The organism is Treponema sp. UBA3813, from assembly GCA_002368605.1.
Classification (GTDB): domain Bacteria; phylum Spirochaetota; class Spirochaetia; order Treponematales; family Treponemataceae; genus Treponema_D.
Map to the genome: position 1 here is coordinate 59,609 of DFEB01000031.1, position 50,053 is coordinate 109,661.

The 50,053-nt window shown below is 42.6% G+C and carries 52 protein-coding genes (1 of these 52 only partly in view); 27 read left to right on the forward strand and 25 right to left on the reverse strand.

Annotated elements, in window-relative coordinates; all coding sequences use genetic code 11:
* Positions 1 to 1,216: the 5' portion of a leucine-rich repeat domain-containing protein gene (locus B2089_RS05010; RefSeq protein WP_296323342.1), read on the reverse strand. The gene continues 137 nt to the left of window position 1, outside the view; 1,216 of the gene's 1,353 nt are visible here — the first part of the coding sequence; it begins with the start codon at positions 1,214 to 1,216; the stop codon falls past the left edge of the window.
* 22 nt (positions 1,217 to 1,238) lie between these two features.
* On the reverse strand, positions 1,239 to 1,724 hold the full coding sequence (locus B2089_RS05015; protein ID WP_296323339.1) for a hypothetical protein: 486 nt from the start codon (positions 1,722 to 1,724) through the stop codon (positions 1,239 to 1,241).
* Positions 1,725 to 1,862: 138 nt separating this feature from the next.
* Between B2089_RS05015 and B2089_RS05020 the strand changes: the two genes are divergently transcribed.
* Complete coding sequence (locus B2089_RS05020; protein WP_296323335.1) at positions 1,863 to 2,189, forward strand: helix-turn-helix domain-containing protein; 327 nt, start codon at positions 1,863 to 1,865, stop codon at positions 2,187 to 2,189.
* Between the two features lie 170 nt (positions 2,190 to 2,359).
* Entirely contained in the window at positions 2,360 to 2,656 is a 297-nt protein-coding gene (locus B2089_RS05025; protein ID WP_296323332.1) for a type III toxin-antitoxin system ToxN/AbiQ family toxin, read from the forward strand.
* 102 nt (positions 2,657 to 2,758) lie between these two features.
* Here B2089_RS05025 and ppdK read toward each other — a convergent pair whose 3' ends face one another.
* Both ppdK and B2089_RS05035 read right to left on the reverse strand, forming a co-directional pair.
* Positions 2,759 to 5,452, reverse strand: coding sequence for a pyruvate, phosphate dikinase (gene ppdK / locus B2089_RS05030; protein ID WP_296686210.1), 2,694 nt, complete (start codon positions 5,450 to 5,452; stop codon positions 2,759 to 2,761).
* A 71-nt stretch (positions 5,453 to 5,523) separates the two neighbouring features.
* Positions 5,524 to 8,556: a ligand-binding sensor domain-containing protein gene (locus B2089_RS05035; RefSeq protein ID WP_296686213.1), complete on the reverse strand. Its 3,033-nt coding sequence runs from the start codon at positions 8,554 to 8,556 to the stop codon at positions 5,524 to 5,526.
* A gap of 129 nt (positions 8,557 to 8,685) precedes the next feature.
* On the opposite strand from B2089_RS05035, the gene B2089_RS05040 reads away from it, so the two are divergent.
* From B2089_RS05040 to B2089_RS05050, 3 genes are all read left to right on the forward strand, one after another.
* Positions 8,686 to 11,325 carry a homocysteine S-methyltransferase family protein gene (locus B2089_RS05040; protein ID WP_296321256.1) on the forward strand — a complete coding sequence of 880 codons (2,640 nt, stop codon included), beginning with the start codon at positions 8,686 to 8,688 and terminating at the stop codon, positions 11,323 to 11,325.
* 739 nt (positions 11,326 to 12,064) lie between these two features.
* Positions 12,065 to 13,240 carry a hypothetical protein gene (locus B2089_RS05045; protein ID WP_296321258.1) on the forward strand — a complete coding sequence of 392 codons (1,176 nt, stop codon included), beginning with the start codon at positions 12,065 to 12,067 and terminating at the stop codon, positions 13,238 to 13,240.
* Positions 13,241 to 13,252: 12 nt separating this feature from the next.
* Positions 13,253 to 13,750: a hypothetical protein gene (locus B2089_RS05050; protein ID WP_296321260.1), complete on the forward strand. Its 498-nt coding sequence runs from the start codon at positions 13,253 to 13,255 to the stop codon at positions 13,748 to 13,750.
* A 36-nt stretch (positions 13,751 to 13,786) separates the two neighbouring features.
* Here B2089_RS05050 and B2089_RS05055 read toward each other — a convergent pair whose 3' ends face one another.
* The 5 genes from B2089_RS05055 to B2089_RS05075 form a co-directional block, all read right to left on the reverse strand.
* A complete protein-coding gene (locus tag B2089_RS05055) occupies positions 13,787 to 14,914 on the reverse strand; it encodes a leucine-rich repeat domain-containing protein (protein ID WP_296321262.1) in 1,128 nt (375 codons plus the stop codon).
* 73 nt (positions 14,915 to 14,987) lie between these two features.
* A complete protein-coding gene (locus B2089_RS05060) occupies positions 14,988 to 15,710 on the reverse strand; it encodes an amidohydrolase family protein (RefSeq protein ID WP_296321264.1) in 723 nt (240 codons plus the stop codon).
* Positions 15,707 to 16,153 (reverse strand): hypothetical protein, encoded by a 447-nt coding sequence (locus tag B2089_RS05065; protein WP_296321268.1) that lies wholly within the window; start codon positions 16,151 to 16,153, stop codon positions 15,707 to 15,709. Before B2089_RS05065 ends, B2089_RS05060 begins: the two co-directional genes overlap by 4 nt.
* Before the next feature lie 149 nt (positions 16,154 to 16,302).
* Positions 16,303 to 16,488 carry a hypothetical protein gene (locus B2089_RS05070; protein ID WP_296321270.1) on the reverse strand — a complete coding sequence of 62 codons (186 nt, stop codon included), beginning with the start codon at positions 16,486 to 16,488 and terminating at the stop codon, positions 16,303 to 16,305.
* Between the two features lie 72 nt (positions 16,489 to 16,560).
* The gene (locus tag B2089_RS05075) at positions 16,561 to 16,743 is read right to left on the reverse strand and encodes a hypothetical protein (protein ID WP_296321272.1); all 183 of its coding nucleotides are present in this window, start codon (positions 16,741 to 16,743) and stop codon (positions 16,561 to 16,563) included.
* Between the two features lie 182 nt (positions 16,744 to 16,925).
* Here B2089_RS05075 and B2089_RS05080 point away from each other — a divergent pair, with 182 nt between their 5' ends.
* The 9 genes from B2089_RS05080 (at position 16,926) to B2089_RS05120 (ending at position 24,568) form a co-directional block, all read left to right on the forward strand.
* Positions 16,926 to 17,180 (forward strand): helix-turn-helix domain-containing protein, encoded by a 255-nt coding sequence (locus B2089_RS05080; RefSeq protein ID WP_296686222.1) that lies wholly within the window; start codon positions 16,926 to 16,928, stop codon positions 17,178 to 17,180.
* 275 nt (positions 17,181 to 17,455) lie between these two features.
* Complete coding sequence (locus B2089_RS05085) at positions 17,456 to 17,893, forward strand: hypothetical protein (RefSeq protein WP_296321280.1); 438 nt, start codon at positions 17,456 to 17,458, stop codon at positions 17,891 to 17,893.
* A gap of 186 nt (positions 17,894 to 18,079) precedes the next feature.
* Complete coding sequence (locus B2089_RS05090; RefSeq protein WP_296321283.1) at positions 18,080 to 18,841, forward strand: metallophosphoesterase; 762 nt, start codon at positions 18,080 to 18,082, stop codon at positions 18,839 to 18,841.
* A gap of 113 nt (positions 18,842 to 18,954) precedes the next feature.
* The gene (locus tag B2089_RS05095) at positions 18,955 to 19,854 is read left to right on the forward strand and encodes a hypothetical protein (protein ID WP_296686227.1); all 900 of its coding nucleotides are present in this window, start codon (positions 18,955 to 18,957) and stop codon (positions 19,852 to 19,854) included.
* A gap of 116 nt (positions 19,855 to 19,970) precedes the next feature.
* A complete protein-coding gene (gene miaB / locus B2089_RS05100; protein WP_296321288.1) occupies positions 19,971 to 21,356 on the forward strand; it encodes a tRNA (N6-isopentenyl adenosine(37)-C2)-methylthiotransferase MiaB in 1,386 nt (461 codons plus the stop codon).
* 41 nt (positions 21,357 to 21,397) lie between these two features.
* A complete protein-coding gene (locus B2089_RS05105; RefSeq protein WP_296321293.1) occupies positions 21,398 to 23,398 on the forward strand; it encodes a S1 family peptidase in 2,001 nt (666 codons plus the stop codon).
* 9 nt (positions 23,399 to 23,407) lie between these two features.
* Positions 23,408 to 23,782 (forward strand): hypothetical protein, encoded by a 375-nt coding sequence (locus B2089_RS05110; protein ID WP_296321296.1) that lies wholly within the window; start codon positions 23,408 to 23,410, stop codon positions 23,780 to 23,782.
* A complete protein-coding gene (locus tag B2089_RS05115; RefSeq protein ID WP_296321298.1) occupies positions 23,779 to 24,435 on the forward strand; it encodes a thiamine diphosphokinase in 657 nt (218 codons plus the stop codon). The genes B2089_RS05110 and B2089_RS05115 overlap by 4 nt, the downstream gene beginning before the upstream one ends.
* Before the next feature lie 10 nt (positions 24,436 to 24,445).
* The gene (locus B2089_RS05120) at positions 24,446 to 24,568 is read left to right on the forward strand and encodes a hypothetical protein (protein WP_296321301.1); all 123 of its coding nucleotides are present in this window, start codon (positions 24,446 to 24,448) and stop codon (positions 24,566 to 24,568) included.
* A gap of 84 nt (positions 24,569 to 24,652) precedes the next feature.
* Here the strand turns inward: B2089_RS05120 and B2089_RS05125 are convergent, their stop codons facing one another.
* From B2089_RS05125 to dctP, 5 genes are all read right to left on the reverse strand, one after another.
* Positions 24,653 to 26,266 carry a mannitol dehydrogenase family protein gene (locus B2089_RS05125; protein WP_296321304.1) on the reverse strand — a complete coding sequence of 538 codons (1,614 nt, stop codon included), beginning with the start codon at positions 26,264 to 26,266 and terminating at the stop codon, positions 24,653 to 24,655.
* A gap of 16 nt (positions 26,267 to 26,282) precedes the next feature.
* Positions 26,283 to 27,356: a mannonate dehydratase gene (uxuA, locus tag B2089_RS05130; protein ID WP_296321308.1), complete on the reverse strand. Its 1,074-nt coding sequence runs from the start codon at positions 27,354 to 27,356 to the stop codon at positions 26,283 to 26,285.
* 12 nt (positions 27,357 to 27,368) lie between these two features.
* Positions 27,369 to 28,664 carry a TRAP transporter large permease gene (locus tag B2089_RS05135; protein ID WP_296321312.1) on the reverse strand — a complete coding sequence of 432 codons (1,296 nt, stop codon included), beginning with the start codon at positions 28,662 to 28,664 and terminating at the stop codon, positions 27,369 to 27,371.
* A gap of 9 nt (positions 28,665 to 28,673) precedes the next feature.
* On the reverse strand, positions 28,674 to 29,186 hold the full coding sequence (locus B2089_RS05140) for a TRAP transporter small permease (protein ID WP_296321315.1): 513 nt from the start codon (positions 29,184 to 29,186) through the stop codon (positions 28,674 to 28,676).
* A gap of 103 nt (positions 29,187 to 29,289) precedes the next feature.
* Positions 29,290 to 30,288 carry a TRAP transporter substrate-binding protein DctP gene (dctP, locus tag B2089_RS05145; protein WP_296321317.1) on the reverse strand — a complete coding sequence of 333 codons (999 nt, stop codon included), beginning with the start codon at positions 30,286 to 30,288 and terminating at the stop codon, positions 29,290 to 29,292.
* A gap of 142 nt (positions 30,289 to 30,430) precedes the next feature.
* On the opposite strand from dctP, the gene B2089_RS05150 reads away from it, so the two are divergent.
* Positions 30,431 to 31,150, forward strand: coding sequence for a GntR family transcriptional regulator (locus B2089_RS05150; protein WP_296321320.1), 720 nt, complete (start codon positions 30,431 to 30,433; stop codon positions 31,148 to 31,150).
* Positions 31,151 to 31,201: 51 nt separating this feature from the next.
* Here the strand turns inward: B2089_RS05150 and B2089_RS05155 are convergent, their stop codons facing one another.
* From B2089_RS05155 to B2089_RS05180, 6 genes are all read right to left on the reverse strand, one after another.
* Positions 31,202 to 32,758, reverse strand: coding sequence for a phenylalanine--tRNA ligase subunit alpha (locus tag B2089_RS05155; protein ID WP_296321323.1), 1,557 nt, complete (start codon positions 32,756 to 32,758; stop codon positions 31,202 to 31,204).
* 86 nt (positions 32,759 to 32,844) lie between these two features.
* Positions 32,845 to 33,240, reverse strand: coding sequence for a hypothetical protein (locus B2089_RS05160; RefSeq protein ID WP_296321326.1), 396 nt, complete (start codon positions 33,238 to 33,240; stop codon positions 32,845 to 32,847).
* A 99-nt stretch (positions 33,241 to 33,339) separates the two neighbouring features.
* On the reverse strand, positions 33,340 to 33,813 hold the full coding sequence (locus B2089_RS05165; RefSeq protein ID WP_296686239.1) for a hypothetical protein: 474 nt from the start codon (positions 33,811 to 33,813) through the stop codon (positions 33,340 to 33,342).
* Between the two features lie 185 nt (positions 33,814 to 33,998).
* The gene (locus B2089_RS05170; protein ID WP_296321331.1) at positions 33,999 to 34,664 is read right to left on the reverse strand and encodes a rhomboid family intramembrane serine protease; all 666 of its coding nucleotides are present in this window, start codon (positions 34,662 to 34,664) and stop codon (positions 33,999 to 34,001) included.
* Positions 34,664 to 35,782 carry a diguanylate cyclase DgcA gene (gene dgcA / locus B2089_RS05175; RefSeq protein WP_296321335.1) on the reverse strand — a complete coding sequence of 373 codons (1,119 nt, stop codon included), beginning with the start codon at positions 35,780 to 35,782 and terminating at the stop codon, positions 34,664 to 34,666. The genes B2089_RS05170 and dgcA overlap by 1 nt, the downstream gene beginning before the upstream one ends.
* Complete coding sequence (locus B2089_RS05180; protein WP_296321338.1) at positions 35,775 to 37,319, reverse strand: DUF5312 family protein; 1,545 nt, start codon at positions 37,317 to 37,319, stop codon at positions 35,775 to 35,777. Before B2089_RS05180 ends, dgcA begins: the two co-directional genes overlap by 8 nt.
* 151 nt (positions 37,320 to 37,470) lie before the next feature.
* Between B2089_RS05180 and B2089_RS05185 the strand changes: the two genes are divergently transcribed.
* Positions 37,471 to 38,202 carry a class I SAM-dependent methyltransferase gene (locus B2089_RS05185; RefSeq protein WP_296321341.1) on the forward strand — a complete coding sequence of 244 codons (732 nt, stop codon included), beginning with the start codon at positions 37,471 to 37,473 and terminating at the stop codon, positions 38,200 to 38,202.
* 21 nt (positions 38,203 to 38,223) lie between these two features.
* On the opposite strand, the gene B2089_RS05190 is transcribed toward B2089_RS05185, so the two are convergent.
* Genes B2089_RS05190 through B2089_RS05205 form a run of 4 tightly spaced genes read right to left on the reverse strand, consistent with a single transcriptional unit; the run spans position 38,224 to position 41,165 of the window.
* Positions 38,224 to 39,156 (reverse strand): PSP1 domain-containing protein, encoded by a 933-nt coding sequence (locus tag B2089_RS05190; protein ID WP_296321344.1) that lies wholly within the window; start codon positions 39,154 to 39,156, stop codon positions 38,224 to 38,226.
* A gap of 12 nt (positions 39,157 to 39,168) precedes the next feature.
* Positions 39,169 to 39,720 carry a DUF327 family protein gene (locus tag B2089_RS05195; RefSeq protein ID WP_296321347.1) on the reverse strand — a complete coding sequence of 184 codons (552 nt, stop codon included), beginning with the start codon at positions 39,718 to 39,720 and terminating at the stop codon, positions 39,169 to 39,171.
* Positions 39,720 to 40,139 carry a bactofilin family protein gene (locus tag B2089_RS05200; protein WP_296321350.1) on the reverse strand — a complete coding sequence of 140 codons (420 nt, stop codon included), beginning with the start codon at positions 40,137 to 40,139 and terminating at the stop codon, positions 39,720 to 39,722. The genes B2089_RS05195 and B2089_RS05200 overlap by 1 nt, the downstream gene beginning before the upstream one ends.
* Before the next feature lie 3 nt (positions 40,140 to 40,142).
* Positions 40,143 to 41,165, reverse strand: a complete 1,023-nt coding sequence (locus B2089_RS05205; RefSeq protein ID WP_296321353.1) for a M23 family metallopeptidase — start codon at positions 41,163 to 41,165, stop codon at positions 40,143 to 40,145.
* A gap of 242 nt (positions 41,166 to 41,407) precedes the next feature.
* On the opposite strand from B2089_RS05205, the gene B2089_RS05210 reads away from it, so the two are divergent.
* The 9 genes from B2089_RS05210 (at position 41,408) to B2089_RS05250 (ending at position 49,137) form a co-directional block, all read left to right on the forward strand.
* Complete coding sequence (locus B2089_RS05210) at positions 41,408 to 42,193, forward strand: TatD family hydrolase (RefSeq protein WP_296321356.1); 786 nt, start codon at positions 41,408 to 41,410, stop codon at positions 42,191 to 42,193.
* A gap of 1 nt (position 42,194) precedes the next feature.
* The gene (dusB, locus tag B2089_RS05215) at positions 42,195 to 43,211 is read left to right on the forward strand and encodes a tRNA dihydrouridine synthase DusB (RefSeq protein ID WP_296321359.1); all 1,017 of its coding nucleotides are present in this window, start codon (positions 42,195 to 42,197) and stop codon (positions 43,209 to 43,211) included.
* Between the two features lie 39 nt (positions 43,212 to 43,250).
* Positions 43,251 to 47,270 (forward strand): phosphoribosylformylglycinamidine synthase, encoded by a 4,020-nt coding sequence (locus B2089_RS05220; RefSeq protein WP_296686247.1) that lies wholly within the window; start codon positions 43,251 to 43,253, stop codon positions 47,268 to 47,270.
* 228 nt (positions 47,271 to 47,498) lie between these two features.
* Positions 47,499 to 47,786 (forward strand): DUF7724 family protein, encoded by a 288-nt coding sequence (locus B2089_RS05225; RefSeq protein ID WP_296324961.1) that lies wholly within the window; start codon positions 47,499 to 47,501, stop codon positions 47,784 to 47,786.
* The gene (locus B2089_RS05230; RefSeq protein ID WP_296324958.1) at positions 47,779 to 48,000 is read left to right on the forward strand and encodes a DUF7723 family protein; all 222 of its coding nucleotides are present in this window, start codon (positions 47,779 to 47,781) and stop codon (positions 47,998 to 48,000) included. The genes B2089_RS05225 and B2089_RS05230 overlap by 8 nt, the downstream gene beginning before the upstream one ends.
* Positions 48,001 to 48,282 carry a DUF4160 domain-containing protein gene (locus B2089_RS05235; protein ID WP_296324955.1) on the forward strand — a complete coding sequence of 94 codons (282 nt, stop codon included), beginning with the start codon at positions 48,001 to 48,003 and terminating at the stop codon, positions 48,280 to 48,282. It abuts the gene before it with no gap.
* Between the two features lie 79 nt (positions 48,283 to 48,361).
* Positions 48,362 to 48,634 carry a DUF7724 family protein gene (locus tag B2089_RS05240; protein WP_296324952.1) on the forward strand — a complete coding sequence of 91 codons (273 nt, stop codon included), beginning with the start codon at positions 48,362 to 48,364 and terminating at the stop codon, positions 48,632 to 48,634.
* Complete coding sequence (locus B2089_RS05245; RefSeq protein ID WP_296324950.1) at positions 48,627 to 48,866, forward strand: DUF7723 family protein; 240 nt, start codon at positions 48,627 to 48,629, stop codon at positions 48,864 to 48,866. The genes B2089_RS05240 and B2089_RS05245 overlap by 8 nt, the downstream gene beginning before the upstream one ends.
* Positions 48,859 to 49,137: a DUF4160 domain-containing protein gene (locus tag B2089_RS05250; protein ID WP_296324947.1), complete on the forward strand. Its 279-nt coding sequence runs from the start codon at positions 48,859 to 48,861 to the stop codon at positions 49,135 to 49,137. Before B2089_RS05245 ends, B2089_RS05250 begins: the two co-directional genes overlap by 8 nt.
* On the opposite strand, the gene B2089_RS05255 is transcribed toward B2089_RS05250, so the two are convergent.
* Entirely contained in the window at positions 49,138 to 49,476 is a 339-nt protein-coding gene (locus tag B2089_RS05255; RefSeq protein WP_296324944.1) for a helix-turn-helix domain-containing protein, read from the reverse strand.
* A gap of 129 nt (positions 49,477 to 49,605) precedes the next feature.
* Here B2089_RS05255 and B2089_RS05260 point away from each other — a divergent pair, with 129 nt between their 5' ends.
* Together B2089_RS05260 and B2089_RS05265 are read left to right on the forward strand one after the other, a co-directional pair.
* On the forward strand, positions 49,606 to 49,776 hold the full coding sequence (locus B2089_RS05260; protein WP_296686252.1) for a hypothetical protein: 171 nt from the start codon (positions 49,606 to 49,608) through the stop codon (positions 49,774 to 49,776).
* A gap of 9 nt (positions 49,777 to 49,785) precedes the next feature.
* A partial coding sequence (locus B2089_RS05265; RefSeq protein ID WP_296686254.1) for a hypothetical protein occupies positions 49,786 to 50,053 on the forward strand: 268 nt, incomplete at its 3' end.

Below are 50,053 nucleotides of genomic sequence, written 5' to 3' on the forward strand. Positions count from 1 at the left end.
AAGCATCTTCACAGATTTCCGTCACAGAATTTGGGATCACAACTTTTTCAAGTGACTTACAGCCTTCAAAAGCACCGCGTCCTATTTCCGTCACAGAATTTGGGATTTCAATTTCTTTAAGTGACTTACAGCCTTCAAAAGCACGGTTACCGATTTCCAGCACAGAATCTGGAATCGCAACTTCCTTAAGTGACTCGCATCCACTAAAAACATACATTCCAATTTCCGTCACAGAATTTGGAATCACTACTTCTTTAAGTGATTCGCAATCGGCAAAAGCATGGTCACCGATTTCCGTAACAGAATTTGGAATCGCAACTTTTTCAAGTGACTTGCATCTGTAAAAAGCCCAGGCATCGATTTTTGTTACAGAATTTGGAATTATTATCTCTCTGCTTTCACAGGCATAAACATAAAATAATATGGTTTTATCCTTGTTGTATAAAATACCGTCAGAACAAGTTAAACTCGGATTTTTTTTTGAAATACTTATAGTCTTTAATGACTCGCATCCGGAAAATGCACTGCCACTAATTTCCGTCACAGAATTTGGGATTACAACTTTTTCAAGTGACTTGCATCCACTAAAAGCACTGTATCCTATTTCCGTCACAGAATTTGGAATCACAACTTTTTCAAGTGACTTGCATCCACTAAAAGCACTGTATCCTATTTCCGTCACAGAATTTGGAATCACTACTTCTTTAAGAGACACACATCTGAAAAAAGCACCGTGTCCTATTTCCGTCACAGAATTTGGGATCACAACTTTTTCAAGTGACTTACAGCCTTCAAAAGCACTGTATCCTATTTCCGTCACAGAATTTGGAATCACTACTTCTTTAAGTGATTCGCAATAGGCAAAAGCATGGTCACCGATTTCCATCGTGGTCTTAGGAAGACTTATACCAACGACCGCATCTGTAACAACTGCATCTATATATAGAGTTATGGGTTTAAAACTACTACTTTTAATTCTAGAAAGATCCAGAAAGATTTTGACATCTTTGTCGTCTGGTTCCATGTCTGAATCAAAATCTTTCCAGTCCCCCGTTACAACAAGCAGCGTATCTTCTGTCAGGTTTTTAATTACCTCGCCTGCCTTTTCAGCAGAAACCGTAATCTTTTTACCGTTGAATGCAATTGTTTCATTACAACTTATAAACAAAAAGATAAATGTAAAAAACAATAGGCAAAGCTGTTTCGTGTGTTTCATAAAAAATTCTCCTTTAAATATATTAGAACGCCAAATCTTTTCCACAATTAGAGCAACTTGAAGCAAACTCAGAAGAAACCATTTTGTAACAATACGGACAATAATATCTGCCGGGTTCCTCAATTTTTTCTGAAAAAATACGGGACGGAACCTTCGCAAACTGATAGCCTTCGTTTAATGTAATATTTTTTGTTACTTCTGCTCTTTTTTCCTCATTATCAGCAACTTCAGCAGGTTTAAAACTTACAGTACTAGACTTCGGTGAATTCTTATCGCTAACCAGTAAAATGGCAATCATTGCAACAAGGGGTATAACAAAGCCAAAAAAGAACCAAGGTGCAAACCTTCTACCTTTTTCTTCTGCTTTTCGTGCAACTACAAATCCCATGATAAGATTACATATCAATCTAGAAGTAATACTTATCGCGATATTATCAACACGGTTGGCAATCGCATTAAATAAGCTAGTAGAAACAATGAAAATAACAAACATTGACATGTTATTCATAAAAAAAATTCTCCTTGGTATATATCTATAAGCAAATTAAATTATGCCTTTAAGGAAATATTAAATCTCAATCTGTTATTTGTCAAATTATTATTTTCCGTTTAGAAATAAAATATATATCAATGAGGAAATTTTAAAATGACGGAAAATGAAATAAGAAACAATCTTGCAAGAAACATAAAAACCTTCAGAACAATACAGCACATTTCACAAGCCGATCTTGCAGAACGGGCAGAAATTTCAATTCCCTTTTTATCGCAGATTGAATGCGCAAATAAATTTCCTTCACCCGCCATACTTGCGAAAATTTCAGATGCGCTTGATACTTCTGTTTCGGATTTGTTTGCGGCAAGGGAAAAGGTTAATTCCGAAAATCATAAATTTATGATAAATGCCATAAAAGCGATTCTGGAAGGACAGGTCAAATCTTTTGAAAATTTCTGTGAGAATTATTTTGAAAAATGAAAAAAAGGTCAGCAAGTGATAAGTAACATGATACTTGACAGAAAATCATAAGGCATATTATATTAAAGTTATGGGAAAGCTCCGTCCCTCAACTGGAGAATGTAAATGGCGGCTGTAACAGGTCGCCTTTTTTGTTGGAGCTTCAATGTCTTACAAATTTGTAATTATACATGAAAGATTCTAAAAAGCTTTATGGAACACTTCGTTTCAATAATATGATCCCTGTCCCTGAATCCGAGATTATAAATTACGACTTAAATGCTGAAGGTGATTTAAAATATAAACTCATAGTTTTTAATGAACTTTATTTTGTTCGTCAAAACAAAGATAAAATAGAGCATACTGCCAAAAACCTATACGAAGCAAAAAATAATCAAGATAATCAGCCTGATGCTCAAAAGCCACTGTTGAAGATGACATTGGATTTTGCTCAATTGGAAGACTTGTGCTTAAATTTTAAAAAATAATTTTTTTTGTAATTAATAAACAGATAAACAGCCTAACCACCTAACTAAAAAACCGGTCACTAGGCGTTTCACCCACTGACCGGTCGTTTTTTTTGCAATCCGTTACTTATTCTTCTTTTCGTACTCAATCACGGCCTGTGCGCCTGCAAGGCGGGCAAGTGGCACTCGGTAAGGAGAGCAGCTTACATAGTTCAAGCCAATCTGATAGCAGATGTGGATTGATGCCGGGTCTCCGCCGTGCTCGCCACAGATTCCCAAGTGCAGGTTCGGATTAACCGTGCGGCCTTTTTCTTCGGTGATTTCCATAAGGGCTCCTGGGCCTTCGTAGTCCAAAGTCGCGAAGGGGTCGTCCTCAAGGATTCGTTGCTGCAGGTAGGACTCGATGAATTTTCCGTAGTCGTCGCGGCTGAAACCGAATGTGGTCTGAGTGAGGTCGTTCGTTCCGAATGAGAAGAAGTCCGCGTATTTTGCGATTTTTCCTGCGCTCAATGCGGCTCGCGGGAATTCAATCATAGAACCAATCTGGAATTTGAGGTTTACGCCCTTTTCCTTGTTGACTTTATCGATGACAGCTTCGGCCTGCTTTCGGATTTGCTCGACTTCGTTGTAAGAAACGACATTCGGAATCATAATCAGAACTTCGTGTTTCTTGCTTTCTTTTTCAAGCTGTGCCGTAGCGCGGGCGATTGCCTCGACCTGCATTTCGTAGATTTCAGGATATGTGATTGCAAGCCGGCATCCCCGGTGACCAAGCATCGGGTTGTGCTCAGCAAGCTGCATGACTTTTCGTGAAAGTTTTTCTTTATCAACACCAAGTTTTTCTGCAAGAGCGGTAAGCTGTGAGTCGCTTTCTGCCTGAATGAACTCGTTCAGTGGCGGATCAAGCAAGCGGATTGTGACTGGCCGGCCTTCCATAGTCTTGATGATTTCGTAGAAGTCTTTCTGCTGGAGGGGAAGAATTTTCGCCAGATTTTCCTTTCGGCTTTCGGTGTCTTCAGAAATAATCATCTTCTGGAAGGCGGTGAGTTTCGGCTCATCGAAGAACATGTGTTCCGTGCGGCAAAGACCGATTCCGTTTGCTCCGAAGCGGAAGGCATCCATTGCGTTCTGAGGAGTGTCGCCGTTTGCGTAGATGTCGAATCCCTTTACGCGGTTTCCTGATTCAGTGACTCGCTCTGATTTTTCGCGGATTTCGTCTGCCCAGCCCAAGAATGTTTCCAAATCGCCTGAAATAGTAGCTGGTTTGACCGCAACTTGTCCTTCGTAAACGAGACCTGTAGCTCCGTCAATCGTGAGGAAGTCGCCTTTTTTGTAAGTTTTTCCCTTGATGATGACAGTCTCAGCGTCTTTGAAAGCAACATCTGAGCAGCCGCAAACGCAAGGAGTTCCCATACCTCTGGCAACGACTGCCGCGTGGCTGGTTCTTCCGCCAGTTGAAGTGAGGATACCCTGAGAGACCGCCATTCCCGCGATGTCATCTGGAGAAGTTTCTTTTCGGACGAGAAGGACTTTTTTGCCATTCTTTGCCCACTCTTCGGCTTCTTCTGCGGTGAAAACAATCTGACCACAGCCAGCTCCCGGTGAAGCGTTCAGACCAGCGGCAATTTCTGTAGCCTTTTTGACGGCTTCTTTGTCGAGCTGAGGAAGCAAAAGCTGGTTCAACTGCTCAGGCTCTACGCGCATGATAGCCGTTTCTTTGTCGATGAGACCTTCTTTGACCATATCGACCGCCATTTTGACAGCCGCCGCGCCCGTTCTCTTTCCGTTTCGGCACTGGAGCATGTAGAGTTTGCCTTCCTCAACGGTGAATTCCATATCCTGCATGTCATGATAGTGTTTTTCGAGGCGGTCACGAATCTGGCAGAGTTCGTCATAAATCGCTTTGTTTGTCTGCTCCAGCTGAGCGAGTTTTTGCGGAGTGCGGATACCTGCAACGACATCTTCGCCCTGAGCGTTCATCAAATATTCGCCCATGAAGATATTTTCGCCTGTTGACGGGTCGCGAGAGAAACAAACGCCAGTTCCAGAAGATTCGCCCTTGTTTCCGAAGACCATTGCCATGACAGTGACGGCCGTTCCTTTGAGAGCACCTTCTTTGATGTTGTTGAGTTTTCGGTATTTGATTGCACGAGGATTCATCCATGAGCCGAAGACCGCTCCGATTGCTCCCCACATCTGCTCTTTTGCGTCCTGAGGGAAGTCGCTTCCCTTTTCTTCCTTATACATCGCCTTGTATTTTGTGACGATTTCTTTGAGTTCTTCGGTAGTAAGCTCCGTGTCCTGTTTTATTCCACGGTGAGATTTTACTTCATCGATGATTTCTTCGAATTTTGCGTGCTCAACGCCCATGGCAACATCGCCGTACATCTGAATAAAGCGGCGGTAAGCGTCCCATGCAAATCGCTCATTGCCAGTCTTTTTTGCAAGACCGAGGACAGCCTTGTCGTTCAAGCCGAGATTGAGGATTGTGTCCATCATGCCGGGCATTGAGATTGCCGCACCCGAACGGACTGAAACCAAAAGGGGGTCGCTTTCGTCGCCAAGTTTTTTGCCCATTACGGACTCAAGTTTTGCAAGATATTCGTCAACCTGAGAAGCCAATCCGTCAGGATATTTTTTTCCTAATTCGTAATATTCCTGACACACATCGGTGGTAATCGTAAATCCAGCAGGCACTGGAAGACTCAATGGAGCCTTTGCCATCTGCGCAAGGTTTGCGCCCTTTCCACCCAATTCTGCGCGCATTGATTCATCGCCATCTGCGTCGCCGTTTCCAAAAAAATATACATATTTCATAGTATTTTAAGTATAACACAGAAAATCCAAAATTATAGCAATTTAATGTTTTTTATATAAAATTTTCTGCATTATAAGAAATATGTCTTCATTTCGCCTTTGCCTTTTACCTGAATCTCAACGCCCTCACTGTAAGAGAACAAATCCTTTGTCTGGGCAAAAGTGCTTTCAGTAACATGAATTTTCATCGGCTCGCCCGTGCTTTCCATTCGGCTGGCAACATTAACAGTGTCACCCCAAATATCGTAGATGAACTTAGTCTTTCCAATGACGCCAGCAACAAGATTTCCAGTATTGATTCCAAGACGAATCTGAACATTCACTTTGTACTCTTTGTTAAAGGCATTTACATCTTCAATGAGACCTTGGGCAAAGCGAACCATTTTTGCAGCACCACCATTTTCTGCTTCTTCAGTAAGACCGCAAGCCGCCATGTATGCGTCACCAATCGTCTTGATTTTTTCGATTCCTTCATTTTTTGCACGATCATCGAATCTTGAAATCATCATGTTGAGCATGGTAACGACTTCTTCCGCCGTCATTTTATCGCTCATTTTTGTAAATCCAACAATATCAGTAAAGAGAACCGCCACATTGGGGTATTTTTTAGCGATTGTCTCTCCAGGATGATTCGTAAGCTCGACTGCAACATCAGCGGGGAGAATATTCAAAAGGAGACTCTCAGATTTTTCCTTTTCCAGTTTAAGTTCATGCGTTCGTTCCTCGACTTTTTGCTCCAGAACAATCTGATAACGGCGCATAGTATAGATTTTTCGCCAGACAGCCGCCAGAGCCAAAGCAGCAAGCAAAATCCAGAACCAGGGTTGCTGCCAGATATATGGTTGTTTTTCAATGGTAATGGGAATTGAAGGCTCGCTCTGAACACCATCACTGTTCTGCGACATGACCGTAAAATAGTAAGTTCCAGGTTTCAGGTTCGTGTATGAAACCGCGCGGCTGTCTGCCCAATCAGTGTATTCGTTTTCAAATCCAGTTAGTTTGTAACGGAAGCGCATACTGTCCGAAGAAATAAAACTTAAGCCAGTGAATTTTATGCTCAATCGTTTTGCTGAAGGCGAAAGCAGGATTTTTTCGCCGTGATAATCGAATTTTGCGTTGTCAATTACATAATCCTGAATCTCGATTTTTGGCGCGAATTTGTTTGTGGCGGCTTTTGCTGGATCGTAGAGGGCAAATCCGTCTGTAAGCGTGAACCAAACACACCCCCTTGAATCAATTGCCGAAAGGGATGTTGAGGTGACACCGCTGGTGATAAGACCGTCCGAGTCGCCGTAATATCGGACTGATACCCGCTTTTTTTTGCCTTCGATAACTTCGTTTATTTCTTCAAAAGGCACCGAACAAATGCCTTTGTTTGATGTCAGCCAAATATTATCCTGGCGGTCACAGATTATCTGGAAAACACCGTCCGTGCCTAAACCTGTCCGCGAGTTGAAATTCACGAATGAATCAGAATCTTCTATATACTTTGAAAGCCCCGTACCTGTTCCAATCCAAATTTCATTTTTGATTTCAAGGATTTTGAAGATGACATTGCCGGCCAGTCCATTTTCTGTGTTGTAATGCTTGAGGATTTTTTCGTTTTCAAGGACAAAAACTCCACCTCCGTTTGTTCCGACCCAGACCCGCTTTTTTGAGTCCTCCAGAACCCACATGATATAATGATTTGAAAATCCGTCTGCGCGAGTAAGAGTGGAAATATGTCCGTCTTCATGATGAACGATGCTCAAGCCCTGTGGAGTGGCAATATAATAATCTCCATTGGAAATTTTAATCGCAAGCCGGCATTTCATTATCGGTAAACCGTCTTCTTCTGACCAAATTTTGACCTTACCGTCCGAGCTAATACAAATCTGTGATTTTTCTGAATAGGAAGAAATAAGAAGCTCTCCGTCACTTGTCATTCCCACATGGCGGATTCGAATATTCTTGCAGAGTTCAGTGATTTCATTCTCTATAAATCCATTATTTTTATAACAATACACTCCGTTATCCGCACCGAGCCAGGTAACTCCACGAATCGGGTCTTCGCAAATCGCATTCACCGAGAAAGACATTTGAACCGTGCGGAATTTGCCCTTGCTCATTTTTTGCAGACCGCCACGGTTAAAGCCAATCCAGACATTTCCTTCACTGTCCTTAAAAAGCTTGGTAATTCCGTTATCAACGAGACCGTTTCTGCTGTCATAATAGACAAATTTATCGCCATGCATGATGGTAATTCCGGTGTCAGTTCCGAACCAGTAATTTCCCTCGGCATCTTTTGTCATGGCATTGACGACCGTTCCGTGCAAGCCTTCATGGCTCACATCATAAACTCTTTCCTGACCATCCTTGAGCTTAACTGCATAATGGGGGCTAACTCCGAACCAATATGAGCCGTCCTCTTCTTGAGTGACGCCGAAAATCGCCGGATCTTTTATCTGCTTGAATCCGTCAAAACGAACGACTTTCTCCGCATTGTGGTCATAAATAAAATTTTCGCCCTGCAGACCTGTTATAATCCAAACATTTTCATCATTATCACAAAACAAGCGCGCAACGAGGATTTTTTCCTGACCTAATTCAGCAAGTCCGTCTGGAACAATAATTTTATTTTCGGGAGTGATATAGCAAAGACCAGAAGATGTTCCGATCCAGATATTTTCTTCTCCGTCTTCACACATGACATTGATTTTATTGTTGGGAAGACCATTGTCCACCGTAAACTTTACTATATCGCCATTCGCCCGGAGACAGGTAACGCCCTCATCATTATGACCGACCCAAAGGTTTCCATGAACATCCTGAATTATGGAGCGAGCCGAAGCAAAATCATATTTTTCATCAATCGTTCGGTTGTAAGTGGTGAATTCTACGCCGTCAAATCGCACAAGACCGTCATAAGAGCCGAGCCAGATGTAGCCTTTTTTGTCCTGCATCATGGTTGTGATTGTCATGCCGGGAAGTCCGTCAGCAGTAGTCCAGTTTTTGCGGACAAAATCGCTCAAAAATGTCTGATTAATCGCTTCCTGCTTGCTTTGAGAAAAAATACTTCCTGAAAAAAACGAAAAAATGCATATAAATAGAAAAAATCTCTTCATTATTTGAATATTCTACTCTGTTTTTATAGGATAAGCAAATTTTCAGGATTCATTTGAAGTCTAATTAAATAGAAGACAGAAGATACCCATAATTGAACTAGGCTGATTTTTCCAGTAAAATAAGTTTCTATGAACAAGAACGCTCCGAAACCAAATTTCCGTGAATTTTTAAAATCTCAACTTGAGGCAGGTCTGCCAGTTTTTTTTGACGGCGGAATCGGCACCATGATTCAGAAGACGGGCTATACTGACTACGACATTCCCGAAGACCTTTCCATCGAAAAGCCTGAGATTATCGAGGACATTCACAAAGCCTATCTTGAAGCGGGGGCGAATGTTCTTACGGCAAACACTTTCGGCGCTCTTCCTTTAAAGCTGATTTCGGCAAAATACACTTGCAAAGAATACATTGAGGCGGAAATTGCCCTGCAGAAAAAATGCTTGCAGGAGGCGGAGGCGGCTGGAAACACCCGTCCCCACTACATTTCCTGGGACACCAGCCAGATTGGCCGGCTTTTGGAGCCAATGGGCGACCTGACTTTTGACCAGGCCTACGAGACTTATAAAGAAGCGGCCCTGATTGCAGAAAATGCGGGGGCGGAGCTTGCCATTATCGAGACTATGGCGGATTTGCGGGAAGTTAAGGCTGCGGTTCTTGCCACAAAAGAAAACACCAATCTTCCGATTTTTGCCAGCATGACTTTCCAGCCAAATTTGCGAACTTTGACCGGCGCTGACATCCGCACGGTGGTGGTCTATCTTGAGTCTTTGGGAGTGGATTTAATCGGCATGAACTGCGGCGGTTCTTTGAGCGAAGATGACAAAATCGTTGCTGAGTTCATGCGCTACGCTCACCTGCCTGTTTGCGCCGAGCCGAATGCGGGCTTACCCACGGTGATTAAGGGCAAGGCGGTTTATCTCGTAGGCCCGGAAGAATTTGCCTCTCATCACAAAAAATACCGGGAGCTGGGAGTTTCTGTCTTTGGCGGCTGCTGCGGAACGACCCCTGAGCATATCGCAGAGATGGTTCGCGTGATTGAGGCCATGCCGCCCCAAAAGAGAAAGCCTTGCGAGTTTGAGAATGCCTGTTTTATCTGCTCTTACAATTCCAGCGTGCAGATTGGCGGAAATGCGGGGCCTCAGATTATCGGTGAGCGAATCAACCCCACAGGAAAGAAAAAGGTAAAAGAAGCACTCCTTGCCCACAATATGAATTTCGTGCTGGGTGAGGCGGAAAGCCAGATTAACGCGGGCGCACAGATTCTTGATGTGAATGTGGGATTGCCGGGAATCGATGAGGCTCAGACTATGGTGGACGCGGTAAAGACAATTCAGGGAGCCTTTAACACGCCGCTTCAGATTGATTCCAGCGAAGGACCGGTTTTGGAAAAAGCCCTGCGCTACTACAACGGAAAAGCCCTGATTAACTCGACCAACGGCCGTCAGGATGTGATGGATAAAGTCCTGCCTCTGGTGAAAAAATACGGCGGAGCGGTGGTCGCCCTTTGTATCGATGAGGCGGGAATCGCACCCACTGCGGAAGGCCGGGTCGCCGTTGCCGAAAAAATCATCGCGGAGGCGGCAAAATACGGAATTCCAGTTCGTGACATCGTGATTGACACCCTTACCCTCACGGTTTCAAGCCAGCAGAAAGAGGCTCTGGAGACCGTGCGGGCAATTCAGATTCTCAAAGAAAAATACGGAGAGCAGGGATTACAGTTCGTGCTTGGTGTTTCAAACATCTCGTTCGGAATCCCGCGGCGCGACATCATAAACTCAAGATTTTTCGCCATGGCTTTGTACGCTGGCCTTTCAGCCTGCATCATCAATCCGCTGATGCAGCCAATGATGGAAACTTACTACGGCTACCGGGCTCTGGCAGGATTTGACGAAAACTGCCTTGACTACATCGAAAAATACAACGACACCCCAGCCCCGGTTTACGGACTTACGGCGGAACAAGCGGCTGCGGCAAAGGGGAACGCCGTAAAGACCGAAAATCATTCACTACAGCGCGACAAGGATGTCGCGTTCTCTGAGAAGCCAGAAAACTCCGCGACAACCCCTGGGTTGTCGTCACGACACGGAGGTCGAGGAACGCCCAAATTACCTGAAAACCTGACTGACTCGGAAAACTCGCTCATAAATATAATCTGCAAGGGATTCAAGGATTTGTCGTCAGAGGCCACAAAAAAACTTCTGGACGAGGGAAAAGAGCCGGTTCAGATTATCGACCGCTGCATCGTGCCGGCATTGGACATCGTGGGAAAAGACTTTGAAATCGGAAAGAAATTCCTTCCCCAGCTTTTGCTCTCGGCGGACACGGTAAGCGCAAGTTTCGCGGTAATCAAGGCCTTTCTGGAAGAGAGCGGAAACGCCCAGGAGTCAAAGGGAAGCATCGTAATCTGCACGGTTTTCGGCGACATCCACGACATCGGGAAAAACATCGTCAAGGCCATGCTGGAAAATTACGGCTACACGGTCATCGACTTGGGAAAAAATGTTCCGGCAGAAAAGGTCGTGGAAACCGTGCTGAAAAAAGACATTCAGCTTGTGGGACTAAGCGCCCTGATGACAACGACTGTGGCCAACATGGAAGACACAATCAAACTTTTGCACCAAGAGCTGGGCAAAGCCGGAAAATCCTGCAAAATCATGGTGGGCGGAGCTGTCCTCACGGCGGATTACGCAAGCCAGATCGGGGCAGATTATTATGCCAAGGATGCCATGGTGTCGGTCGCCATAGCTAAGGAAGTGTTTGGGAAATAGATTGACAAATTAGGATTATATGTTATAGTAAAAATGTCGGGTAGCCCGCCAGACTGCGCAAGGGGGATTCCGATTGGAGTCGATTGGCATGCGCCCTTTCCTGCACCGATATTTCAAACGCCATTATTGGGCTTTTTTCCATAGTGGCGTTTTGTTTTTTACAACATTTCTGCTTGAAGAAACCACAGTCTTTACATCATAAAAATCGCCATCAATAGACGGTACAAGCTGAACATAAGCCGTATTAAATCGGGGACCCCTTCTAAATACAATCAGACCGCTTCTATTTGGGTAAATGGCATCATAATCAGAACAAACATATTCAACAAAATTTCGGGCATTATTAAAACCTGCCGCCTGCAAATCTTTTAGCCTTGCCGTGCGTTCTATATGAGCTTCACCGTAATTCTCTTTAGACGACTCGTCTTGCTTGCCTATTCTAAGACGGATTTTTCCAGCTTGTCTTTTGATTGATTTTGCAATGTCCTCTGGAATTTCGCCAAAATCAATGTTTCCGGATTTAGTGAGTACGAATTCGCCTTAGTAGTGACAAGAATTTTTTGACATTTTAGAGAGAGTCTAACAAAGAAAATTGGAGATGACAAGACGAGCGATTGCAAAGGAAGTGTCCGCTGACTGCCCCGCTTCATTCTTTTCACCTTATCACAAAATGATAGACTCCCCATGTTATAATATTCTCATAAATACATGATTTGACACATGTTTTCAGGAGGAGCACATGCCTATTCTTAAGGATCTTGAACAAGAAGAAAAATATGAAATGCGACGGAAAAATCTCGATAGGGAATTCAAGTGGACACAAGGACAAATTGAAAAACTCCGTGCCTTGAACAGCGGGCTCTTAAAAAAGCAGGAAGAACTTATCTCGCAAATGAAAAAGGTCTCAGATTTGCTTACGCGGCTTGAAAGCGAAGGCTTTTATTTTCTGCATGGCTTCAAAGTTATCGGAGTCATCGAGTTTTGGAAAGCAGAGCTGGACGAGGAGGATTTTGGCAAATCTAAATTTTCCGCTTCTGAGGACTTGGAAAAATGGCGCTATATCTCAGAAGAAGCAAATTCTCGGTATTGGTCGCTGATTTTTGATTCAAACACAGGCGATTTTATGACATTCTCAAAGATATTATTGTCGGATGCAATCGATACGCCCTATAACTTTAATCTTCCAGAAGAAAATAAGGTAAAGCTTTGCAGTTTTCTTATCTATTTTTATGAGTATATTTCAAAAGCAAGTTTTTCCGACCTCTTGGAGTGCAGCGCGGATGACTTTTTCCCATGGGTCATCGTAGAAATAAACTGTGACACGGTAGAACTGAAAGACTTTAAGGTTCAACAAATTTACGACCATCGTCTGTTCGATGAAAGTCCTTTTCCATCAATTTTGGAGGACAGAAAGAATGCCCTTGACAGCAAATTTGAATGGTCGGAGGAGAACATCAAGAAAATTTTAGCCATCAATGCAATCGTCTGGAAAAAATTCTATCAGGCGAAAGAAAACTTAAAACGACTGGCGAGTGTTTTTCGTGAACTTTCTAAGACCGATTCCTTCTTTGAACCTTACGGCATTGAGGCAGAAATCTGCTATCAAGGCAAGAAGCCGACTGATATTGCAAGCATCGAAATGCAGAAACTCTTGTGTCAGTATACGCTGGACTTTGGCACATATCTGGGGATTAACGAAAATATTCCAGAAGTTGAGATGGGCAATGTCAACAAAAACGAAGATTTGAACTGGAACTTTGAGGTGTATGCAGACCATTTCAATGAAGATCAGAAAAAAATCCGCTTCAACTATTTTATGCACAGGGTCTTCATCGATGGCTCAACATTCAGCCTTGAGGATTTGGTCCGCATGGAAGAAGAAGGATTTTATACCAGATACGAGATTAATTTTTAAAGGAGAATTAGCATGAGAAAACGACGATATGTTATGGATGAAACTGAAGAAAAAAACACCTGCGGCATCAAAATCTCAGGGCAGCCTCTTGATGGTGAGACGCAAACAATAATCACTTTCGATATGCTTGAAAAACTGCACACAATTCTCTGCTACGATTACGAGGACGGAAAGCCTTGGCATGACATGACCTGCGTAATGGAGCTGATTTTTCAGGAAATAATTTATAAGGATGACAAGTGCATAAATTCGGACGGGGTACATTTTTCAAAAATAAGATACTTGTACCCGCATCCGTGGTCGCTGCTCTCTGATTTTCATGATTTTGCGGAGAATTTTACTTTTTACTGCCCCTGCCTTACCGCTATCCGAATGGATTTGACGGCAAATTATTTCCGGCACGACTACAAAGACGAGGGTATTTTCTTTGATGAGTTTGAAAGTTTCAATTGCACCATAAAGCACAAAAAACGCTACTTCCCGAAGAATCCCGTCATGCCGGATGATTAAGGGAAAATCGCATGAAAAAGGATGCCACAGGCCGGACTACCACAATCGCAATCGCCTAAAGTCCAGCGTGAATGGGCTTGAATAGTAGTATCCTTTTTCTACTGTGTCATACTCAATCGGAGCGCATAAATCGAGTCTCATCATACTTATATCGCGATTAAGAGAAGGAATACTTGCCGAAGTAACATTTTTCATGCATACATCCAGAAAATCTGTCAGTTTCGGGAATGATTTCGTTCGAATCATTTCATCAATTATTATCATTCTCCGTACCATATCCCAGCTTGATGTTTTTCCTTTTCTCGTCGTTTGCTTAGGGCTGTCCTTGCAGACAATTTCGCGTCCGTCATGATGGAATCCCGCGCACATGTAGAAAGCCCATTTACTGACTTCGAGGTCTTCAGAAAATCCTTCATAGATAACTTCTTTGAGTGAATCACAATTCATAAATGCAAGGTGATTAATTTTTCGGACACTTGCAGGAATTATGACTTTTTCCAGAGATACCATATCGCTAGAAAGTGAAGTTTGCCTGTAAAACTCATAAAATGTATTTGTTCCGATTACCTTAATTTCTTCCGGCAGCCGTAATTCCGCTTTGTCAAAATGTAAGCGAAAAAGAGAAACCTGATGTATTTTATTTACAACAAAACCGTCAATAACTGTATACGCAGGATTTGAAAGCAAAACATCGGCAAGAAATTTCGGTTTTAAAGTCATCACCTTTTTGTTTTTGCCGAAAAATGTCAGATTTACAAAAGTAATATTTCCACCCACACGAATTGATTTGCACTTTGTCGTAAAACAACACGCAGAGATGTCTGTTACGCTTTCTGGAACAACGATTTCTTCAATAGCTGGACAGTGCTTAAAGTCAATGACGAATTCTTTAAGTTTATTGGGGAACTTAATATCTTTGAGTGCCTTGCAGTATGAAAAGGCATTAGCCGTTATCTCCGTCACTGAATCGGGAATGATAATCTTCTCAATCGTCGTGTTCGGTTCAATATCGTCAGCAAAAGTAAAATCCGCGATTTTATTTACGCCATCTGGAATCGTGACAACAGGCTCATTTCCCTTGTAACGACGGAGCACATGCTTTTTGGAGCCAGTTTTTTTGCTAGTGAATGTTTTGATGATAAAATTAGGGTCGGTGAATGTCATAGGGCGACCTCCTTGTATTCCCGTTAACCATAAGAGCTTCCTTTGGATTAGAAGCACAGAGTTTAATTAAAAATTAGAACTTACAGTTTTTCAAGTATTCGTCTTTAAGTGAAAGTCTTTCCCCAAAAAGGAGAGTCGCAAAATAATGAGAGACAGGAAAATCAGACCCGAAAAGTATTTTTGACATGTCATTTGTGAGCGCGCGAAGTTTTTGCAGTTTTTTCTTTTCGAGACAAGCCGTATCGGAAAAAACATTTTTGTATTTATTAAGCATTTCAACTGTTTGTCCGACAGGATTTGAATGAGCCAAAATCACACGAGCATGTCTGTATTCAGCAAAAAAGGGCTCGAATCGCGTCGGCAGGTCACATTTTTGTGTTCCGCAATGAATCAGTACCGACTTTTTGTTGTCATCTGCCCAGCTAAAAATCTGATGAAGAGCCTTAAAATGCACAGGATTTTCTTCATCCCAATTTTGCCCGGCAGGATGTAATTTTATTCCGCAATAGTCAAAAGATTTTGTTGCACTTTTTATACTGATTCCTTGTTCTGCATATTTAGGAATGAACCACAGGTACGGCCTTATGATAAGATTTTTTGATTCAAAGGATTGTGCGTAGGCGATTTCTTCTTCTACAAGGGAAAGTTCCGCATCATCACGGCAACTTGATGTCGATGAATATCGTATTTCAGTTATATGCGTTAGATTCTGCGTAGACTCAATTAAATCGAACAGTTCAATGGCATCGTAGTAGATTTCGTTGAACTGTCCGATGTGGATGTGATGGTCAGTCATTTAGAGAAGAAAAGCTCATAAATGCAGACCGCAATTGCACACAAAACAGCTACAGGAACTACAAGCATAAAAAGTTTTGATTTAACACTGTATACCAAGTATTTTATTCCATTGGAGCCGAAGTACATCAAGAAGGCAAATACACTCAGAAAACTGCTCATTGCATGAATATTCGCACCAAAGACAATCAGCGAAATCGCAATTATTATTTGAATAATAAGGCCTAGCGTTAAAAGTGCCCTTGTTTCACAATGGGAGAGAAAATAAAACACCAAATTCCATAGTGTGAGCAATATGAGCAAAATGTTTAAAACAATGACTGGAGCCGTTTTTTGTAGATCTTCACCGCAGAACATCACAATACCACATAAAATGATGAGAGGCATTCCCAGTGTGAAAAGAATTCGTCGTATCCACATACAAAGTCTTTCAAAAAAATTCATGTTGTTTACTCCTTCCAGTTAGTCTTCACTAAAGTTTTATTTCTTTAATTTATCATCAAAGTATTCTGGTCTATATTTTTCTATGATTTGCTCTACAATCATTTTTTATTGCATTCTATGTTAAAATTTCCATTTTGCTTCCTCTAATTTTATAAGTCTGTAAATATTACAGTTTCATCTTCAACAGAAACCTGTGTTCCTTTATTAACCTGATTATTATCGCCATTTATGTTCACAGAGTTATCTATATTGCCCTTTCCGATAAAAATCTTTGCTCCAGCAGAAAACAAAGATTTTAGAAAATTTATGATTGTTTCAAAGCAGTTCATAATCATTTTTCTTTCTCATAAAAACATATTTAGGCGGACAGCCCAGTAATGAATTGTCCGCTATATTGTATAGTGTGATTACATAGCTACAAAGATATGATTACCACCAGTCACCTTACATCCTGATAGAATAGGTGCATGGTCTCCATAATTCCTAGCAACATATCCACACTTCACACACTGGTAATTTGTTCCCGCAAACACACCCTTTCCTAAGTTCACAGCATACTCCGGCTTCTTAATGTTTTTCATTGATTTCATAACGAAATCCTCCTTTGATAAAATTCTTTACCTCAATTTGAGGTTTCTCGAAAATATTGAAATTTACTTTCAGATTCTCGATATATTCAAGTATAGTACGATTTTTCTCGAAGTCAAGTCGGTTTTAAGTTTTTTTTCTCGATTAAATTGAGTGAATGTACAATTATTTAGATGATTTTCGGATGAATATGAAGTATTACCGTGAAAAAATGAGTATCTCTCAAACGCAGCTTTCAATTTTGTGTGACTGCGGAACTGGAACAATCGGTGGCATTGAAGCAGGAAAAGCAAAACCCTCTTTTGACATGATGACAAAAATCGCTGAAGCACTCAAAGTCAATCCAGCAGATTTGTTCATTCGGGATTCGTCAAAAGGAAAAATTCAGTTGAAGGATGTATTGAAATCAGAATTCGAAACAATTCTTGCTAAGATTTAGCCCAATCCTTGTTGAAGCGGCAGTAAAAGCGAAAGCAGGTAACACGCTTTAAACTCGACATTAGGACTAATATTTTTTTTCCTTTTTTTCAAAAATTTTCCTTCATTGTTGCCGAAAATCGATTTTTTTTCGCTATATATAGGCATAAATATCTTTTCACGAAAAAGGAGATTCTATGCCGAATGAAAACCTTACCCAAGACAATCCCGTGACCCACCTTGAGATGGGCGCTCTTCCCGGTGCCGCCACCAACAAGAGCTACAAGGACAGCTACCGTGATAAACATCAACCGGGGAGCCAATGAGACTCTTCAAAAAAAGTGCCAGTCGTTGTATTATTATACAGAGTTCGTTGCGCGGGTCAGGGAGAACCAGAAAAGCGGCATGGAGCCACCCGAATCCATCAACGAGGCCGTAAACTACGCCATCCGGGAGAATTTTCTGGAAGGCTTCTTTGAGGAGCAGAAAATGCACATAACGAACAGCTTGCTTACGGAATTCGACCAGGAGCTTCACGACCAGTCCTGCATGGAGCTGGGATACGAGCGGGGCCGGGCTGAGGGAATTAAAGAAGGTGCGCAGCAGAATGCGGTGGCGAACGTGAAGAATTTGCTCAGCATGAATCTTGGAACTTCCGAACAAATAGCACAGTGTTGTTCCCTGCCACTTGAACAAGTCCTTGCCCTAAAAGAAGAACTCGCAGTACACCCCTAGACTCGTGGTGAAATTTATTGTGCAGATTACGGTCAGATAGACAATATAGTTCGCAAAATTGCAATGAACGAAGTGATTACAGGCGAACGCCCAGCAATCACGGACATTCACGATATGTGTAAGTGTGAAAAAATTGACAATCCTGACGGCTCAAGATGCATGGGATTTTGTTTGTAGGAGGGCCGAATGATTTACATAACCGGCGATACTCATAACACCGAAGACATGTCGAATCTCTCCACAAAGAACATAAAGCTCTGTTGCATGGAACAAAACACTGATTTTCATGCGATTACAGCTGCAATCGTCCTTGGTGATTTCGGGCTTCCATGGAGTTCTGACTGTTCAATCGATGAAGCGGGAATCCATCCGACTGACCATACAGACCGCTATCTTCTCAAATGGTACAAGCAGAAGCCTTTTAAGATTCTGGCCGTAATGGGCAACCATGATAATTATGACATCATCGAAAAATTGCCGGAAGTAGAAATATTTGGGGCTAAGGTTCTGAAAGTCAGCGATAATGTCTTTTATCTCAAACGAGGCGAAGTCTATATAATAGAAGATAAACGATTCCTTGTTCTGGGCGGAGCCATGAGTGACGACAAAGCCTGGCGCAAGGCTCACGAATCCTGGTGGGAACAGGAAGAATGGAGTGAAGAAGAAAAAGAAACCTGCTTAGCAAAAATAAAAGAAAACAACAGTTTTGACTATGTTCTGTCTCATACAGGCCCGTCAGTCGGCATCACCCTTACGGATGATTACTTCTGCAATGAAGAAAACCAAAAGCAGCTCCATCGCGATTCTAATGCAGTTTTCAACGACAAAATCGATTCTCTCATTTCATATAAAAAATGGTTCTTCGGGCACTGGCACAGCGATTGGGGCTACGAGCATTACAAGGAATCCAAATACATTCCGCTCTATCATCAGGGAATTGTAATTTGAACTGACAAAATTGAACCACGCTCCCTGCCCTTCCTCTTACAAAAAAAAACTGACAAGTAGAATTTTTCTCGTATTTCTGATATTCTAAACCTTCCCGAATCAACTTCGGGCAAATGGAATACATGAAACCAAGAATCTACGACAACAAGCCATTAAAATCATTCAATCCTCTCGTCGCTTATGCGGGCGTTCTTTTCGGGCCGCCTAGTTTTATCACGAATTTCAAGTGCTTTGCCACGATTCTCAAGGAATTTTTCTTCCTCCAATACTTTGAGAAATTCCACATCCTGCATATTCCAGTTATTTCTGTTGATCATCCGCTGGACAAAAAAATTCCCTTTACGCCGGAAAAAGTTTCTGTTTACCTTGATTTCATAAATCTCTGGGTACGGCCGCTCGCCATGCTGGTCAAAAAATTCGGATTCTGGCACGCGAGCCGCCTCACAAAAATGTGGATGCTCCGCTTCCGTAAGCTCTACCAGTGCTGCGGTAAGATTTACCACTTCCGGCTGACCACAACTGACCGCCCAAAATACAAGGAGATGCGGGAATTCCGCCAGATTCACGCTTTGGATCCCCACTTCCTATGCGTTCCCAGCCTGCATGTGGCCACGGTTTTCCTTGCTTTCGGCTTTTACCGCCATATTTTCGACAAGGAAGATTTTACAGAAGTCGAAAAGCGTAACTGGAGCGAAGAGCTTTACAAGGGAGCACTTGAAATCACCGAGACGGTCTTGTATGTAAAGCAGCACTCGGTCAACTGTATTCCAGCAGCTCTTTACCTCGTGGTCGCCAATTTTCAGGAATGGATTTCCGCCGATGATGCCCGCAAATTTATCGGCCAGCTTTTTGCAAATCCCGAAGGTTTTTCGGCAGAAGAAGCATTTCAGGTTCGAGAGCATATCCGCGCGACTTTTGAGCAATATCTTACTGACGGAGCAAAAACTCCGAATTGGTACGATCCTATCCGGGAATTCTTAATCAATTACGAAGATAAGATAAATATAAAATAAAATTCGGGCACTTCCCGCTATCGCGGGTCGGGTCTTTCGGGGTTCCGCTGCCGCTTCATTGCTTCGCTTTGCTGCGCAACTAACGCCCCTTCAGCCCCTAGTGCATTGGAGTCTATATGAAATATTTCTTTGAAACTTATGGCTGTGAGATGAACATCGCAGAATCGGCCAGCGTCGAGCAGCTTTTGATTTCCCGCTCATGGGAAAAAGCCGAGCATCCCGAAGAAGCAAATCTCGTTATAATCAATACATGCTCAGTCCGTGGAAGTGCCGAGCAGCGTATTTTGGGACGCTTGGGCTATTTTGAGGGTGTCAAAAAAATTCGCATGGGCGACATGAATTCAAAAATCCGTCTCGAAGACATGAAATATGCCGCCGAATTCTACAAAGAAAACGGAGCCGTCCCCCTCACTCTGGTGGTCATGGGCTGCATGGCACAGCGGCTTCTGGACGACCTCAAAAAACAATACCCTGTCGTTGATTATGTGGTGGGCACTTTCGGAAAATACAAATTCGGCGAAATCATTCAGGCCGTGGAAAACGGCAACAAGCCTTTCAAAATCAAGGACGAAGAGACCTACACTTTTGCCCAGTACTCTTACGAGCAGGGAGCTTTCTCAACTTTCGTGCCAATCATGCACGGCTGCAACAATTTCTGCACTTACTGTATCGTGCCTTATGTCCGTGGCCGCGAAGTCAGCCGCCGCGTAGACCAAATTTTGGCTGAAATCGACTTCCTCACCAAGGCAAATGTCAAGGAAATCACACTTTTGGGGCAGAATGTAAACGCCTACAAGGGCGAGGACGGAACCACATTTCCCCAGCTTCTTGAAAAAATCTGCCGCCACATCGACGAGACAAAATCTTCTATTAAGTGGGTGCGGTTCGAGTCGTCAAATCCCAACGATTTCTCTGACGAATTAATCGAAGTCATCAAGAATAATCCCCATGTCTGCCGTGGCTTCCACATCGCAGCCCAGCACGGAAACAACGAAATCCTAAAACGCATGAACCGCAAGAATACAAGGGAAGAATTCATCACTCTCGCAAAAAAATTGCGCTCGGCCCTGCCCGGCGTTCAGCTTATCACTGATTTAATGGTGGGCTTCCCCGGCGAAAGCGAGGAGCAGTTCATGGACATCCTCTCCCTCATGGAAGAAGTCAAATTCGAGTCCAGCTTCATGTATTTCTATAATCCCCGTGAAGGAACTCCGGCCGCCAAGTTCGAGAATCAGATTCCCGTGGAAGAAAAAAAGGCCCGGCTTCAGAAAGTCATCGATTTGCAGTCAAAGCACACCACCGAGGTCATGTCAAAGCGAATCGGCGAGACAATCGAAGTCCTCTGCGACATCGTTTCCCGCCACGACGAATCGGAGCTTTTGGGCAAAACCGAACAGAACGAGCGTGTTGCCTTCAAGGCCGACAAAAAACTGATCGGAACTTTCGTAAAAGTTAAAATTATTTCATTGCAAGGCAACACTTTTAGAGGGGAAATTATTTAAAACTGTTTTGATTTCATGTATACTTCTTTTAGGAGTTTTTCATGAAAAAAATCGTTTCTTACTTTCTTTCTGCTTTTGTGGCCCTTTCTTCAATTTTTGCACAAACTTCTTTGGATAACGATGTTTACAAAAAAGTTTCAGCCTCAGTTTTTGAAGTCGTGGTCGAAAAGCATGAAGACACTAAAATTGTCTACGAAAAAGAACTGCCTTTAGATCGCATTCCATTCGCAATCCGAAATGATAAATATATGCCGATTGGAACAGCTTTCCTCCTAACAGATGGTTCCTTTTATACGGCTGCTCATGTAGTGAATCTCTATGGCGAAAGTGTCTACAACAAATATTTCGTTCGAGATATCAACGAAAAAGTCTATGAAATCGACAAAATTCAGGCTTTTTCTGAACGTCGTGATTTTATAAAATTCTCAGCTAAGGGCTTCAAATTCTCAAAAGGAATGGGCCTCGAAACCGACGACAATTTTGAACTTAATTCTGATGTATTCTCTGTAGGAAATGCCCTCGGCGAAGGAATCGTAATCCGAAATGGATCCCTTACCAGCCAGACTTATGAACAGAAAAACGGTGACTGGAAATGGCTCAGATTCTCTGCAGCAGCAAGTCCAGGAAACTCAGGTGGCCCGCTTATTAAACCAGACGGCAAAGTAATCGGCATCATCACAATGAAAAGTGAAAACGAAAATCTCAATTATGCACTCCCTATCAAAGAAATAAACTCAGAGAAAGCGGGCACAGGAAGTGCTTTTGCGGATTACAAGTATGTTTTGCCAAATATTTTAAGCTATAAACATCCCCGCAAATTTGAAGCAACAATCACACTCCCAAAAACTCTTGCAGAAGTCAACAAAGAATTAACTCAGCTTCATAACCAGAACATTATCGACTGTGTAAATGAGATGAAAAAAGACTACGGAATCACAGGCGCAAAATGTTTTGACAATTCTCAAGAAAAAGACGAATTTTTTATGCGGACACTAGGAGTCACAATGCCACTTTTGATATATCATAATCAAAGTGGTGTATGGGATTATGCCCGCCCAAATAATATTCAAACATACAATCTTGAAGAAAACGGATACATTGAATACGGCTCAATGGTAAATTACTATTTTGCGCGTATTCGGCCGCCAGATTCAGTTCCACTTAAAGAGCTTATCATAAATCCCAAAAAATGTACTGACTATCTTACAAAGCCATTTAATCTCTCACGCAATGTCTATGGAGAGCAAATTAACATACTCTCTTTGGGTGAACCAGAAAAATCAGAAACTTATGTCGATTATTTTGGCAGGACCTGGTATGTGAATTACTATGCACTTGATTTTGCTGATGCCCTCTTTATGACTTTTTCTCTCCCGCTTCCTACAGGTGTCTTTCTCTTTGGCACAATTTCTACCCGGAAGTCCGTCACTGCAACAAATTACATCGATGCTCAGTTCATGACTGATTTTATCTATCCCCGTTATGGTGGAAAACTTAAGTTCTGGCGCCAATATTTTTCTCTTCCTTCTGATATCCGCAATAAATTCTCAGTTACAGAAAAGCAAATGTCCATGAAAGAGTCAAAAGATTCACTTTCTCTAAGCATCGGTGATATCACCCTTTCTGTATCAAAAAAGGATATAAACTATAACGATGAAAGTGCAATTACGGTACGAACAGGCTACGACAAAATTGACGGCAAAGTCGTTATAAAAAACCGCAATCTGGTTTTCACGACAAGCACAACCGAGGCTGACTTTAAATCAGTATCAATCCTTCAGGTTAAGAATCCGGGGGCAAATGCAAAAGAAACTCTTACACAAAGTTGGAATCAGCTAGTAAATCAAGTTTCTCCCTATAACAACGAGCCTTACTGTCAGGAATCATACACTTACCTTGATAAAATCGTTTATCCGGCCGGGCCTGATAAAGACAAACTGGAATACCTTTATGTCCTGACTTTCGCAATCGAGGGGCAAAATAAATTCGATGAAATTAAAAAATTTGCAGAAAACATCGAAAAGGGAATCACACTCAAATAGGAGAAATATATGCCTATACGACTTATTGGAACAATTATTCTGCTTATTCTCGTAACGATTTTTGCGGGCGTAAACTTGGACAACAAGTGCGACATCACATTTATCTTTTATACATTTGAGCAGGTGCCGGTCTTTATGACGATTATTATTTCTTTTGCAATAGGACTTGTCCTCATGCTTCCCTTTACGCTCGGCCGTGGCAAAAAAAACACAAGAAAACCTGTCCAAAGCCAACAGAATAAGTCAGAGCCAAAAGAAGAATCAAAAACTCTTTTCGATTTTAAGATTAAACGAGAAGCAAAATCCGAAAACAGAAAAAAGAAAGAAGAAAAAACCGCTGATTCCAGCACTGACTCTGCCGAGAGCACAGGGGAACCGGTATGAGCAGTCAGTCATTCCCGCCTTTAAAGCGGGAATCCCGTTGCGTCATAATCGGGGCGGCTCCCATCAAAAATTATAAAAAAATCCGCTCGTTTTTAGGCAATGATGATTTCGTCATTGTCTGTGACGGCGGATTAAATCATCTTCGCAAGCTCAAAGTCAAGCCGAATTTAATCATCGGCGACTTCGATTCCCACAAAAATCCTCATTCAAAAATCGAAACCATCGTCCTTCCCCACGAAAAAGACGACACCGACTCAGTTTTTGCCCTCAAAACGGCTCTTTCCCGCGGTTACAAAGATTTCCTTTTCATCGGAATGATTGGCGCGCGTCTTGATCACGGACTGGGAAATCTCTACATGCTCGTCAAATGCCAGAATGATGGGGCAAAAGCCCTGATGATTGATGATTTTTCTGAACTTGAGCTTGTGGGTAAAGAAGAAAAATCTATTTCAGACAGGTATGCTTACTTCTCTTTGCTGAATATCACCGGTACAGCCCGCGGAATCACGATAAAAGACGCACTCTACCCTCTTGAAAATGCCGAAATCACGCCAGAATACCAGTACGGCGTAAGCAACGAAGTTCTTCCTGGAAAGACAGCCCGTGTCTCAGTGACCGAAGGAAATCTTCTCCTAGTGAAAGTCTGGATATAATTTTTTGTTAATGGTAGACGGATTTGTTAAAAATATCAGCGGAATGAATGAAATGGCAACTGGTGCCGACCAAATTACCGAAGCCGTAAACACGGTAAACGCAGAAATTTCCCCAGAATATAAAAAGGTATAAGCAATTAAGTTATTCTGGGGAAATCAGCGTCTGTTTCCGTTTGTGAAGTAAATCTGCTTTTACTGAAAGTCTGGAAGTAATTTCCTAAGCTTTCAAGTATTTTTGCAGAGTTCTTCTAACTGCCCCAGTTCCGACAATTTCTTCGCAGAACATAGCTTCGATTTTTTCTCCAATACCAGCTTTATAGAGATCTGAACCAAAGATGTTCTCGTTTGAAAGAATCGGCTTCAACTGACCCTTGTATGACTCAGGCTTACCAAGTTCAATGTCCTTGAGTTGCGCAGTCAATTCTTCCAGCATCGGATCAGGAGAAAGTTCAAACGGATTTCCCTTGTCGTCAAGTGCAAGCAGATAGCGGCACCAGCCAGCAATTGCCAACGGAATTGCCTCCAGTTTTGACGCATTTCCATCGCGCTCGACATACGATTTAATCGTTTCACCAAAACGAATACCTACTTTTTGCGAAGTATCACATGCGATTCGCTGCGGTGTGTCAGGCATGAATGGGTTAGGAAGACGCACTGAAATTACTTCGTTCACAAAATCCTTTGGTGAGAGGATTTTTGGATCTGTAACAACAGGCATTCCTTCCACAGGTCCAATTCGATGCACAAGCTCAGAAAGTTCCTTATCTTTCATTTCATCAGCAATCAGCGTATAGCTAAGGAGGCAACCATACACTGCAAGTGCCGTATGAAGAGGATTTAAGCAAGTAGTTACTTTCATTCGCTCAACATTATTCACCGTGTCGCGGTCAGTCATGTAGACTCCGGCTTTTTCCAACGGCGGACGGCCATTCGGAAATTTATCTTCAATAACGAGATATTGTGGCTTTTCGGCGTTTACAAATGGAGCAATAAAGGTCTTTTTTTCCGTTACGAACGGCTGCATTTTCTCAATGCCAAGATCTTCAAGCTGTTTTCCAATTTCGACGCTTGGACGAGGAGTGATTTTATCAATCATCGACCATGGAAAAGTTATTTTTTTCTCGTCATTCAGATACGCAATAAATTCTTTGCTGACAAAGCCTCGCTTGCACCACTCTTCTGCAATAGTAAGCACAGAATTCTGCAATTTTTCTCCGTTGTGAGAGCAGTTATCCATTGAAACAACTGCAAGCGGAAGTGCTCCATTCTGGAAGCGATGCAAAAGAAATGCCGTAACCTGAGCCATTGCAGAGCTTGCTTTGTCTGGACCGCCTTCCATATCAGCTACGATGTATGGGAAGAATTCGCCCGCTGCATTTTTAAGGGCGTATCCTTTCTCGGTAATCGTAAAGCTAATCATCTGAAGGCTGGGGTTAGCGAAAATTTCTTTCATTCTCGCCCAGTTTGATGTGGCTTTCGGTGTAGAATGGATTGCTTCTGTAAGAGAGGCAATCACCTGTTTTGAGACAGAGCCGTCTGGATTGAGCGTTACTCCCAGCACAAGATTATCATAGGGTTTGTAAATTTCCTCGATAATATCCGCGCTGAATGTTTCTGCACAAACAATGCCCGTCTTGGTCAGGCCATTTTCCAACAATTTGTCAGCAATACCTCCGATAAACATACGGAAAATATTTCCTGCACCAAAGTGTACCCATGCAGGATTTTTTGCCGTATATGCACGGACTGTCGAAATATCATAAGTTGGAATAGCTACTCCTGCCTTTTTCCAGCCGGCAGTATCCTTCAAACCTTCTACTGTCAGTTTCATATATGCCTCTTTTACGCTATTTTCGCGCTTTTTTTTCGATAGATTCCCACAAGCCGCAGATATAAGCCGCCCCCAAAGCGCGGTCATACAATCCGTAACCCGGCATTGCCTTTTCTCCCCAGATCATGCGTCCGTGGTCAGGGCGAATCGGCCCCTTGAAGTCAATGTCGTAGAGTGCTTTTACAATCTCGTACATATCGAAAGAGCCGTCGCTTGACAGGTGAGCCGCCTCTTCGAAATCATTTTTGCCGTCATTGAACTGCAAATTACGCACATGGGCAAAATGAATTCGGCCTTTGAGCGCACGAATCATAGCAGGCAAATCGTTTTCTGGATTTGTGCCGTAGCTTCCTGCGCAGAATGTAACACCGTTGTGAGGATTATCCGTCATCTTCATCATTCGCTGAATATTTGGCAGACAAGTGATGATTCGCGGAAGTCCAAAGACACTCCATGACGGGTCATCAGGATGAATCGCCATGTTGATGTCGTATTTGTCACAAACCGGCATAATCGCATCCAAGAAATACTTGAGCCTTTCAAAGAGCAAGTCTTCTGTCGTACCCTCGTACATCTTGAACAAATCTTTTATTTTCGCCATGCGCTCTGGCTCCCAGCCCGGCATCACGGTACCGTTCATGTCACCCGAAATTGAGTCAAACATTTTGCTTGGGTCAATAGCATCCACCGTTTTCTGATTGTATGCCATAACCGTAGAGCCATCAGGACGCGGTCGAGCAAGCTCAGTGCGTGTCCAGTCAAAAACCGGCATAAAGTTGTAGCAGACAAGGTGAATGTCGTTCTTGCCGAGATTTTCAAGCGTCTTGATATATGCATCGATGTCTTTGTCACGGTCATTTCCGGCCGTTTTGATTGCATCGCTTACATTGACGCTCTCAATTCCGTCAAGGGTAAGACCTGCGGACTCTACTTCGTCTTTAAGGGCCTTTATTTCACTTTCGCTCCAGACCTCGCCAGGCATTTTATTGTAAAGAGTAGAAATAACTCCTTTCACATAAGCTGTCTGCCGAATCTGCTGCAAGGTTACGGTATCATATTTTGAACCGAACCATCTCATTGTCATTTTCATAGAACACCTCTTTTAACCTGCGACACCGAAAATCATATTCGGAATGAAAAGCACAAGTTTCGGACAGAAAACAAGTATCGCAAGTTCAAGTAAAATTGCAATGAAGAAAGGAAGACTTTCCTTCGTATATTCTTCAGGCGGACAATCGATGATTCCACAAACCGTATACAGGGCAGAACCAATCGGCGGAGTCATGACACCGAGGGTAACGATTGTTGCCATCAAAACACCAAAGTGAACAGGGTCCATACCCGCACTTGTAACCATTGGAAGGAAGATTGGGGTAAGGAGCAAGAAGTTTACATTGCTATCAACGAACATTCCGGTGAAGAACAAGAAGCCGAGCATAATCAATGTGAGCAACTGAGCATTGTTAGTAATTCCGAAGATGAAAGAGCTCAATGTTGCAGGAAGTTTTACCCAAGTAATCGCATAGCTGAATGGACCAGACATAGCGATGATAAGCATGATTGCGCCGTTATCTTTAAGAGTAGTGATAAGAGCTTCCTTGAAGTTCTCCCAGTTCAACTTTTTATAAACAAATTTTCCGACAACCAGTGCATAAACTACAGCGAAGGCACCAGATTCAGACGGAGTAAACACACCGAAACGAATTCCGACAATCAAAATAATCGGGAACAAAAGCGCCCAAATTGACTGCTTAAGGTTCTCAATGATTTCGCGAATCGTCAGTTTTGGTGCATCAACTGCCGGCGGATCAAATTTTCTGATGCGGCTGGTAATTGTGGTCGTTGCCATAAGGAATGCCATCATGAGGATTCCAGGAATGATACCAGCGGCAAACAAACGACCGATTGAAACTTCACCGACAAATCCAAAGATAATCAAACCTAAGCTTGGCGGAATAGTAGCTGTAATAAGAGCGGTAAGGCAGTTTACAGAACATATATAACCTTTTGTGTAACCGCGTTTCATCATCTCAGGTGCAAGAATTCGGGTTTCCATTGCGGCATCAGCCGTTGCAGAACCAGAAACACCGCCCATGAGCGTAGACATAACTACAGAAATTTGTGCCGTGCCGCCATACATTCTTCGTGTCAAAAGACGGGCAAGACTCAAAAGCTGCTCGGTGATTCCCGAAACATTCATCAAGTTTCCCGCAAAAATGAAGAAGGGGACAGCAAGGAAAGCAAATGACTGACTCTGAAGCACGACCATCTGAACGGCGGCCTCAAAGGGAAGAATCGGCTGACTCAAGAAATAAGCAAAACCAGCGATTCCGATAACAAATGCGATAGGCATTCCCATCAGCAACATTACGACAAAACTTATCAATAAAAGACTCATGGTTTCCTCCTACGCCTCATTCTCTGATTCAGGCTTAGACTCAGATTCAACTTCATCTTTGTTGAAATGCTGAATACACAGTTTGATTTTTCCGATTGTCGAAATCGCCATCGAAAAAGTCGCAACAACAAGGCTCAAGCTGACAAGCGAGTATGGAATCGGCATTGACTGGTAAGTGCGGACTCGTTCAACCCATACAAGGCGACAGCCGTACAAACATGTGACAATGCACATTCCAAAAATAATTGCATATACCGCAATCAAGACAAGTTTCTGTACTTTTTTAGGAAAATACCTCGTAACAAGGTCAATTCCAATGAGCTGACCGCTTCGCCAAGCGACATCTGCTCCCAAGAAAGCTGTCCATGCAAGCAAGAGCATAGCTAAGTCAATATTCCATGCCATTGAAACCCTCATAAATCGAAGGATGGCAGAACCAAAGACAAGAACAACAAGAAGGATAAAACCGACACAACAAAAGCCGACTTCGATTTTACAGAATTTTTCATAAATCTTTTTCATATATTGATTTCCGTTTTTGACAAGTAATGCAGGCTAGAAAATAACCAATCCGAAAAGAAGCCTGTGTTTTCTGTGTTTTAGAAAACACAGGCATATTCCATTTCTAGTTAGCCAACTGTGTGAAGAGTCGGTCTTTCAAACCGTCAGAGAAGCCGAGCTCATTAGTCTCGTAGAGTGGTTCAATAGCTTTTTTGAATTCATCGATATTGACCTCTCGTACTGTAACACCATTTTTCTTCATGTTGTTATAGAAGCCCTCTTCCTCACTCTGAATGATTGCACCATACTCAACGGCAGCATCACGCATAGTTTTTACGAAGAATGCCTGATCAGCTGGTGAAAGGCTATTATAGAAGCTAGCTGAACAAACGAATGCAGACTGGAGCATGTAGTGCTTTGTCATTGCCAAGTTCTTTGTAACTTCATAAATGCGGCTTCCGTCAGCGGTAGCAACCTGAACTTCACAACCATCAAGAGTTTTCTGCTGGATTCCAGGGAAAACTTCACCCCAAGAAATACCGATGTTTGCAAAACCAAGATATTTTGCAAGCTTGTTACCGATTGTGTTTCCAAATCCTCGGATTCGCAAGCCTTTCAAATCAGCGACATTTCTTACCGGAGTAGTTGTATAGAAACAGCGGAAACCGTTGTACATATTCGTGATATAGATAATGCCCTGTTTTTCAAGCTCAGCAGACCACTCTTTGAAAATCTGAGTATCCGGAAGCTTTTTCAACATAGCAGGATCCGTAAGGATATACGGAGCCATAAGAATGTTCAAATCAGGAATATCAAACTGGCTTGCAAGTCGTCCAGGATCGCTCGGAACAACAAGATTGATTCCGAGTTTTGCCTGAGTAACAAGCGCATCAGTATCTCCAGAAAGCGCACCGGCAACCTGTACCGTAGCATCGAATTTTCCACTTGCATTCAATCGATCCGCAACAGCCTGCATCATACGAGACTGACCAGTTGTAGCGGCCTCAGTTCCAGCAAATGTAACAGCAACCTTCTTTTGTGCTCCGTCTTTCTTTGTGCAAGAAGAGAACAAAAGACCAAAAACCATAGCGGCGCTCATTACGCCAACAGCAACCTTTTTCATGTTAAGCCTCCTTTTAACTAACATGTTAGTATATTAGCTCACAAATACTTACCTGTCAACATTTTTTTTAAAATTTTTTATTCTTGACATATTTGTTTTTACCAAGCAAAATAAAATCAAAATTCTCAATAAGGACGGTTTAATGGTAGCGGAAAAAAATACTGCAACTGCTCAATCAGCGGTTTACCACGCACTCAAAAAAAATATAATGTCTTTACAGCTAAAGCCTGGCACCGCAATGAGTACGCAGGAAATTGCATCGAAATTAAATGTCAGTCGCACGCCTGTTCGAGAAGCCTTTATTCGCTTACAAAGAGATGGTTTGGTTGACATCTTCCCTCAAAAAGAAACTCTTGTCTCAAAAATAGATTTCTCTAAAGTCGCACAAGAACGATTTATCCGTGAAAGCCTTGAATGTGCCAATGTTGACTTGCTTATAGGAAAATTCACAAAACACGACTTGTCAATTATGGAACTCAACATCGAAAAACAATTAGTTGCCATGCGCAACAAAGAACATTCGTTACATATTGAACTCGACAATGAATTCCACAGTTACATGTTTAAAATCACTAATCAGGAGCTCAGTTGGCAAATAATCGAAAATACCAGCAACCACTATGCACGAATTCGTCTTCTCTCTGTAAATGATGAAAATATCATGCATGAAACGATTTTGCAGCACCAAAAAATTTTATCAGCCATCTATGATGAAGATGCAGAACATGCAAAAATGTACATCAAAACGCACTTACATCAACTTGAAGGTCAGCTCCAGCAAATTCTGAACACCTATCCATCTTATTTTGACCAAAATCTCATTCCTGATGAAGACAGGTTTGCAGCCCTGCTTGCAAAATAGCACAAAAAAGGCTTCCCGCTCTGGGAAGCCTTTCGCTTTTAAGATGAAAAATTAGAACTTTGCCTTTCGCAAGCGGACTTCTTCAATGTTCTCGCTGAAGAGTTCACGCAAGTCGTTCAAGCCAAGAGCCATGAGTGCCATTCGGTCGATACCCATACCCCATGCCAAAACCGGGCAATCCAAGTCCTGAGCCTTTGTAACTTCCGGACGGAAAATGCCGGCTCCGCCAAGCTCAAACCAGCCCAAAACAGGATGTTTAATGTGAACCTCAACAGAAGGCTCCGTGAATGGGAAGTAGCCCGGAACATATTTAACTTCAGTTGCGCCTGCGACTTCTTTTGCGAACATTTCAAGCATACCAAGCAAAGTGCGCAAGTTTACATCCTCGCCGGCGATGATTCCCTCTGTCTGATAGAAATCGCTCAAGTGAGTAGCGTCAACCTTGTCGTAGCGGAAACAGCGGGCGATACCGAAATATTTGCCAGGAACTTCTGCCTTGTGAAGCTGATGTGCCGAAAGAACTGTGCCCTGTGAGCGCAAAACCAGTCTTCTTGTGAATTCATGGTCAAAATCGTAGTTCCAGCCACGGCTTCCTGTGTTGCCACCGTTTTTGTGGGTTTCGGCTACATTTGTAAGCCAAGGCTCTTCGATTTCTTTTGCATGGGTCGGATTTTTGATTCGATATACATCGTGAATGTCGCGGGCTGCGTGGAACTGCGGCATAAAAAGCGCATCGCCGTTCCAGAATTCAGTCTCTACGAGAGGACCGTCATATTCCTGGAATCCCAAAGAGCAGAGCTTGTCTTTAACATGCTCCAAGAACTGAACATAAGGATTCGTTCGCCCCGGAATGATTCGTGCCGGCGGAATTGCAATATTGTAGCCACGGAAAGTTCCGTTCTTCCATTCTCCTGAAGCAAGCATCTGCGGAGTTACAGCCCCCAATTCTTCGCCAGTGATTCCGGCTTTTTTGAGGGCGGCGACTACATCTGCGGCCTCTTTGTTCAATTTGTAAACGACTGTCTCCCGCTCAATGATTTTGAAAGGAGAATCAGCGGCACCTCGTTTTTTTGCATAATTTGTGATGACCTTCTGCTCGTCTGCGCTCAAAGAAGCATTGTCAAGCTGACCGTTTTCGGCTTTTGCGGCTCGCTCAAACAAGTCCGTTGCGATTTTGATATTTGCAGGGATTTCTGCCCCGGAATATTCTGCCTTTTTTTCGGCATTCATTTTGAGAACGCCAGCTTTTGAGAGCTGACCGAAAGCAGAGCCGACATCTTTCTGCTCAAGGCCTGTGCCTGCCGCGATTTCTGGAAGGAGTTTTGCTCCCTTTTCTTTTACAAAGTTGATGATTCGGACTTCAGGGATGCCGTCTTTTGCGTAAGCTCGTCCCAAATCAGTGATTTCATAGAATGTGTGGGGGGTTTTGCTCACAACAGAGAGCAATTCCTTTCCGCCAAGCCAAGAAAAAGCCTGATTACAGTGACCTTCTTTGTAGTCTAATTCTTTCTGAAGTTTTTCGGAAGTTAATTCGTCTTTTGCCGTGTAGTTAAGAAGAACTTTGATTTCAAGTGGATGAAGATTTTTAATGATGTTTTGAATGTCCATTTTATAACTCTGTATTTTGATTTGTTTTTATAAAAAAGTTGAGCCAGCTCTTTAGAACTGGCTCGTAGCTTTTAGCGATTTGAGCTTTAGCGGTTAAACTTTACATAAGAATGATAAGTTGCCCATTTCATATTCTTATCATCCTTGAAATATTTAACAGAATCTTTTCGCAAATATTTGTAGCTATAATACTGATATTCCTTTTGGAAATCCTGCAAGCATGCAAGAACAGTATTCATTGCCTCACCCTGATCATAAGATACTGCCATACATGTATAATAGACATGTGCTTCATCTGTAAGCGGCGTGTATTCAATCTGAACCTTTGCGGTTTTATTTGTCGTATGCTGATCCTCTGGAACGATTGTTCGCGTTGTTAAATCAACAGCGTTCGGATCCTTCTGCAACTCAGCCAAATCATCACCGAAAGTGACACCTGCAAAACAAAAAAGTGCGACTGCAATAGCAAAAATCTTTTTCATAGTATTCCTCCTTGTTAGAGAGTCGAACATCTCTTCAAGTCATTTGCATTTTAAAGTTTTAAGACTAAAAAAAGTTACAGAAAATAAAATTCTGTTTCTCTAAAAAGTCTTGTATTCTATTATTCTATCAGTTTCCATAAAAAAATCAAGGGTAACTTTATATCTGCCTGCATCTACGCCGATTTTGGGGGCTTCACTGATAAAGACGGTTCCACTAATTTCCTTAGGCTTTGTTTTAATCCATTTCCGCTCATAATTTCTGACGGCCATCTTCAAAGACTCTCCGCATGCTTTTTGAATTCCTTCAAATCCCTCTGAGAGTTTTGCATACCCTTCCCCTTTAATTCTCGGATGAAGGACAGATTTCCAGCCTCTATAAATATGAATTTGCGCATCAGAACGGCGAAATTCCACCCAACAATTCAATATTGAATCTTTTATCCAAGGTTTCGCATAGTTTATCGATTTGATTTCAGCTTCACTCAGTTCTTGAAGTGGCGTAAATTCAAAATATTCTGCTACTCCGCGGGCTTTATCGTAAGGAACATACTCAAAATGCCAACCATAAACCATTCCCGAAAGAATAAAAGGGGAAATTTCTTTGATTTTTTGTACTGGAAGGGCCAGTGCGTCCTTTTCGGGCTTTTCAACACCAGGATAAATTTCAGTAGAAGCCCATAAAGAAAAACGAACCATACGCTCCTGAGAAACATCTTGGGAAAAAATCGGAAGCAAAGTCACAATGAGAAAAACAAAAACTATCTTCTGAATGCGTCTTTCCATACTTGAATCGGATGAACTCCCATACGAACAAGAAAATACAGCCAAGCAAAAGCAAACCCAGCCAGATGAGTCATGTGAGCCACATTGCTTGAAAGCGAGAACTGGCTGAAAAATTCAATCGCCGCATACCCAATCACCATAATCGGTGCAGGCACGGGTAAAATTCCCCATATATATATTATCGACTTGGGAAAGACAACAGCGTAGGCAAAAAGAAGACCATAAATCGCTCCGCTCGCCCCGATAAGATTAATTACAAAGGGCCATGGCTGAATTCCATTCTCGATGAGAATCTTTCCGACAGCATAATAAACTCCGACAGAAAAGAGCCCGCTTAGAATTCCGATTGTGAAATACATAAGCAGAAATTCCTTTGAGCCGAGCGCACGCTCTAACTGTATGCCAAAGATAAACAAAGCAAGCATATTAAAAAAGAGATGGAGCCAGTCTCCATGAATAAACATATAAGTGACCGCTTGCCAGAAAAAATGATTGTAGACAAAGGTAATAACGCCCAAACCAAAAAATCTTTTATCGATTTGAAAAGTCTCAACGAGAAAAAAAACGACAGTACTTATGAGTATAATCGCAAGAGTCGCGTTAAAAAAAGAATATCTGAATGCTTTTCGTAAAATGTTCATTAGTTGTCTAGCTTCACATCAGAAATCAATTTTGGATCGGCAAAGGTTACTTGATTTCTTCCGTTTCTTTTAGAAACATAAAGAGCTTGGTCTGCCTGATCAACAAGCAATTTTGGTGAAGTAACAGGGTTTTCCTGTGTATCGAAAGTTGATACGCCAAGGGAAATCGTAACTTTGACATGCTGATCTTCGTAACAGAAGTCATACTGCTCTACTTTACTACGAATTCGCTCAGCGACAATCATTGCGTCATCAGAACTAGTGTCATTGAGCAAAACCGTAAATTCCTCGCCGCCATAGCGTGAAGCCATATCCTGTCCGCGAATGCTCGACTTGATTATTTTGGCCACAGTCTGAAGTACATAGTCACCGCAGGCATGACCATAAGTATCATTGAACCGTTTGAAAAAATCGATATCGAACATGATTACCGAAAGATTACCTTCGTTTGCAAGTGCATTGTCAAGCTTGTCTGTAAGCACATTGTAGAAGAAATACTTGAGTTTAAGGTGCGTCATCATGTCGGTTGATGAACGCTCAAGAAGAGCGGCATTGTTGATTGCAATTGAAGCAAGTGATGCTATAACAGTAAGCTGCTCTTTTTCATAATCGGTATAGCTCGCATCGTCTGCAAGCGTAATTCTTTCACCCAAAAGCAGAATTCCGTTCAGGTGATTGTGCTGAACGAGAGGAATTACAAGAGACGGCTTGAGGGACGAAATCATATTGATATCGGTGTCTTCTGGAAGATTGTCCACAAGTTCGCTCACCGTATACAATTTGTTGCTACCTTCAAGCAGGGTGACCACAGGATTTGAAGTGGGAATCACATAAGAAACATTCGGATTTGGATCCATGCCGTTATAGTTTGAATCAAGGTGGAAAGAATCTGCATCAAGCGCATTCAAAACGAAAATTCCTGCACCAAGGACATGGAACTGTCCCATGCAAGTGTAGAGAATAGATTCGACCAGTGTTGAAAATTCAAGCGTTGAGCAGAGTGAGCGGGAGACTTCGAGAAGCTGCTGGAGATCATAGATTTTCTTTTCGTATTCGCTTATGATATCCTGAACATTTCTGTTGTCGTTCGGAATCGGTTCTTCAAATTCACTACTCATGATTCTTATCTATTTCACCAATTATAGCATAATTTTTCATAATTTTAAGGAAAAGCTTCCAGTTATCATACTGCTGCTCGATTGTTCCCGCACCATCGAGATTTCGTGCAGATGAAAAAAGCACCTTAATATTAGAAACCATATCAGACTTTGATTTTTTGGAATCAAGAATTAACTCGCCAATTTCGATGTAAAGTTCATACAAAATTTTTGAGATTTCTTGAATCAGTTTATGAGCCTGATTATTAATATTATCGACCATAGAGCCGACTTTTTTTAGAAAATCCGCATCGGTACGGCTGTCACGAACCAAACCGCGCAACTCGGCTTCATCATTCTTGCCATTCCGCTCAAATGTCTTTTCAAATTCTTTGATAAGGTTATCGATTTCGTTAAGGGCATAAATCGTAGAAGAAAAATCCGCCTTGTAATTCTGATTATTGAAAAATCCTTCGATAACAATATTGTTGAGGACTGTTTTAACGCTCACCGTCATAAACACATCCATAAAGGTTTTGATGACTTGAAGGGGCGTAATCCAAATAAATGAATATGGGGTATTAACACGAAGGAATTCGTTTGTTTCGCTGTTGTAGACTCGGATTTCTTCCAGAGGATGCTCACCAAACAATTCTTTTATTTCAAAAGATACTGTGTAATCCTTAACCTCACCTTTAATACGCTCTGAATCAGAAGCAAAGCGTTTTTGCATGAATTCAATGAATCCTTTGAGGGAATTTGAACGGTATGTCGCAAACTGGAAAGAAAGCCCTGCATCCTTTTTACCATAGATAATAAGACTTTTGAACACATCTGAAGTAAGATAACGCGTAAAGACAGAATTAATTTTTTTAAGATTGTGGGAAATACCGTCTTTTTCTTCTTCAGAAAGGTCATGCCCCGAAAGAAGCTGCTTTAAAGCGAAAATTGCCCGTGATTCTGCAAGGTCTATCTTAAAATTCCCCGTAATGTAATACAAATCCTGAAGAATAGGAGCGACGGCTTCGGGTGAGACGGGCACAATCGTTCCAAAAGAATTTGATGTCATGCCATCGAAATTCTGGTCAAACAAACGGATAATATTTATGTAATTGAAACGACAGATATCTGAAAGTTGTTTGAGTGAGCAAAGCGTATCATCTATTTTTATGAAACCAGGCGCGCTGAGCTGCTTGAGTAGCGTATCCATCGTTCGTTTTTGTGAATCAATCAATTTGTTTAGCGGAGTGTCAGACTCCATGATAATCTTTTTTCGATTCTCGTATTCAAGACCGTAAATTTTTTCCTGGGAAGCTTCGTCAAAACCTGTTAAAATGAGTTCGTACTCAAAACGGCCATTTCTCTGTATATCTTCGGAACAAACTGTACTAGACAAGATATCATTGATAGGTTTGCAATTCTCGTAGAGAACACGGAATAATTCCGCAAAGTTCGCTTGCAACATGCCATTTTTAAAAATTTGAGACGGCAAAATCTTTAATTCATTTTCGACCTTGCGCATTTCCATTCGCTTTTTCACTTCTGGTGACGAGCTCATGAAAATCGACTCAAATAACTCTCTTAATGCCCTCAAAAAACCCATACATTCTATTGTAGTAGCTAAATGCTTTTTTTACAAGTTTTTACGAAATTTTTAAAATTCAGAACAATTATTTGCTTTTTCCAGGATTCACCCTTATCATTTAAGTATGGAATTTCTTGAAAACATCGCTGAATACTACGATGAGCTTTATCCGGCAAGCGATGAGCTAAAAAAGTTTTACAAAGAAGAAACAAAACTGTTTGACACACCAGTCAAATACCTTAGCATTGGTTGCGGCTCAGGCACTTTTGAGCATTTTCTTTCAAGAGAAGGCGCTGATGTCACTGGACTTGAGACAGTTTCTTCACTTCTCGAATCAGCTAACCGCAAACGGCGTACCCAACTCATGGCATTGCGCTTTTTTCAGATGTCAAGTCTCGAAATGTGCAGATTTTTGGGAAAATCTTTTTACAATATCATCTCAATTCCTAACGACCGAATTATTTTCACCCACGACAAAACTCTAATGGCAAAACTTTTTTATGATTGCAAGCAACTTCTTGCCCAAAACGGCAAATTAATTATCAGACTTCCAAATTTTGATAGATTTAATGCAGAGCCAACGGCAAAACTCCCGGTTCGCGAGAGCATCCGCGTTCGCCTGTTCTCAAAGGTTCAGACTACGCCCGAAGGCAAAAAACTACTCTTTCAGGAACTTGAGACAGGAAACGGCAAGCGGCTTGTAGTTACTCACGATGCCGAAATTCTTCCGCTCACTAAAAATCAGATAGAAAGATACGCAAAGGAAGTCGGATTCAGTAAATTTGATTTCTACGGTGACTTAAATCACGGAGAATTTAACGCCAGATCCAACGAATTAATCGTAGTGATTTCATAATTTCACATTATTCATTATGCATTAATTAATCCGCCATTTTCCGTTATCTTTGATGAATCTGCTCGCAGGGATTTCAAGCAATCTTCCGTCTTCGCTCAACATTCGCACGAGTTGCTTAATTGGATTCACATCGATGATTCTGAAATCGGAGCCATCGTAGCGGATATGCAGGCCTTCGCTGGGAAGTTTTTTGCGTGCCTCGGCGTACCAGTTGTACTCATAGCTCAAACAACAGAGCAATCGACCGCATTGGCCGGAAATTTTTGTTGAATTGAGAGAAAGATTCTGCTCTTTTGCCATTTTGATTGAGACTGGCGGCAATTTATCGCGGATTGAGTGGCAGCAATAGGGGCGTCCGCAAACACCCAAGCCTCCGGTGATTCGGCTCTCGTCACGCACGCCAATCTGACGCAATTCGATTCGCATTTTAAAGACGCTGACCAAATCTTTGACAAGTTCACGGAAATCAACGCGGTTTTCACTGGAGAAGAAAAAGAGGGCCTTTGACTCTTCAAGAAGGAAATGTACGGCCACAAGTTTCATATCAAGTCCATGCTCAGTAACCTTTTCTTTGAAGATTTTAAAAGCCTCGTCTTCACGGTCGGCAAGCTCTTCGAATTTCTTCAAATCTTCTTCGTTTGCCTTGCGCTCAACTTTGACGATATCACTCGGTTTTAAGCCAACTGGATTTTTTGTGCGACCGAGAACAAGGGCCATGTCCTTTCCGTAGCGAGTCTGAATGATAACATGCTCACCTTTTTTGAGTTCTTCCTTTTCGGAGGTGACATACACTCCTTCGCTGGAATATTCCAGCCGGGTAAGATAAAGGACTTTTGGGTAAACGAAATGCTCGTCAGACCCCTCGGATTCCTCGTAACTCTTAAAATCCGCATCCTCAAGTTTTGTGATGTCCTCTTCGCTTTCGCTTATATCCTGTTCAAAAATGTCACTCATTTTTGCTGTCTCCTATTCCGCCATCAGGTCGATTATCATTCCTTGAATTTCTTCTACTTTTGCCAAAAGATTCAGATTCGCTCCGTGAAGAATCAACATTTCACTCGCCAGTTGGTTCAACTTTTGGTCGATAACCTGAATCTGGTACATCGGCTTGATAACCCGCCCGCTCCTCAATTTTTTCTGTTCGCGGGTCGTTATGAAATTATAATTGATTTTCACAATATATTTCATAAATTGACTGACTTTTTTTCGATATTTTTCCATTGCTTCTAGATTTTGCTGGTTTTTTAGCTGGTCTCCTGCCAAATCCATTGCATCTTTAAGAAAAACAATCGCTTCTTCCTGAGTCATGTCTGCAAGCTCGACGGGAAGTCCTTCTGAAAGAAGCTGAGCCGTCTCTTGATGTTTACTCAGGCTGTTTGCAAAAGCCGATTTTTCTTTTTTGGTTGTTTCCTGAGCTTTTTTGGCTTGACTCGCAACTTGCTGTGATGCCGCTTGCGTTGCCGCGAAATACAGTGACTGGGAGTTGAGTTGCGTGTTCACCGATTGGATTTCAGCCATTATATTGCCTTATTTGCCGCCCGACTGCGAATGCTCTGCATGTTTGAGAATTGCTCCGCGGCTTCGGTAAATTCGTCTTCTTTTTTAAGCGCGATACAATGACCGTGGAAAATAACATTTTCCTGAATTTCAAGATTTTTTGTTGAAATATTTCCGATGACCGCAGATGAAGAAAGCAATTTGATTCCATTGGGCGCATAAATGTCGCCGAGAACAATGCCTCCAAGAACGACAGACTGTGCCGTTACATTTCCGTTGATGCGAGCTTCGCTTCCAATATCGACATGACCAGTAGACTCAAGGTTGCCGTCGATGTCACCCTCCACACGGATAAAACCGTCTGCGTGCACATCACCCGAAATAGCCGAGCCTAAACCGATAATCGTTCTGACTGAAATGTCGTCCGTTAAAAATGCCATATTTTATTTTGCGAGCTTGATGTTTACATATTTTGCAGGGTCTACTACATCAGAACCAATGTGGACTTCGTAATGAAGGTGGGGACCGGTGGAAATACCAGTGCTTCCGATGTAGCCGATGATATCTCTCTGTGAAACAAACTGACCTTTTTTTACCCTCGTTGATGCCATGTGACAGTAACGAGTGTAGATTCCGTGCTTGTGCTTGATGATGACATAGTTGCCGAAACCTGAATCATAAGCGACCGTTACGACTTGGCCATTTGCAGTGGCGACGATTGGATCCCCGCTTCGCCATGTTGAAATGTCGAGACCTTTATGAATGTACCAGTTGCCTGTAATCGGGTGAGTCGTTTGACCGAAAGGCTGAGAAACATGTCCTATGCCTCCACGAACCGGCCAAATATTCGGGATGTCTGCGAAAAGGGTTTCCTGACTTTCAAGCATTTTTCCAAGCTGTTCAATCGGCTGGATAGTGCTTTCCAAATATGAAGAAAGCTGGCGCATGTCAGAAGCCTCTTTTGTAGAACCTGCGACTGTGTCCTGAGTGTCAAACAAAGAATTTAAGTCGCTGTCTGACATTGCTGCCTTTGCGACTGAAGAAGACTGGTTGATTCCCAAAAGTGAAAGGGTTTGAGAGAGAGATGAGCGGAATCGTTTTGCAGTTTGAAGAACATTGTTATTTTCGTCACGCAGTTCATCGAAACTGGCCAGCAATTCCCGGTTTTCCTTCATGGAGCGGGAAAGTTCCTCTCGGATTCCCAAATCTTGCTTTTTGAAATATACAAATGATGAGACGATTCCCACGATGAGGACGATACCGAAAGCAAGCGCGAAAACATTTGTGCGGAAATTGATGACCTTGCCTTGAGAATGCGGGACAATCATAATTGTGAGCTTTGAGTCGCAAACGCGGAAAACGCGAACAAAAAATTTTCCAATGCAAGCGCAAAGCCGCTGTAAGCCATGAAGAAGGGATGAGACTACATTCTTTTCAATCTTTTTATAATGTCTAGTTCGTGCCAATGAATTTTGCTCCACTTTTTAGGCTTAAAATTTATTTTTTGGTAATTCCTAAAAATATACCATATTGTTTTTGTTTCTGTCAAATCTCTGCCTTTGGACATTCTAATTTGACAGTTGAGACTTTCTCTGTTATTCTATCGGTATAATAAAAAAAGAGTTTAGCAAAAGTCCTAGCTCTAAAACAGTGAGTCTTCGTTCTTTGCGGAGATTCTTCATCATCATATCTATTTTGGAAGAAAGCCATGCAGTTTTTTGATACTCACGCCCATATCGGGCTCATTTATGAGGACCCGATTGAACAGTTGCGCGTTATTCAGCAAGCCAAACAAGCTGGAGTCACTCGCATTGTAAGCATAAATAACAGTCTCCACGACTTCAAAAAAGTCTATCCAAACATCAAGTCTATGCCTGGCGTATATCACGCTATCGGTGTTGCTCCAGTCGAAGTCACAAATCCTGGCAAAAATTGGATTCAGACTATTGAAGAAGGCCTCAAACTCCCGAATGTCATTGCTGTCGGCGAATGCGGACTAGATTACTACAAGCAGTTCGGCGACAAACGAATGCAGACCGAGCTTTTTATAACTCAACTTGAAATCGCAAAAAAATACGACAAGCCGGTCATTATTCACAGCCGCGATGCAGGAAAAGACATGTTCGATATTCTAAAAGAACGAATCCCGCCGGCTGGAGCAATTTTGCATTGCTATGGAGAAGATGCCGCCTACGCAAAAAAATGTCTTGAAGCAGGACTCAATGTTTATTTCTCATTTGCTGGAAATCTCACATATAGAAATGCGCATAACTTGCACGAAACGGTTTTGAACATTCCTCATGATCGAATCTTAATCGAAACCGAAAGTCCTTTCATGGTTCCTGCTGAATTCCGTGAGCGAAAACGAGCAATGCCGGCATATTTGCCTTCAACAGCGCGATTCTTGTCAGAAATGCTCGAAATCGACTTGGAAGAACTGAGCAAAATCCTCTGGACAAACAGCTGCAAGATTTTCCGTCTTCCGGAAGCATAAAATGTCCCTCTATCACCCAGTAAAAATCGGCTCACTTTCTCTTGATGGGAATTTGTTTCTCGCACCTGTTGCGGGATATTCTGACCGCGCCTTTCGCTCCATTTGTGCGGAATGCGGGGCGGATTTTGCCTACACGGAGATGGTGAGTTCCGAAGCCCTCACGCGGAATAACGAAAAGACCGAGCTTCTCATGGCCCGCGCCCCCAACGAAAAGGCCTATGCCGTTCAGATTTTCGGCGGAAACCCGGAGACGATGGCTAATGCCGCACGAATCGTCCTTGAAAAAACGACGGCTGAGTGCATAGACATAAACGGCGGCTGTCCTGTTCCTAAAATCATCAAGTCAAATGCAGGAAGCGCCCTCACACGCGACCCTGAGCATCTTTTTAAAATCGTAAGCGCCGTGGTTCGGGCGGTAGATGGGCGAGTTCCTGTCACAGTAAAATTCCGCTTGGGCTGGGATGCAGAGCATATCACCTGGAAGGAATGTGCCGAGGCCGCAATTAAGGCTGGAGCGGCGGCAATCACCATGCACGGAAGAACAAGAGCGCAAGGCTACGAGGGAAAGTCCGACTGGGCTGCCCTTGCCGAGCTTGTCAAATTCGTTGGCGAAAAAACTTCCAGATCAGGGCAGAAAATTCCTGTTTTTGGAAGCGGAGACGCCTTCACTCCCGAAGACGCAAAGCGGATGCTTGAGGAAACTGGCGTTGATGCCGTAATGTTCGCCCGCGGTGCAATGGGAAATCCCTTCTTGTTTACGAAAACCAGGGAATTGCTAACAAAAGGCACGATTACGGAAATTCCGGTGGAAAAACGCATTCAGGCAGGCTTCCGGGAACTCAACTTACTTGTACAAGACCACGGAGAGCTTTCTGCCTGTAGGGAAGCCCGCAAAAGATTCTGCGCTTACTCAAAAGGCTTGGAAGGCGGAGCTGCTTTGCGGAAAGAAATCGTAAGTGCTGAAAGCGTAGGAGATTATAAAAAGATATTTTCCGAAAAAATCTCTCAATTTTTCTAATATCTTCCAAAAACATCTGCAAATCACTACAATAATAGAATGTTTCGTATTTATGTAGAGCGCAAGCCGGGCTTCCAGAGTGAAGCGGCCAGCATTTTGGGTGAAATCAATGGATTTTTGGGCATTTCTTCTGTGAAGGGAGTGCGTTATTTCAACCGCTATGACATCGAGAACACTTCTGAAGATGTCTCAAAAATGGCGGCTTTGCGAATCTTCTCTGAGCCTCAGAGCGATTCTGTCGTCTACACATCGCTTGAAACCGACCCTAGCGACACTGTAATCATTTGGGAATATTTGCCGGGCCAGTACGACCAGCGTGCGGACAGCGCCGAGCAGTGTCTTTCACTTCTTCGCGAGTCTATGAAAAATACGGCCACCGTCGGCACTGAGCCTCCCCGCGTCCGATGTGCCAAAATGGTCATTCTTTCTGGCAGCGTTTCTGCCGATGAAGTGGCACGAATCCAGAAATATCTTATCAATCCTGTCGATTCCCGCCTTGCAAAGGCTGAAATCCCTGAGACTCTCGAAATGAAAACCGAAGTTCCAGCCGACATTCCAACAGTCGAAGGATTCATTTCTTACAATAAAAAAGAGCTTGACGCTTACCGCGAGAAGATGGGCTTGGCCATGGATTTGGCCGACATAAAGTTCCTGCAGGATTACTTCAAGTCAATCAAGCGAGACCCCACCGAAACTGAAATCCGCGTTCTTGACACTTATTGGAGCGACCACTGCCGTCACACCACTTTCAACACTGTTCTTAAAGACATCAAAATCGAAAAAGGCCCTTACGCCAAACTTTTCAAGGAATCCCTCAAAAATTACGAGGCCATGCACACTGACATCTATGCGAAACGAAAGGACAAGCCTCTCACCCTCATGGATATGGCTACAATCGGTGGAAAATATCTCCGCAAGCACGGTATGCTTGATGACATGGAAGTAAGCGAGGAAAACAATGCCTGCTCTATTTTCATCGATGTTCACTACACTACTGACGAAAAGGGAAATCCTCTCCCGGAGGGCAAAGAAGAGACCGAACAGTGGCTCTTGCAGTTTAAAAACGAAACACACAATCATCCTACAGAAATCGAGCCTTTCGGCGGTGCGGCAACATGTATCGGCGGCGCAATCCGCGACCCTCTTTCAGGACGAAGCTGGGTTTATCAGTCAATGCGCGTAACTGGTGCTGCCGATCCAACAGTTCCTTTGAGCGAGACTTTGCACGGTAAACTCCCTCAGATGAAGATTTGCCGTGAGGCAGCTCAGGGATTCTCTTCTTACGGAAACCAGATTGGCTTGACCACAGGTCAGGTAACAGAAGTCTATCATCCGGGCTTCGTGGCAAAACGAATGGAATTGGGTGCTGTAATTGCAGCTTCTCCATACAAAACCGTTATGCGCGAGACTCCAGAAGAAGGTGACATCATCATCCTTCTTGGCGGTGGAACAGGACGAGACGGTATCGGTGGAGCTACAGGCTCATCAAAAGTTCACACAGAAAAATCAGTTACTACAGCGGCTGCCGAAGTTCAGAAGGGAAATGCCGTTGAGGAACGAAAAATTCAGCGTCTTTTCCGAAATCCTGAAGTAAGCCACATGATTCGCCGCTCAAATGACTTTGGTGCCGGCGGTGTTTCTGTAGCTGTGGGCGAGCTTGCCCCGGGACTGGACATCAATCTTGACGCCGTTCCAAAGAAATACGAAGGCTTGAACGGAACAGAGCTTGCAATTTCTGAATCACAGGAACGAATGGCTGTAGTTGTCCGCAAAGGCGATGTAGATAAATTCATCAAATACTGTAATGACGAGAACTTGAATGCTGTCGTTGTTGCGACCGTAACCGACAAAAACAAGCTCACAATGAAATGGCGGGGAAAGACAATCGTTGACATTGACCGCTCATTCCTGGATTCAGCGGGCGCAGTTCACACGGCAAAGGCTTCAATCGAATCTCCGACCGAACAGCACTCTTCTCCGCTCGTAAAACCGCTTGAAAGCGTGGCGAAAGTCTTGGGAAAGGCGGCGAGCGCGACTGGCGAAAGTGGCGGCGAGCAACCGACGGCAGAGCAAATGCGACAAGCGTTCATCGAAAATATCAGGGATTTGGCTTGCTGTTCTCAGCGCGGCTTGCAGGAGCGATTTGACGGCTCAATCGGCGCAAGCACGGTTCTCTTCCCCTTCGGCGGAAAATATCAGGGAACGCCGGAATGTGCTATGTCGGCGAAAATTCCAGTCATCTCACCCCGCGAGACTTCAACGGTCAGCCTGATGTCTTACGGTTACGACCCACGCGTTGCCCAATGGTCTCCATGGCACGGAGCTCAGACAGCAATCCTTTCTTCTCTGGCAAAAATCACCTGTATCGGCGGCAAGGCAACAACAAGCCGCATGAGCTATCAGGAATTCTTCGGTCGCGCGGTTGACGCTCACACTTGGGGCTACCCTGCGGCGGCACTTTTGGGTTCAGTTGATGCCCAGCGTGAAATGGGCTGTGCTTCAATCGGCGGAAAAGATTCAATGAGCGGAACTTTCGAGCATTTGAATGTTCCTCACACTCTGGTTTCATTCGCCGTTGCTCACGACGAGGCTAAAAATGTTCAGTCTGGCTCATTCAAAAAGAGCGGAAGCTACATTTATCTCGTTCAGGTTCCATATTCAAAAGAACTTGCCCCTGACTGGGAGGCTTTCAAAAAGAATTCCGATGCCCTTTACGAACTCAACAAGGCCGGTAAAATCAACGCTATGTATCCTGTAGGAGCGGGCGGAATTGCCGAAGCTGTCACAAAGATGGCATTCGGAAACAAAATCGGCGTTCAGCTGACCCAGATTCCGACATCTGCGACAATCATCGGCTTCCATCGCAACGCAAATGATACAATCGCCGACCTTTTCACTCCTCAATACGGCTCAATCATCGTTGAGACAGACGATGACAAGTTTGAAAACGGCGGATTCGTGAACACAACTGTAATCCGAATCGGAAACACACAGAAAGATCCGATTATCTCATTCGAGATGAAGGGCGTTGCTCCGCTTCCAAAAGCAGAAATCAAGCTTTCTGACCTTTACGAAGCATGGGAATCTAAACTTACAAAAGTATTCCCGCCAGTTTCTTCTGTTAAAAAAGAAGAAAATCTCCCGGATTGGGCAAAAGCAGAGCACGCATCTTTGGGCGAAGCACGGGCCAAGAAAGATACATTCACAGTAATCGATTCAAGCAAGGCAAAACCACGCGTAATCGTTCCTGTATTCCCTGGCACAAACTGTGAGTACGACATGGCACGAGCCTTCAACCTCGCGGGCGCTGACTCACACATCCTCGTCTTCAAGAACCGCACTCCAAAAGACCTGGAAGAATCTCTCGCGTCCTTCAAGGCCGAGATTGAAAAAGCACAGATTGTAGCATTCGCAGGTGGATTTAGTGCCGGTGACGAGCCGGACGGAAGCGGAAAGTTCATTGCAAACGTAATCCGCGAAAAACGAATCTCAGACGCAATCACTTCTCACCTTGAAAAGAAAAATCTGATTCTCGGTATCTGTAACGGCTTCCAGGCTTTGATTAAAACAGGCCTCGTTCCATACGGAAAAATCACTGAAGCCACCGCAGAGACGCCGACACTTACATTCAACGATATCCACCGCCACATTAGCCGTGTTGTATGGACTCGCATGGTAAGCGCCGCTTCTCCTTGGGCTTTGGACGAATCAGTTTTGGACACTCGCCCACACTACATCCCGGTAAGCCACGGTGAGGGAAAGATTTTCATCTCAGAAAAGCTGGCGCAGGAGCTCTTCGCAAACGGACAGGTCTACAGCCAGTACTGCGACGAAAACGGCCAGCCGACAATGCTTGAACCCGAGAACCCGAACGGCTCGGCATTCGCAATCGAAGGTCTCACAAGCCCGGACGGCCTCGTTCTCGGCAAGATGGGTCACTCAGAGCGCACGGTGGGCATCGGCGGCTACACAGAGGATTTGATCAAGAACATCGCCTGCAACAAGGAAGCAAGCAGCTGTCAGAACCTCTTTAGGGCTGGTGTGAGGTATTTTGCTTAAACTGAAAACTGAAAGTGGAAAGTTGAAAATTATGTAGGGGGAGACTTCCCCCTATCAGGAAAGAAATGTGCCACAAGGATGTGGCGAAAAGAAAGGCGAGTTTTTGAAAAAAACTCGTCCACTTTTTGCGAAGACACGAGGTCTGAGCATAAAAGTGACCTCGCTGTGAGTAATTTTACTTGCGGCGAGGTTTTTGCTTTTTCGCCACTGTTGTGCTATATTTATTTTATGAAGATACCAATGAATTCAGATTGTGCGAAACTTAGTAACGAAGGTTGTTATACAATTTTCTCATTCAGGGACTCGCGGCTGAAATTCATTGCTCCTTATTCTCTTGAACGATACGAGTCTGTTGTAAAATGGGATAACGGTTATCTTGTCGTTATGGCAAAATATTCTCATTTAAAAGAACCCGAAGAAGAATACATTGACTTGATTCCTGTGCTTGAAGATTTGTGTATTGAGCCTGAGAACTATTTAAAGCCGATAAAAAAAGTGGAGGTTTCTTATGCTTGACGTAAAAAAAATTTCGGACGAAGCAGATATGATTGTCTGTGGTTTTGCCTATAAAAAAAACGAGCAGGGGATCAAGATTTTTGACTTGAACAACTGTGAAGGTGTCGCTGTTATTTCTGACGACGGAACTTTAATCGAAACTAATATGGATGACATTGAACTTTCTATCGCAAAGAAACATCTTGCCATAAATGCAAAATATATGGAGGCTTAGATGCCGAAATATTTTTCTTTCAAAGTAGCGGGATATTATTTGTATTTCACTTCAAAATGTATCATCGAAGCGATGCATGTTCATGCCAGTGATTCAAGTCTTACAGAAAAGGGTGCCGCAAAATTTTTCGTAAAAGGAAATGGAGATTCTATTTTGCAAGAAAAAGGTCGCCTTAATGACCGCGAAGTGAATAAGATTCAGGCTTTTATTAAGGACAATTATCAGAGTATGTATGATAAATGGTCAGAATACAGCAAGATTGGATTTTATTTAGGAAACTGATAAATTAAACCTCGCTGTGAGTAACTTTACTTGCGGCGAGGTTTTTGCTTTTTCGCCACTGTTGTGCTATATTTATCTTATGAATCATACCGCAATCTTAAGCAGTTTTGATAAATACACAACTTTCTCATTCGGTGACAAAAAACTCACCTTCCGAACTTGCAATAATTTGGAGCGGTACACGAAAATCAATCTTTGGGATGCTGGTTATATTGAAGTCATGGCAAAATACAAGCACAACAAAGAGGAAATTGAAGAATACATTGACTTAATTCCAGTGCTTGAAGGTCTGTATATGGATAAAGAAAAATTCCTGGCACCGATAAAAGAGGTAAAAATCGAATATGTCTGAAAAAGAATTGGAAAAAATCGCTGATAACGCAAAAATTATAGTAAATGGATATGCTTTCTCAATAAGGGAAGACGGATTCATCAGTATTTTAAATCTTGAGCATCCAGACTGTGCGATTGTAATAAGCCATGATTTTGAAATCATCGAAACAAATATGGATGAAATAGAACAAGGTATTGTTATTGAGCTTGCTAAAAGGAACCTTCAATTTTTAGAGGAACATAATGCCTAAATATTTCAGAGATAAAATCGCCGACCATTATTTATACTTCACTGCAAAATGTATCGTCGAGGCAATGCATGTTCATGCAAGCGACAAAAAACTAACCGAAGCTGATTCTGCGAAGTTTTTTGTAAAGGCAGGTGGAACGGCAGTCTTGCAAAAACGCGGGGATTTGACAGATTCTCAAATCACTACAATAGAAAAATTCATCAAAGCGAACTATGTCGATATGTATAAGACTTGGAAAGATTTTGGTGGCGGAGAGTTTTACGGAAAGTAATTAGCCGCCTAATTTCTCAACTAAAAAATCCATGCAATTTTTTGCGTCTTGTGGAAGTTTTTCTATTTTATTTACAAAACTCCTGTATTTATGAAAAAGAATCATTTCTTGGGAAAGATTCTCGCCTGAGAATTCAGAATCTTTGCCTGTTGTTAAATATTCTACACTAACGCCAAGTACCTGAGCGATTTTTACGGCATTTCCAACAGTTGGTTCGTTTCCGTTTTTGGCAAGATATCCATCGAGAGTGCGTTTATTTATTCCTGTTTTTTGCGCAAGTTCCTTCGTCTGCAAATCCTGAAAATCAAGTTCGTTCCGCAAATTTTCTCTGAATCCCATTTTAAACATTATACGATTAAAACAGTAACCGATAATTTTTCTTGCTTGCATAATGTAATTTTTAGGTTTATAATACTAGTATAATCGTAAATAAATTCTTATCTTGCGATTATAAGGAGAATTTCAAAAATGGCTCGATTCCAAATCACTTTTCAAAAAGTCCAGAACGGTAAAATCGTCTCAACAGCAGGAACAAGCGTTGAGGCAAACTCAATCATGGAAGCAAAAAACAAATTCATGTCAAATCATTTACCTACAAACACTTATTCGTACAAGATTGTATCTTGCGTAAAGAAATAAGGATTAAAAATGTCAGAAAATTTTGATAAAACTGAAACTTTAGATTTAGACAAAGAATTGGAAGGACTTGAAAATCTGACTAACAAAATAGATGCGTTGTGTATCGAAATTCAAAACGACATGGAACTTCTTGAAATTGCCAAGAAAGAACAAGGAAAGTACGAGTCTTTAGAAAAACAACTCGCAAAGCATCCAGAAAACGAAGTTGAAATAAAGGCAGAGATGCTTGCAATTGAAAAGAAAGTCGATGGGCTTATGGCTCAGATAAAACCATTGG

Coding starts and splice junctions, on each gene's coding strand:
- B2089_RS05015 (WP_296323339.1), bottom strand. CDS start 1,724: ATGAATAACATGTCAATGTTTGTTATTTTCATTGTTTCTACTAGCTTA.
- B2089_RS05020 (WP_296323335.1), top strand. CDS start 1,863: ATGACGGAAAATGAAATAAGAAACAATCTTGCAAGAAACATAAAAACC.
- B2089_RS05025 (WP_296323332.1), top strand. CDS start 2,360: ATGAAAGATTCTAAAAAGCTTTATGGAACACTTCGTTTCAATAATATG.
- ppdK (WP_296686210.1), bottom strand. CDS start 5,452: ATGAAATATGTATATTTTTTTGGAAACGGCGACGCAGATGGCGATGAA.
- B2089_RS05035 (WP_296686213.1), bottom strand. CDS start 8,556: ATGAAGAGATTTTTTCTATTTATATGCATTTTTTCGTTTTTTTCAGGA.
- B2089_RS05040 (WP_296321256.1), top strand. CDS start 8,686: ATGAACAAGAACGCTCCGAAACCAAATTTCCGTGAATTTTTAAAATCT.
- B2089_RS05045 (WP_296321258.1), top strand. CDS start 12,065: ATGCCTATTCTTAAGGATCTTGAACAAGAAGAAAAATATGAAATGCGA.
- B2089_RS05050 (WP_296321260.1), top strand. CDS start 13,253: ATGAGAAAACGACGATATGTTATGGATGAAACTGAAGAAAAAAACACC.
- B2089_RS05055 (WP_296321262.1), bottom strand. CDS start 14,914: ATGACATTCACCGACCCTAATTTTATCATCAAAACATTCACTAGCAAA.
- B2089_RS05060 (WP_296321264.1), bottom strand. CDS start 15,710: ATGACTGACCATCACATCCACATCGGACAGTTCAACGAAATCTACTAC.
- B2089_RS05065 (WP_296321268.1), bottom strand. CDS start 16,153: ATGAATTTTTTTGAAAGACTTTGTATGTGGATACGACGAATTCTTTTC.
- B2089_RS05070 (WP_296321270.1), bottom strand. CDS start 16,488: ATGATTATGAACTGCTTTGAAACAATCATAAATTTTCTAAAATCTTTG.
- B2089_RS05075 (WP_296321272.1), bottom strand. CDS start 16,743: ATGAAATCAATGAAAAACATTAAGAAGCCGGAGTATGCTGTGAACTTA.
- B2089_RS05080 (WP_296686222.1), top strand. CDS start 16,926: ATGAATATGAAGTATTACCGTGAAAAAATGAGTATCTCTCAAACGCAG.
- B2089_RS05090 (WP_296321283.1), top strand. CDS start 18,080: ATGATTTACATAACCGGCGATACTCATAACACCGAAGACATGTCGAAT.
- B2089_RS05095 (WP_296686227.1), top strand. CDS start 18,955: ATGGAATACATGAAACCAAGAATCTACGACAACAAGCCATTAAAATCA.
- miaB (WP_296321288.1), top strand. CDS start 19,971: ATGAAATATTTCTTTGAAACTTATGGCTGTGAGATGAACATCGCAGAA.
- B2089_RS05105 (WP_296321293.1), top strand. CDS start 21,398: ATGAAAAAAATCGTTTCTTACTTTCTTTCTGCTTTTGTGGCCCTTTCT.
- B2089_RS05110 (WP_296321296.1), top strand. CDS start 23,408: ATGCCTATACGACTTATTGGAACAATTATTCTGCTTATTCTCGTAACG.
- B2089_RS05115 (WP_296321298.1), top strand. CDS start 23,779: ATGAGCAGTCAGTCATTCCCGCCTTTAAAGCGGGAATCCCGTTGCGTC.
- B2089_RS05120 (WP_296321301.1), top strand. CDS start 24,446: ATGGTAGACGGATTTGTTAAAAATATCAGCGGAATGAATGAAATGGCA.
- B2089_RS05125 (WP_296321304.1), bottom strand. CDS start 26,266: ATGAAACTGACAGTAGAAGGTTTGAAGGATACTGCCGGCTGGAAAAAG.
- uxuA (WP_296321308.1), bottom strand. CDS start 27,356: ATGAAAATGACAATGAGATGGTTCGGTTCAAAATATGATACCGTAACC.
- B2089_RS05135 (WP_296321312.1), bottom strand. CDS start 28,664: ATGAGTCTTTTATTGATAAGTTTTGTCGTAATGTTGCTGATGGGAATG.
- B2089_RS05140 (WP_296321315.1), bottom strand. CDS start 29,186: ATGAAAAAGATTTATGAAAAATTCTGTAAAATCGAAGTCGGCTTTTGT.
- dctP (WP_296321317.1), bottom strand. CDS start 30,288: ATGAAAAAGGTTGCTGTTGGCGTAATGAGCGCCGCTATGGTTTTTGGT.
- B2089_RS05150 (WP_296321320.1), top strand. CDS start 30,431: ATGGTAGCGGAAAAAAATACTGCAACTGCTCAATCAGCGGTTTACCAC.
- B2089_RS05155 (WP_296321323.1), bottom strand. CDS start 32,758: ATGGACATTCAAAACATCATTAAAAATCTTCATCCACTTGAAATCAAA.
- B2089_RS05160 (WP_296321326.1), bottom strand. CDS start 33,240: ATGAAAAAGATTTTTGCTATTGCAGTCGCACTTTTTTGTTTTGCAGGT.
- B2089_RS05165 (WP_296686239.1), bottom strand. CDS start 33,813: ATGGTTTATGGTTGGCATTTTGAGTATGTTCCTTACGATAAAGCCCGC.
- B2089_RS05170 (WP_296321331.1), bottom strand. CDS start 34,664: ATGAACATTTTACGAAAAGCATTCAGATATTCTTTTTTTAACGCGACT.
- dgcA (WP_296321335.1), bottom strand. CDS start 35,782: ATGAGTAGTGAATTTGAAGAACCGATTCCGAACGACAACAGAAATGTT.
- B2089_RS05180 (WP_296321338.1), bottom strand. CDS start 37,319: ATGAGCTCGTCACCAGAAGTGAAAAAGCGAATGGAAATGCGCAAGGTC.
- B2089_RS05185 (WP_296321341.1), top strand. CDS start 37,471: ATGGAATTTCTTGAAAACATCGCTGAATACTACGATGAGCTTTATCCG.
- B2089_RS05190 (WP_296321344.1), bottom strand. CDS start 39,156: ATGAGTGACATTTTTGAACAGGATATAAGCGAAAGCGAAGAGGACATC.
- B2089_RS05195 (WP_296321347.1), bottom strand. CDS start 39,720: ATGGCTGAAATCCAATCGGTGAACACGCAACTCAACTCCCAGTCACTG.
- B2089_RS05200 (WP_296321350.1), bottom strand. CDS start 40,139: ATGGCATTTTTAACGGACGACATTTCAGTCAGAACGATTATCGGTTTA.
- B2089_RS05210 (WP_296321356.1), top strand. CDS start 41,408: ATGCAGTTTTTTGATACTCACGCCCATATCGGGCTCATTTATGAGGAC.
- dusB (WP_296321359.1), top strand. CDS start 42,195: ATGTCCCTCTATCACCCAGTAAAAATCGGCTCACTTTCTCTTGATGGG.
- B2089_RS05220 (WP_296686247.1), top strand. CDS start 43,251: ATGTTTCGTATTTATGTAGAGCGCAAGCCGGGCTTCCAGAGTGAAGCG.
- B2089_RS05225 (WP_296324961.1), top strand. CDS start 47,499: ATGAAGATACCAATGAATTCAGATTGTGCGAAACTTAGTAACGAAGGT.
- B2089_RS05230 (WP_296324958.1), top strand. CDS start 47,779: ATGCTTGACGTAAAAAAAATTTCGGACGAAGCAGATATGATTGTCTGT.
- B2089_RS05235 (WP_296324955.1), top strand. CDS start 48,001: ATGCCGAAATATTTTTCTTTCAAAGTAGCGGGATATTATTTGTATTTC.
- B2089_RS05240 (WP_296324952.1), top strand. CDS start 48,362: ATGAATCATACCGCAATCTTAAGCAGTTTTGATAAATACACAACTTTC.
- B2089_RS05245 (WP_296324950.1), top strand. CDS start 48,627: ATGTCTGAAAAAGAATTGGAAAAAATCGCTGATAACGCAAAAATTATA.
- B2089_RS05250 (WP_296324947.1), top strand. CDS start 48,859: ATGCCTAAATATTTCAGAGATAAAATCGCCGACCATTATTTATACTTC.
- B2089_RS05255 (WP_296324944.1), bottom strand. CDS start 49,476: ATGGGATTCAGAGAAAATTTGCGGAACGAACTTGATTTTCAGGATTTG.
- B2089_RS05260 (WP_296686252.1), top strand. CDS start 49,606: ATGGCTCGATTCCAAATCACTTTTCAAAAAGTCCAGAACGGTAAAATC.